Origin of the sequence: Nocardioides sp. Soil796, assembly GCF_001429525.1 — a bacterium.
GTDB lineage: Bacteria > Actinomycetota > Actinomycetes > Propionibacteriales > Nocardioidaceae > Nocardioides.
Genome location: NZ_LMSQ01000015.1, coordinates 55,077 through 112,153 on the forward strand (window position 1 = coordinate 55,077; position 57,077 = coordinate 112,153).

General features: G+C 66.1%; 51 protein-coding genes and 4 pseudogenes (2 of these 55 cut by a window edge). 35 read left to right on the plus strand and 20 right to left on the minus strand.

Annotation, left to right across the window (positions count from 1 at the left end; genetic code table 11):
• The 7 genes in view from ASH02_RS05825 to ASH02_RS05855 are tightly spaced (at most 16 nt apart) and all read right to left on the minus strand, a layout consistent with a single transcriptional unit that may run on beyond the window.
• A protein-coding gene (locus ASH02_RS05825; RefSeq protein ID WP_057294416.1) for a pilus assembly protein TadG-related protein crosses the window boundary here: on the minus strand, positions 1-238 show its 5' portion. The gene continues 194 nt to the left of window position 1, outside the view; 238 of the gene's 432 nt are visible here — the first part of the coding sequence; the start codon lies at positions 236-238; its stop codon lies beyond the left edge, outside the window.
• Entirely contained in the window at positions 235-672 is a 438-nt protein-coding gene (locus tag ASH02_RS05830; protein WP_156393471.1) for a hypothetical protein, read from the minus strand. Before ASH02_RS05830 ends, ASH02_RS05825 begins: the two co-directional genes overlap by 4 nt.
• Positions 669-1,052 (minus strand): TadE family protein, encoded by a 384-nt coding sequence (locus tag ASH02_RS05835; protein ID WP_056675271.1) that lies wholly within the window; start codon positions 1,050-1,052, stop codon positions 669-671. Before ASH02_RS05835 ends, ASH02_RS05830 begins: the two co-directional genes overlap by 4 nt.
• Before the next feature lie 5 nt (positions 1,053-1,057).
• Positions 1,058-1,252, minus strand: a complete 195-nt coding sequence (locus tag ASH02_RS05840) for a hypothetical protein (protein ID WP_268788267.1) — start codon at positions 1,250-1,252, stop codon at positions 1,058-1,060.
• A 16-nt stretch (positions 1,253-1,268) separates the two neighbouring features.
• Entirely contained in the window at positions 1,269-2,201 is a 933-nt protein-coding gene (locus ASH02_RS05845) for a type II secretion system F family protein (RefSeq protein ID WP_056675268.1), read from the minus strand.
• Positions 2,198-3,055: a type II secretion system F family protein gene (locus ASH02_RS05850; RefSeq protein WP_057294417.1), complete on the minus strand. Its 858-nt coding sequence runs from the start codon at positions 3,053-3,055 to the stop codon at positions 2,198-2,200. Before ASH02_RS05850 ends, ASH02_RS05845 begins: the two co-directional genes overlap by 4 nt.
• Positions 3,055-3,825, minus strand: a complete 771-nt coding sequence (locus ASH02_RS05855; RefSeq protein ID WP_200959091.1) for a CpaF family protein — start codon at positions 3,823-3,825, stop codon at positions 3,055-3,057. The genes ASH02_RS05850 and ASH02_RS05855 overlap by 1 nt, the downstream gene beginning before the upstream one ends.
• A 262-nt stretch (positions 3,826-4,087) precedes the next feature.
• Between ASH02_RS05855 and ASH02_RS05860 the strand changes: the two genes are divergently transcribed.
• From ASH02_RS05860 to ASH02_RS05870, 3 genes are all read left to right on the plus strand, one after another.
• Positions 4,088-6,916 carry a hypothetical protein gene (locus tag ASH02_RS05860; protein ID WP_056675256.1) on the plus strand — a complete coding sequence of 943 codons (2,829 nt, stop codon included), beginning with the start codon at positions 4,088-4,090 and terminating at the stop codon, positions 6,914-6,916.
• A 602-nt stretch (positions 6,917-7,518) separates the two neighbouring features.
• Positions 7,519-8,184, plus strand: coding sequence for a nitroreductase family protein (locus tag ASH02_RS05865; protein ID WP_056675254.1), 666 nt, complete (start codon positions 7,519-7,521; stop codon positions 8,182-8,184).
• Positions 8,185-8,194: 10 nt separating this feature from the next.
• The gene (locus tag ASH02_RS05870) at positions 8,195-8,692 is read left to right on the plus strand and encodes a VOC family protein (RefSeq protein ID WP_056675251.1); all 498 of its coding nucleotides are present in this window, start codon (positions 8,195-8,197) and stop codon (positions 8,690-8,692) included.
• Between the two features lie 294 nt (positions 8,693-8,986).
• Here ASH02_RS05870 and ASH02_RS05875 read toward each other — a convergent pair whose 3' ends face one another.
• From ASH02_RS05875 to bluB, 3 genes are all read right to left on the minus strand, one after another.
• Positions 8,987-9,724, minus strand: coding sequence for a hypothetical protein (locus ASH02_RS05875; RefSeq protein WP_056675248.1), 738 nt, complete (start codon positions 9,722-9,724; stop codon positions 8,987-8,989).
• A gap of 651 nt (positions 9,725-10,375) precedes the next feature.
• Positions 10,376-10,876: a histidine phosphatase family protein gene (locus ASH02_RS27495; protein WP_082563447.1), complete on the minus strand. Its 501-nt coding sequence runs from the start codon at positions 10,874-10,876 to the stop codon at positions 10,376-10,378.
• Positions 10,873-12,573, minus strand: coding sequence for a 5,6-dimethylbenzimidazole synthase (gene bluB / locus ASH02_RS05880; protein WP_056675245.1), 1,701 nt, complete (start codon positions 12,571-12,573; stop codon positions 10,873-10,875). The genes ASH02_RS27495 and bluB overlap by 4 nt, the downstream gene beginning before the upstream one ends.
• A gap of 978 nt (positions 12,574-13,551) precedes the next feature.
• Between bluB and ASH02_RS05890 the strand changes: the two genes are divergently transcribed.
• From ASH02_RS05890 to ASH02_RS05990, 22 genes and pseudogenes are all read left to right on the plus strand, one after another.
• Positions 13,552-14,733, plus strand: coding sequence for an acyl-CoA dehydrogenase family protein (locus tag ASH02_RS05890; protein WP_268788266.1), 1,182 nt, complete (start codon positions 13,552-13,554; stop codon positions 14,731-14,733).
• A gap of 512 nt (positions 14,734-15,245) precedes the next feature.
• A pseudogene (locus ASH02_RS26950) lies at positions 15,246-15,498 on the plus strand (IS481 family transposase); the annotation flags it as partial.
• A gap of 474 nt (positions 15,499-15,972) precedes the next feature.
• Entirely contained in the window at positions 15,973-17,490 is a 1,518-nt protein-coding gene (locus ASH02_RS05895) for an acyl-CoA carboxylase subunit beta (RefSeq protein ID WP_056675239.1), read from the plus strand.
• Positions 17,491-17,551: 61 nt separating this feature from the next.
• A complete protein-coding gene (locus tag ASH02_RS05900; protein WP_056675236.1) occupies positions 17,552-18,748 on the plus strand; it encodes a thiolase family protein in 1,197 nt (398 codons plus the stop codon).
• A 25-nt stretch (positions 18,749-18,773) separates the two neighbouring features.
• Positions 18,774-19,541, plus strand: a complete 768-nt coding sequence (locus tag ASH02_RS05905) for a TetR/AcrR family transcriptional regulator (protein ID WP_056675233.1) — start codon at positions 18,774-18,776, stop codon at positions 19,539-19,541.
• On the plus strand, positions 19,538-19,771 hold the full coding sequence (locus ASH02_RS05910; protein WP_056675229.1) for a biotin/lipoyl-binding carrier protein: 234 nt from the start codon (positions 19,538-19,540) through the stop codon (positions 19,769-19,771). Before ASH02_RS05905 ends, ASH02_RS05910 begins: the two co-directional genes overlap by 4 nt.
• 175 nt (positions 19,772-19,946) lie before the next feature.
• Positions 19,947-20,708 (plus strand): enoyl-CoA hydratase/isomerase family protein, encoded by a 762-nt coding sequence (locus tag ASH02_RS05915; RefSeq protein ID WP_056675227.1) that lies wholly within the window; start codon positions 19,947-19,949, stop codon positions 20,706-20,708.
• A 21-nt stretch (positions 20,709-20,729) separates the two neighbouring features.
• On the plus strand, positions 20,730-22,460 hold the full coding sequence (locus ASH02_RS05920) for an acyl-CoA mutase large subunit family protein (RefSeq protein ID WP_057294419.1): 1,731 nt from the start codon (positions 20,730-20,732) through the stop codon (positions 22,458-22,460).
• A 44-nt stretch (positions 22,461-22,504) separates the two neighbouring features.
• A complete protein-coding gene (locus ASH02_RS05925) occupies positions 22,505-22,915 on the plus strand; it encodes a cobalamin B12-binding domain-containing protein (RefSeq protein ID WP_056675221.1) in 411 nt (136 codons plus the stop codon).
• Between the two features lie 10 nt (positions 22,916-22,925).
• Positions 22,926-23,834: a 3-hydroxyacyl-CoA dehydrogenase family protein gene (locus ASH02_RS05930; RefSeq protein WP_056675217.1), complete on the plus strand. Its 909-nt coding sequence runs from the start codon at positions 22,926-22,928 to the stop codon at positions 23,832-23,834.
• Between the two features lie 67 nt (positions 23,835-23,901).
• Positions 23,902-24,840, plus strand: coding sequence for an MBL fold metallo-hydrolase (locus ASH02_RS05935; protein WP_057294420.1), 939 nt, complete (start codon positions 23,902-23,904; stop codon positions 24,838-24,840).
• A 14-nt stretch (positions 24,841-24,854) separates the two neighbouring features.
• The gene (gene meaB, locus ASH02_RS05940) at positions 24,855-25,835 is read left to right on the plus strand and encodes a methylmalonyl Co-A mutase-associated GTPase MeaB (RefSeq protein WP_200959093.1); all 981 of its coding nucleotides are present in this window, start codon (positions 24,855-24,857) and stop codon (positions 25,833-25,835) included.
• On the plus strand, positions 25,835-27,199 hold the full coding sequence (locus ASH02_RS05945) for an acetyl-CoA carboxylase biotin carboxylase subunit (protein WP_056675214.1): 1,365 nt from the start codon (positions 25,835-25,837) through the stop codon (positions 27,197-27,199). The genes meaB (ASH02_RS05940) and ASH02_RS05945 overlap by 1 nt, the downstream gene beginning before the upstream one ends.
• Positions 27,200-27,240: 41 nt before the next feature.
• Positions 27,241-28,800, plus strand: coding sequence for an AMP-binding protein (locus ASH02_RS05950; RefSeq protein WP_056675211.1), 1,560 nt, complete (start codon positions 27,241-27,243; stop codon positions 28,798-28,800).
• A gap of 224 nt (positions 28,801-29,024) precedes the next feature.
• Positions 29,025-30,275 carry a phenylacetate--CoA ligase family protein gene (locus ASH02_RS05955; protein WP_156393467.1) on the plus strand — a complete coding sequence of 417 codons (1,251 nt, stop codon included), beginning with the start codon at positions 29,025-29,027 and terminating at the stop codon, positions 30,273-30,275.
• Positions 30,272-31,117: an ABC transporter ATP-binding protein gene (locus ASH02_RS05960; protein WP_200951055.1), complete on the plus strand. Its 846-nt coding sequence runs from the start codon at positions 30,272-30,274 to the stop codon at positions 31,115-31,117. Before ASH02_RS05955 ends, ASH02_RS05960 begins: the two co-directional genes overlap by 4 nt.
• Positions 31,114-31,932 (plus strand): ABC transporter ATP-binding protein, encoded by an 819-nt coding sequence (locus tag ASH02_RS05965; protein WP_056675205.1) that lies wholly within the window; start codon positions 31,114-31,116, stop codon positions 31,930-31,932. The genes ASH02_RS05960 and ASH02_RS05965 overlap by 4 nt, the downstream gene beginning before the upstream one ends.
• Positions 31,929-32,807, plus strand: coding sequence for a branched-chain amino acid ABC transporter permease (locus ASH02_RS05970; protein WP_056675202.1), 879 nt, complete (start codon positions 31,929-31,931; stop codon positions 32,805-32,807). Before ASH02_RS05965 ends, ASH02_RS05970 begins: the two co-directional genes overlap by 4 nt.
• Before the next feature lies 1 nt (position 32,808).
• Positions 32,809-33,849 (plus strand): branched-chain amino acid ABC transporter permease, encoded by a 1,041-nt coding sequence (locus ASH02_RS05975; RefSeq protein ID WP_056675198.1) that lies wholly within the window; start codon positions 32,809-32,811, stop codon positions 33,847-33,849.
• An 81-nt stretch (positions 33,850-33,930) separates the two neighbouring features.
• Positions 33,931-35,133, plus strand: coding sequence for an ABC transporter substrate-binding protein (locus ASH02_RS05980; RefSeq protein WP_056675196.1), 1,203 nt, complete (start codon positions 33,931-33,933; stop codon positions 35,131-35,133).
• A 76-nt stretch (positions 35,134-35,209) separates the two neighbouring features.
• On the plus strand, positions 35,210-37,189 hold the full coding sequence (locus ASH02_RS05985) for an AMP-binding protein (RefSeq protein ID WP_156393466.1): 1,980 nt from the start codon (positions 35,210-35,212) through the stop codon (positions 37,187-37,189).
• 985 nt (positions 37,190-38,174) lie between these two features.
• Complete coding sequence (locus ASH02_RS05990; protein ID WP_235532470.1) at positions 38,175-39,116, plus strand: amidohydrolase family protein; 942 nt, start codon at positions 38,175-38,177, stop codon at positions 39,114-39,116.
• A 15-nt stretch (positions 39,117-39,131) separates the two neighbouring features.
• On the opposite strand, the gene meaB (ASH02_RS05995) is transcribed toward ASH02_RS05990, so the two are convergent.
• From meaB (ASH02_RS05995) to ASH02_RS06005, 3 genes are read right to left on the minus strand one after another with little or no spacing between them, the layout of a single operon-like run.
• Positions 39,132-40,022, minus strand: a complete 891-nt coding sequence (gene meaB / locus ASH02_RS05995; RefSeq protein ID WP_082563440.1) for a methylmalonyl Co-A mutase-associated GTPase MeaB — start codon at positions 40,020-40,022, stop codon at positions 39,132-39,134.
• Complete coding sequence (locus ASH02_RS06000) at positions 40,019-41,680, minus strand: acyl-CoA mutase large subunit family protein (protein ID WP_056675194.1); 1,662 nt, start codon at positions 41,678-41,680, stop codon at positions 40,019-40,021. Before ASH02_RS06000 ends, meaB (ASH02_RS05995) begins: the two co-directional genes overlap by 4 nt.
• Complete coding sequence (locus tag ASH02_RS06005; protein WP_082563439.1) at positions 41,677-42,198, minus strand: cobalamin B12-binding domain-containing protein; 522 nt, start codon at positions 42,196-42,198, stop codon at positions 41,677-41,679. Before ASH02_RS06005 ends, ASH02_RS06000 begins: the two co-directional genes overlap by 4 nt.
• Positions 42,199-42,309: 111 nt before the next feature.
• Between ASH02_RS06005 and ASH02_RS25545 the strand changes: the two genes are divergently transcribed.
• The gene (locus ASH02_RS25545; protein ID WP_162250902.1) at positions 42,310-42,894 is read left to right on the plus strand and encodes a TetR/AcrR family transcriptional regulator; all 585 of its coding nucleotides are present in this window, start codon (positions 42,310-42,312) and stop codon (positions 42,892-42,894) included.
• Between the two features lie 13 nt (positions 42,895-42,907).
• Here ASH02_RS25545 and ASH02_RS06015 read toward each other — a convergent pair whose 3' ends face one another.
• Complete coding sequence (locus ASH02_RS06015) at positions 42,908-43,258, minus strand: response regulator transcription factor (RefSeq protein ID WP_056675184.1); 351 nt, start codon at positions 43,256-43,258, stop codon at positions 42,908-42,910.
• A 108-nt stretch (positions 43,259-43,366) separates the two neighbouring features.
• Here ASH02_RS06015 and ASH02_RS06020 point away from each other — a divergent pair, with 108 nt between their 5' ends.
• Together ASH02_RS06020 and paaI are read left to right on the plus strand one after the other, a co-directional pair.
• On the plus strand, positions 43,367-44,206 hold the full coding sequence (locus ASH02_RS06020) for a LuxR C-terminal-related transcriptional regulator (protein WP_056675181.1): 840 nt from the start codon (positions 43,367-43,369) through the stop codon (positions 44,204-44,206).
• On the plus strand, positions 44,203-44,607 hold the full coding sequence (paaI, locus tag ASH02_RS06025; protein ID WP_056675179.1) for a hydroxyphenylacetyl-CoA thioesterase PaaI: 405 nt from the start codon (positions 44,203-44,205) through the stop codon (positions 44,605-44,607). The genes ASH02_RS06020 and paaI overlap by 4 nt, the downstream gene beginning before the upstream one ends.
• A gap of 73 nt (positions 44,608-44,680) precedes the next feature.
• On the opposite strand, the gene ASH02_RS06030 is transcribed toward paaI, so the two are convergent.
• Positions 44,681-46,072: an MFS transporter gene (locus ASH02_RS06030; protein ID WP_200951054.1), complete on the minus strand. Its 1,392-nt coding sequence runs from the start codon at positions 46,070-46,072 to the stop codon at positions 44,681-44,683.
• Between the two features lie 69 nt (positions 46,073-46,141).
• Between ASH02_RS06030 and ASH02_RS06035 the strand changes: the two genes are divergently transcribed.
• Entirely contained in the window at positions 46,142-47,500 is a 1,359-nt protein-coding gene (locus ASH02_RS06035) for a phenylacetate--CoA ligase family protein (protein ID WP_056675175.1), read from the plus strand.
• Positions 47,501-48,740: 1,240 nt separating this feature from the next.
• On the opposite strand, the gene ASH02_RS06040 is transcribed toward ASH02_RS06035, so the two are convergent.
• Entirely contained in the window at positions 48,741-49,088 is a 348-nt protein-coding gene (locus ASH02_RS06040; protein ID WP_200951053.1) for a winged helix-turn-helix transcriptional regulator, read from the minus strand.
• A gap of 99 nt (positions 49,089-49,187) precedes the next feature.
• Between ASH02_RS06040 and ASH02_RS06045 the strand changes: the two genes are divergently transcribed.
• The 3 genes and pseudogenes from ASH02_RS06045 to ASH02_RS25985 form a co-directional block, all read left to right on the plus strand.
• Positions 49,188-49,607: a DoxX family protein gene (locus ASH02_RS06045; RefSeq protein WP_056675171.1), complete on the plus strand. Its 420-nt coding sequence runs from the start codon at positions 49,188-49,190 to the stop codon at positions 49,605-49,607.
• A 26-nt stretch (positions 49,608-49,633) separates the two neighbouring features.
• On the plus strand, positions 49,634-50,125 hold the full coding sequence (locus ASH02_RS06050; RefSeq protein ID WP_056675168.1) for a luciferase domain-containing protein: 492 nt from the start codon (positions 49,634-49,636) through the stop codon (positions 50,123-50,125).
• Positions 50,126-50,533: 408 nt separating this feature from the next.
• Positions 50,534-50,728 (plus strand): annotated as a pseudogene (locus ASH02_RS25985) (IS3-like element ISPfr13 family transposase); the annotation flags it as partial.
• On the opposite strand, the pseudogene ASH02_RS06060 reads toward ASH02_RS25985, so the two are convergent.
• Positions 50,728-51,375: pseudogene (locus tag ASH02_RS06060) on the minus strand (IS630 family transposase); the annotation flags it as partial. The pseudogenes ASH02_RS25985 and ASH02_RS06060 sit on opposite strands and share 1 nt — an antisense overlap.
• Before the next feature lie 210 nt (positions 51,376-51,585).
• Here ASH02_RS06060 and ASH02_RS06065 point away from each other — a divergent pair.
• The 3 genes and pseudogenes from ASH02_RS06065 (at position 51,586) to ASH02_RS25550 (ending at position 53,981) form a co-directional block, all read left to right on the plus strand.
• Positions 51,586-51,906: a transposase gene (locus ASH02_RS06065; RefSeq protein WP_056675162.1), complete on the plus strand. Its 321-nt coding sequence runs from the start codon at positions 51,586-51,588 to the stop codon at positions 51,904-51,906.
• Positions 51,907-51,976: 70 nt separating this feature from the next.
• On the plus strand, positions 51,977-52,339 hold the full coding sequence (locus ASH02_RS06070) for an IS3 family transposase (RefSeq protein WP_162250901.1): 363 nt from the start codon (positions 51,977-51,979) through the stop codon (positions 52,337-52,339).
• Between the two features lie 293 nt (positions 52,340-52,632).
• A pseudogene (locus ASH02_RS25550) lies at positions 52,633-53,981 on the plus strand (IS30 family transposase).
• Positions 53,982-54,710: 729 nt separating this feature from the next.
• Here the strand turns inward: ASH02_RS25550 and ASH02_RS06075 are convergent.
• The 3 genes in view from ASH02_RS06075 to ASH02_RS06085 are tightly spaced (at most 43 nt apart) and all read right to left on the minus strand, a layout consistent with a single transcriptional unit that may run on beyond the window.
• A complete protein-coding gene (locus ASH02_RS06075) occupies positions 54,711-55,856 on the minus strand; it encodes a thiolase family protein (protein WP_056675159.1) in 1,146 nt (381 codons plus the stop codon).
• A complete protein-coding gene (locus ASH02_RS25990) occupies positions 55,849-56,268 on the minus strand; it encodes a Zn-ribbon domain-containing OB-fold protein (RefSeq protein ID WP_162250900.1) in 420 nt (139 codons plus the stop codon). The genes ASH02_RS06075 and ASH02_RS25990 overlap by 8 nt, the downstream gene beginning before the upstream one ends.
• Positions 56,269-56,311: 43 nt before the next feature.
• On the minus strand, positions 56,312-57,077 hold the 3' portion of the coding sequence (locus ASH02_RS06085; RefSeq protein ID WP_056675152.1) for an SDR family NAD(P)-dependent oxidoreductase. 5 nt of this gene lie beyond the right edge of the window; the window shows 766 of its 771 coding nt (coding positions 6-771); its start codon lies off the right edge, out of view; its stop codon occupies positions 56,312-56,314.

The following is a 57,077-nucleotide window of genomic DNA, read 5'->3' on the forward strand; positions in this document are numbered from 1 at the left end:
CGTGGGCGGCCCGAGCGTCCAGCGGAGCCCGCTCGCCCTTGAGCCCGCCGTCGTAGACCGCGGTGCCGCGGATCTCGTCGGCCCCGGCCAGCGCCGCACCGTCGGCGACGTTGTCGAGGCCCTGCCGCTGGAGGTAGGCGGCCGACGCGTCGACGACCAGGCCGACCGCGAGGACAAGGACGATGGCGAACCCGACGATCAGCACGGTGACCTGGCCGTCGTCGTCGCGGCGCTTCACCTGCGCTCCTCGGTGTACCTGCCGAACGGCACCCGGTGCACGGACTCGACCCGGAAGCTGGGGGCTCCCCCGCCGAGCGCGGACGGGGCCAGCGGAAGCCGGACCTGGGTGCGCACGACGACCGTGATCACCGAACCCGGGACCAGGCAGTGTCCGGGCCCGAGTGAGCAGGTGATGTCCACGTCGAGGCCCTGGCCGGCCAGGCCCTGGTCCTCCAGGGCGAGCTGCGCGGCGGCCCGCGCCTGGCGCCGCCCCTCGGCCTCGGAGTCGGCGAGCGAGTAGGCCCGCCCTGCGGCCCGACTCGCCGCGGTGACGCCGAAGGCTCCGCGCTGGACGTCGAAGACCGAGATCAGGATGTAGACCAGCGGCACCAGCAGAAGGATCGCCAGCCAGGTCACCTCGATGAGGGCGCTCCCCTCCTCGTCCCGCTTCACTGGTCCTCCTCGGTGGCGTGCCCGTGCACGACCAGCTCGACGGACGGACCCCACAGGCCGAGCGCCGGGACCTCGGCACGCACCGTCACCTCGACCATCTCGGTCCCGTCAGTGCGGGTCTGCTTCGCGGTGACGTCGCGGGCGAAGTCGCCGGCGATGATGTCGCGGATCTGCCGGCGGGTGTAGTCGGCGCCGTCGGCAGGGCTCCGGTCGGCCGTTGCGCCGTGGCGGGCCCCTTCGGAGGCCGCGGCCGTCAGCGTGTTGCGCACGTGCAGGACCAGGGCCACCTGGAGGATCCCGAGCACCAGGGGGATCAGGATGACCAGGACGAGCACGAAGTCGACGACCGCCGACCCGCGCTCGTCTCGTGGTCGCTGCACTTCCGTCAGCCGTTCACCGAGTTCAGTGCCTCGATCAGCATCGACCGAAGCCGTGGGCCGGCCACCAACGTCAGCGCCGCGACGATGCCTGCGGTCATCACCGTGATCATCACCCACCCCGGGACGTCCCCACGTTCGTCACGCATCCGGGTGCTGACTCCGACGTACAGCCGGAGAAACAGCGTGTTCACCATGTCCATCCCGAGACTTCCTTCCTTAGGGCGCGACCAGGCGCAGGCCGATGAGGCCCGGCCAGAACGCGAACACCACGGTCACCGGCAGCACGAGAAAAACCACGGGGACCATCATCATGACTTCCTTGCGAGCGCCGGTCTCGATCAGCTCGCGGCGCCCTGCTTCGCGTACGTCGGACGCCTGCGCATGCAGGACGTCGGCAAGCGGGGTGCCGCGTTCGACGGCCACGGCAATGCCTTCCGCGAACCGGCTGACCAAGGGCAGCCCAGTGCGGGCCGCGAGTCCGTCGAAGGCACGGCCGACCGGTGTTCCGGTGCGGATCTCGGCCAGCACCTTCGACAGGTCACTGGTCAGGGCTCCGTTGGTGCGGCGTACGACCCGGTCGAGGGCGGAGACCGGGCTCTCCCCCGCCGCCACGGCCAGGGCCAACAGCTCGGCGACCACCGGGAACTCCAGAAGGATGAGCTGCTCGCGCTTCCTGGCCAGGGAGCTCAGGTGGTTGTCGCACAGGATCACGCCGCACGCGAAGGCGACCAGCGTGAGCACGACGAGGGAGACGGTGTTCCCCGGCGAGCGCCAGGCCTGCAGGAAGGACACCGCCGCGGCCGCACCGAAAGCGGCGAGGCCCCACATCACCTGGTCGATACGGAACTCGTGCACGGTCTTGTCGATGTCGGCACGCTCGAGTCGGCGGCGCACCGACGTGCTGCCACCGAGCACCTTCTCGACGGCATCGGCGGCGCTGCGCAGGGCGGGCCCGAAGACACCCCGCACCACTCCGGTCTGGTCATTGACCGGGCGCACCGGCCCCGACTGGGGCAGGTCGCGGATGTAGGGAAGGACGCGCACGGAGAGGTCGGCGCGACGCAGCCGCATCAGACGCGAGACGACGAGCAGCAGCCCGGCGGCGGCGACACCTCCGAGCACGGCACCCCACACGACGAGGTCGGTCATGCCAGGATCCTCCGGTCGACGGGCAGCCTGCCGATCCGCATCATCAGCTGGTAGGCGACCAGGCAGCAGACCGCGCCACCGGCGAGGACCAGGACACCGCCGGGCGAGGCGTAGCGGTGGATGACCTCCGGCTGGAAGCACATGAGGAACAGCACGAGCCACGGAGCTGCCACCGCCAGACGCGCACCGTTGACCGTCCAGGCCTGCCGGGCCTCGAGCTCGGAGCGGGTGTGGGCGTCGTCGCGGAGGTAGCCCGACAGGTTGCGCAGCAGGCGACCGAGCTCGCCGCCGCCGACCTCACGGGCGATGCGGAGGCCTTCCACGACACGATCGCCGACCGGGTTGGCGAGCAGGTCCTTGAGTCGGTCGAGCGACTCCCCGAACCGGCCGCTGACCTGGTAGTCGAGGGCGAACTGCGCGAACGCCGGCCGGAGGGGCTCCGGTCCGCGGATGGCCAGCCCGGCCAGCGCCTCGGGCAGCGACATGCCGGCCCGCACCGCGGACGCCAGGTGGTCGACCGCCTCGGGCCACACCTCGGCGAACTCTCGTTGCCGCTTCTTGGCACGGCCTGCGACGACGGCGATCGGCAGGTAGCCGGCCATCAGGCCGAAGACGACCGCCACCGGGAACGTGTTGGAGAGCACCTGCATCACCAGCAGGGCCAGCCCTCCGAGCACGACGCAGAGGCCGATGAGGCTTCGGCTGGAGACCGTGTGCATCCCCGCGCGCGACAGGAGCACCTCGAGGCGACCCGGCCCGGCGTCGGCGTCGTCACGGACCGCGCGGGGCAGGAAGAAGGCCGACCAGACCAGGGCGAGGCCCAGCCCGATCCCGAGGCCGACCAGGGCACCCATCAGCCGGCCTTCACCAAGGGACGGACGTCGATGCCCAGGCGCTCGAAGAGCTCCACCCGCGGCGGCATGCCGCCCTGCGCCCGCAGCGTGTCTCCCTCACGGGCGAAGATCGTCTCGGTCTCGATGATGTCGTTCTCGACCCGTCCGGGCACGGACACGATCTCGTTGACGCGTCGTACGCCGGAGGCATCCATGCCGAGGTGCACGACCAGGTCGACACTCGAGGCCACCGTGGGCACGACGAAGCGGGCCGAGATGTTCTCTCCCGCGAGCAGCGGCAGTGTGCACATCTTGACCAACGCCTCGCGGGCGCTGTTGGCGTGGATCGTGCACATGCCGGGCAGCCCTGCGTTCAGCGCCAGCAACAGATCGAGGCACTCCTCGGCCCGCACCTCGCCGACGATCACCCGACTCGGGCGCATGCGGAGGCTCTCCTTGACGAGGTCGCGCAACCGGATCTCGCCGGTGCCCTCGAGCCCCGACTGGCGGGTCTGCATCGGCACCCAGTCAGGGTGGTGGAAGCGCAACTCGTAGACCTCCTCGACAGAGATCACCCGCTCACTCCCGGGGATGGCCGAGGCGAGGCAGTTCAGCATCGTGGTCTTGCCGGCCTGGGTTCCGCCGGCGACCAGGACGTTGAGCCCGGCCTTCACGCTCGCGTCCAAGAACTGCGCGGCCTGGGTGGGCATCGAGCCCAGCTCGACGAGATCGGGAAGCCGGCTCGCGCGCAGGGTGAACTTGCGGATGTTGACCGCAGTGAAGAAAACCACTGCCTCGTGACCTGGGCTAACGCGCTTCGGCACACCTGGCGGTCATCTCAATAGCCGCTGTCGGCGACCTCGGACGCACCTCGACCTGTCACCAGAATATGCAGCAGCCCCCTCCCCTAATTGCTGGTGGGTCGCTGAAGGCAATCGTTGGCAGTCTCGTTCGAGTGAGGCAGTGCATGGAGCGCGCCACAGCCCCGCGCTCGGCCGGCCGCCGCCGCCATGCAGGAGTGCAGGCTCCGGCAGCATCGTCTACGCTCCGCGAGTGCAGAAGAACGACCGCTCACCGCAGCAGGACTACAACGAGGTCTACTTCAGCCTTCGCGCACCTCGGGTCGCGATTGTCTTCCCGGCCGACACCCCACACTGGGGCTACTTCGCACGCCAAGCGCTGTGGCAGGCAAACCAATTGTGGGGCGGCGCCGGATTCGTCCTGGTTGCCCACCACGACGGCGTCGTGTCCGACACCGTCCTACGAGCTGTCGCCGCGTACGACCCGGACTACGTCGTCTCGCACCGAGTCAGCTGGAACGAACTGCTCACTGCCTACCCTGCCGCACGTGACATGTTCGTCGGTCCCGACGGCGCAGTATCCAACTTTGATCTCGCCAATCTGAACAAGTCAGCAGACGCAGAGGCCGCGATGGACCCTCGGACCCTTTATGCACGCGACCAGGTCGCGCTTGCATGCCAGGTCTACCGGCGCCTTGACGACAGCGACCCAGCGCCACCGCCGGACCCGAAGAAGCTGGTGCGTTGGGATCAGACGTGGCGCAACTCGGACGAGTCCTCCAGCTTCCTCGACGACTCGCGCAACTTGTCCTCCACCGCCGTGTTCGGGAAGGGTGACAGCATGTGCTTGGCGGCGCCGCCCGGTCTTGGCGGCGCATGGGGTGCGTGGACGGCCGCCCTCGTGGGTGCCGTGGCCAAGCCGGACCTTCCTTCAGTAGCCGAACTTGACGGATCTGGCGGCGGTCCCGAGCCGCTGTCGCCGGATGCGGCGGCAGAAATGGCCGGCTGGTTCTACTCCCAGTTGGAGCGCCCTTCACCGGTCGTCCCGCAGCGGCTGCCCGCGCGACTCGTCCACCACCACGCTGGTCTCAAGCTTGGTGTCGACACGACGACGCTGTCTCCGGCCTGGAGCCGCACCACTCCGGGCCTGGTGTCCGTCGGCGACAACTTCGCTCGCCGGCGCATCACAGTCGTCGTCGGTAACACTGCGGACGACTTCGCACTCGCGCTCATCTACCACCGTCTGTATGGCAACACCTTGTGGATTCACGCCGCTTGGTCCCCCATCAACGCTGGAGCCGGTAAGGCCGGCCGCCGGGGAAACGCTGCCTTATCCCTGCTGGGCTACCGCATCCGCCAACTCGGGCGCGCGGTGGTCACTTCCGCGTCCGTAAGCGGCATGGCGCTCGACGCCATCGCAAATCTCATTTCTCGTAACGGGCTCACCGACAACGACGATAGTGACATCGAGGGCTTCGTATCGCTCGCGGAGCAGCCCGGGCAGTCATCACCGACCGGAAGCAGCACCGGCGACGCAGTCTCGAGCGACGACGCGGACGACGATGGCGCGGCCGCAACCAGCGACACCAACTCCGAGACGAACAAAGACGACGACAGAGACGGAGACGGAGACAAATCCGCGACAGTCACAGCGCATGGCAGCGCCGCTACCGCACGCCGCGCCGAGCACATAGCGAAGCTCCTAACCACCCAGTTCCCGGCGCAGTTCCCCCAGAAGGGGATGCTGAATCTCGCAGTGACCGAGGAGTACTCAACCCGGATGACACTGCCGGTGCTCCGTGACGAGAAGGCCGCCACGTTCACGACCACTCCCCCGCCGCTGCGGCCCTCCGACCCGGTGCTCGGGGGTGTCGACATCGCCTGGCACGTCGATCTTCACCTCGCTGGGTCAACCATGCCCCGAGGGCGCGGCCTCGACGGCGAGCAGCTGGCCGCGAACCCCGACGCGAGGTACGAGACCTGGGTCCGGTCGGGCAATCGCAGTGTGAGTTACGAGAGCCGCAAGTACGACTTCGTCGCCGCCGGCGCCAACCTCGAGCAACGCCTCGCCCGACCTCGCCTGCGGTCCTTGACCCTCCAGGAGTGGTGCCGCGGGATGGCTAGCCAGGCCGGATACGACCTCGGCTGGTCCGACGCCGGGCGCCGGGCCCGCCTCCTGGAACGGATGTGGGGTTCCCGGTCGGCGATGACAGCCGACTTCGCAGGGAAGTTCACGGACCTCGCCCGCGCGTTCTCGCCGGCAGGTCGAAGCAGCAAGGAGGCGTACCCGGACGGCACCGGAGTGCTCGTCACCGGCGTCGGCGGACTCCTCACGTTCCCAGCGATCCGTGACGTCCTCGTCCCATCCCCGCACGACGGAAACCGCGAGCCGGTGCCCGCTGTCCGTGACCACGAGGCACGCGTCCTGCTCGACAGCTACATCACCCGGGGCATCATCCGCCGTGGTCTCGTCCTTGGCTGCCGGACTTGCGAGGCTCCCAGCTTCGTAGCCGTCGCCGACCTCGGCCAGCGCAACCGTTGCCCACGATGCGGGTCTGACAACGAACTCACCCTCGAAGCGTGGCGCACGCCCAAGAGCGAGCCGAGCTGGTTCTACGACCTGAACCAAGTCGCCCGCGACTTCCTCCGAGACAACGGCCACGCACCGATATGGCTGGCCCACCACTTGACTAAGACTGCCAGGGACTACACGGACTGCGCCGAGATGAACCTCTACCGGGAGGGAACCCGAACGTCAGTCGCCGAAACCGACCTCATCGCTCTGGTCGACGGCACGTTGCTCACCGCCGAGGTGAAAACCTGCGACTACCTCGGGAGTTCCGCTGCCGAGCGGTCCGCGGCCGCCCACAAACGACTCCAATGGGCCGCCGTGTTGCACGCCGACGAGATCGTCCTCGCTTCTGCCGCGGCGACCTGGCAGCCCGCGAGCATCGAGGCCATGCGCACAAAACTCGCCGCAGCAATCAACGACCGCACGTTCGCGCCCGACCGGACACCGAAGCTCCGCCTCATCAACAACCTCGGCACCAGCGACGCTACACACACCTACTTAGACCTCTAGATAGGCGTAGAAGTCAGCCGGAATCTAGATGCACATGGTTGAGCCAAACGCTCACCTGGCCGAGACCGGGAGGTTCTGCTACACGATCTGGGGTCTGCTGCAGGATCCGGTGACAGGTCTAACCCCAAGTTGCGGCACCGCGAACTGGCATCACAACGGGATCAGCGCTTCGCGCGTAGTCAGGGGTCTGGCCGTCCCAAGAAGAATTCTTGACGATGTTGATCGCTCCGGGCTGTCCTGCTTCCCTAGGGGAATAGGGCATCATGCGGTCAGAATGCGGATGTTGACCGCAGTGAAGAAAACCACTGCGTCCTGACCTGGGCAAACGAACTTCGGCGCACCCGGCGGTTATCTCGGTCGCCGGCTGTCGGGGACCTCGGACTCACGTCATCCTGTCACCAGATTATGCAGCAGACCCCGGTGGCAGGCGGCGATCAGGCAACAAGGATGCGCACTCGCTGTCCGCGATCCTCACAGTCATTCCACCGCGAGCGAGCAGCGGGCGCCGAGGTCCGGGCACGAAGGTCGCAACCCGGTGGCCGCGAGCAGTCTTGAGGCGAGCGGGTGGCTCGGAATCGATGCCGTCGTTAACGTGGGGGCCCATGGAGCTGTACGACGTGATGCGCACAACCGCGGCTGTGCGTGACTTCACCGACGACCCGCTGTCCGACGCCGTGCTCCACACGATCCTCGACAACGCCCGCTTTGCCCCGAGCGGCGGCAACCGCCAAGGCACCCAGATCGTGGTGGTCCGCGACCAGGTGACGCGCGAGCGGCTGGTCGAGATCACCGGACCGGGCGCACGGCGGTACCACGCGCAGCGGGCCGCGGGCGAGGCGCCATGGAGCGCCTACACACCCAGCGCGATCACCGACGAGCAGGTGGCGAAGACCCGCGTCCCCACATCGGTCACCGACCCGATCCGCACGGCACCGGTGATTCTCGTCGTCTGCGTCGACCTGCGCGTCGTCGCGGCACTCGACCAGAACCTCGATCGGGTTGGCATCGTGGGCGGCGCGTCGGTCTACCCACTGGTGTGGAACCTCCTCTTGGCCGCACGCAACGAGGGGTTCGGTGGCACGATCACCACCATGGCCGTCGCCGAGGAGCCGGCGCTGAAGCGGCTGCTCGGCGTCCCGGACGCGTACGCCGTCGCGGCCGTCGTACCCCTGGGAAAGCCGGTCAAGCAGCTCACGCGCCTCACCAGGGTCGGGATGGACCAATTGACCCACCTCGAGCACTGGGACGGTGGCCCGCTCCGCCCGTAGTCTGGAGCCCATGACGGAGATCGACCTCGCGGCCATCGATGCCGAACGCGAGCGTATTCGGGCGACGTACCTGCAGCCGGAGCCGAGCCGGCCGGCGTCCAGCGCCCGGGGGCTCCACCATTTCGCCCTGGTAGCCCGCGACGTTGAGGAAACCGTCCGGTTCTACCAGGAGCTGCTGGAGTTCCCGTTGACCGAGATCTTCGAGAACCGCGACTACCAGGGCTCGAACCACTTCTTCTTCGACATCGGCCACGGCAACCTACTTGCGTTCTTCGACTTCCCCGGGTTGGAAGTCGGCCCATATGACGAGGTGCTCGGCGGACTCCACCACATCGCGATCTCCGTGGAACCGTTGAGGTGGAACCACCTCAAGCAGAAACTCGACGACGCCGGGGTGGAGTACCTGAGCGAGAGCGGCACTTCGATCTACTTCCGAGACCCGAACGGCGCGCGGCTCGAACTCATCGCCGATCCGCTCGGAGAGATGTACGGCACCAAGGTGCTGTGAAGCGCGAGCACGTCGTCTGACCCACGGCCAGGAGTGAAGACCGCAGAGGTATCTTGTGCCCGATTGATCGCTCCCCCGCGCCGTGCGGCTTAGGTGAATAGGAGACGCCTGCACCTCCCGGGCTGTTCTCGCCCGCCAAGGTTGCAAAGGGGGTGTGCACGGTCACTCGCCAAAGTTGGCCGCGCCAGCGTCACGCGCTGCGCTTGGTCGGCACCAGATCGTGCAGCAGTCCCTTGCGGTCTCGTGAAGTGAAGCGCTGCCTCCGCCAACCTCGGAGCCGTTCTCGTTGCAGCGTCAACTCGTCCGGACGCGACTTGCCATCGGGCGCGAGTTCTTCGTCCCCGGATGAATAACTCGGTACTGGAATCTTTTCGAGGGGCGGACGGCGATTACTACCTTGCCTGTTCGGTCCACGCGCTCAGACTTTACGACGCGCCACACGCCAGCGCCGTTCGCCGCCCGGCGCTGGAGACGGATCGATGTTCCCTTTGGAAAACGGTGCCACGCGTCATCGCCAGCAGAAAAGAAGCGCGGCTTCGCAGTGAACCTCCGTAGCTGGCCAGTGCGCTGGACGTCGAGCGTGGACCTCGTTGCTTGGCGGATGTCGAGCCGGCCGCTACTGGTGTCGATGAAGTCGCCGCTGTTGTAGTCGTAGTCGTAGTACGAGACTTGCGACCGACCTAGCCTCATGACGCCAACGCCCTCATACGGGCAGTAGAAGTACCTCCCAGCGAGGACGGTCGGGTTCCCACTGACTGGGTAGAGGCTGACGGAGCCGAGGTAGGCGTTGCCATTCCAGATGTCGACCTCGGCGTCGACGTCATCAATGTAGGAGGTGTCCGCGTTCGTACGCGCCGTGACGCTGACGTAGCGGCAAGAACCGCTGTTGATGGCGAGGCCTGGCGACTTCAGGGCGTAGACGTCAAAGGGGCCGTCGTCGGCGGCCGCTGCGGGCGAACTGGGCGACACGGCGACCGCGCCCCCGAGGGTAAGTGCGATGACGATTGTTGCGGCTAGAGAGCGAAGGCGCATGAACTGTCCCCATGTTGCGGCCCGCTACACGGTGAGCGGGCTCATTGGAGGACCGTATGGCGATGTCACGGCCGCTGTCTGTCGAATGCTCAAAGCATCTCGCGGAAGGCAGCGTTGGGGTTCACCCAGGGGTCCGCAGCAGGATCCGGCGACAGGTCACCCCCAGTTTGCGGCACGAGGACCTGGCATCTCACCGGGATCAGCGCTTCACGCATCGTCTCTGGTCCGCCGTCCCAAGAGGAACTCTCGAAGTGGGTCTGCTGCAGGTTCAGGTGACAGGTCTAAACCCCAAGTTGCGGCACCAGGACTGGCATCACAACGGGATCAGCGCTTCGCGCGTAGTCAGTGGTCTGGCCGTCCCAAGAAGAATTCTCGACGAAGTTGATCGCTCCCGACTGTCCAGCTTCCCTAGGTGCATAGGGGCCTGCCGCGGTCTGAATGCGGATGTTGACCGCAGTGAAGAAAACCACTGCTCCCTGACCTGGGCAATCGAACTTCGGCACACCCGGCGGTCATCTCGATCGCCCGCTCCTCCAGCCCTCCTTTGAGTACGCTCCTACTTTGGTCGACGCGCCGACTAACCTCGTGACGAAACGGGGCTGCCCGCGCTGAGATTCGCCTTTGGACCACCCGTACTCAATTGTGCCCAAACTACACGAGCGAAATCCGCGTGACCGAACCATTTCCCGGTACGGAATCCCCGGCAAGTTCTGCGATGATGTTGCCGTGGGTGACAAGCACAACCGGGCCCGGCGTCCCGCGTAACTCGGCAGCGACAGCCAGCCAGCGTTGGCGTAAGTCACTCACCGACTCACCTCCCGGGAGCCGCTGATGGTCGGCCAAGGAAAGTGATGCCTGTCTGGCAGCGTCAGCATTCCGCCCCTGCCAGATCCCGTAGTGACGTTCCCGCAGGCGTGGGTCTGACAGCGGCTCGAGTCCCAGCGCGCCCCCGATAATCTCGGCCGACTGCCACGCGCGCACGAGGTCGGACGTGAGCAGCTTCCTCGGTCCGTGGCCGAGCAGCCGAGCAGCCACCCCGGCAGCTTGGCGGCGACCAAGGTCGGTGAGCTTCGGAGACGCAGTCTGTCCCTGGATACGGCCGGCTACATTCCAAGTCGACTGTCCATGCCGGACCACAAGCAACTCGGTCATGGCGCCGTCCGGCCGATCCCTTCTCGCAGCTTAACTCCGCTGATCAGCATGCCCGTGGCCAGCGCGGCCCCTACACCTTCACCGGATCGCAGTCGCAGATCCAGCAAGGGTTCGAGCCCGAGGTGTACCAACACCGAGGCATGGGCCCGCTCCCGGCTGCGCTGACCGGCAACCAGGTATGCCGCTGCGCCCGGCTCGATCCGGACCGCAACCAGTGCGGCGACACTCGTGGCTAGACCGTCGAGAACGATGACGGCACCGACCGATGCCGCTCCCAGCACGGCGCCCGCCAGGACGCAGAACTCCGGCCCACCCAGGAAGGCGAGTGCTTCTTGAGGCAGAAGCTGGCCAGGGCCTCGGGCTGCCGTCACTCTAGCCAGGGCGGCCTCCACGACCTCGACCTTGCGCTGCAGCATGGCGGAATCAGCCCCCGCTCCGAGCCCCACGACCTCGGCCGCGGGCAGCCCTAGTAGCGTCGCAGTCAACGCGGCCGCCACCGTGGTGTTGCCTATGCCGACCTCCCCCAGAGCGAGGAGCACATGCTTCCGACCGGTGGCCACTCCGATCCTCCGACCCCACTCGATCAGGTCCCGCACGTCTGCCACCGACAAGGCATCGGTCGTGACCAGGTCGCCCGACGCCGTCCCTGCGTCCACCGCGCGAAAGTCCAGGCCGACTGCAGTGGCCGCGGCGGAACCGGCCGACTCCCCGACCGCACTCGCGGCCAGTACGTCATCTGTCAGCGAATCCGAAAAGGCCGAAACCCCATGAGCGGCCACCCGGTGTCGGCCCCCTACCAGCAGCAGCGCTCCGGTCGGGGGGGCGCCTGGACTCCGGCCCGAGGCAGCGGCAACGCGGTCGACGTAGCGGTCTAACAGGCCGAGCGAGCCAGGCGGCGTGAGGAGGACGTCGGCATCGTCACGAGCTTGGACGACAGCATGGATGGGTGGTGCACGCAGGTGCGAGAGCGGCGCCTGCGTCGTCTCGCTCCAACGCTCGGCGACGACCACCTCGCTGACCGGCTGTCGACGTGACCAGCCGGCCCGCTCCAAGCCCGGAGCCGGTGGTCGTTCGTCGGGCCAGCCGAGACACAACCAGCCGAGGGTGACCACACCGTCAGGCACGCCGACGAGATCCTCCAACTGCTGCGGGTCGAACAGGGTGACCCAGCCGACGCCCAGACCCTCAGCCCGCGCGGCCAGCCACAGGTTCTCTATGGCGCACGCACACGACCACAGATCCGCATCCGGGAAGGTCGCCCTGCCGAGGACTCCCCCGGACGGCGTACGTCTGTCGCAGGCGACGACCACCCCCAACGGCGCCTCCCGGATGCCTTCGAGCTGCAAGTCGAGCAGCCGTCGCGCCGCATCTGGCTCCAATTGCCGCGCCTGTCGAAGCCGCTGCTCGTCGGCCATCCGAGCAGCCCGCTCCCGAGCCTCCGGCTCAGAGACGACGATGAACCGCCAGGGCTGACTTTGCCCCACCGATGGGGCCGCGTGGGCGGCAGCGAGAACTCGGTTGAGAGTCTCGGAGTCGACCGGGTCTGGACGATAGCGGCGAATATCCCGGCGGGCGGCAACGAGGTCGTAGAACGCATCCTTGGACGTGCTCGGGAACGCCCAGCCCCTGACCTCGGCGGCACGCTCGGCCGCCGAGGTCCGGTCACCGATGAGAGGGATCGGCCGTTTCCAAATCACGGGGCCTCTTGGTCGTGCCACCGAAATTCGCACAGTGCCATGAAGAGACCGCCTTTCCATTCAAGGGCATCTGGATTGCCTTCGGCGGCGTTTGCGGCGGGTCCGAGGAACTCGTAGTGATCAGGTCGATCTTCGCGTCGTCGCGAGCGGATGTCACCGATCGGCATCTGCCTCTCGATGGCCAACTTCTGCGGTCGCGCGACCGTGTCAGCGAATACTGCCCCGATAGAGCCGCTGGCGACACCGAAGTCGTGGCCAGCAATCGCGGTCGGGCGACTGTGGAAGTGAGCCCAGCCGGCCACGCCCTCGTCTTGTAGCCGCGCTCGCGCGGCGTCGGCGGTTCCATGTCCCTCTCGGAGAGCCAAGAGCTCATGGATGCCGTCGTCGCACTGGGCACCCGCTCGACCCCGAACAGCGAGTTTCCGCGGGTCCTTGAATTCGAGCTGGGCCCACCGATGGTGGCGCATATTCAAGGGCCCCCCACTTGCTCGTCGGCGTGGTCGGTGATGGTGCGATCGGACACTCACCCAGACTCCAATCTTTCCGTCGGTAGATCAACCTACCAGACGGTTGACATCAATCACGAGACTCCATACGCTCCCAATGGCTCCCGCAAAGGCGGGACATCGCCCGCGGGGCCGAGGAGAGAAGGACGCCGATGACATCCGGTTCGCGAACCGAACAGTTGACGTTGATCCAGAAGCTGGCGTCGACCGACACCGCCTCGGTTCAAGCGGCGGGATCGAGACCCAGGCCAATGCGCCGATGGAAGGTCGTATTCGCGGCCGATGAACCCTGGCTCGGAGAGGTCTACGAGACCCGGTCCGGTCGCCGGCGCGAGTCCTTCGATTCGCCCGAAGAATTCGTCCGTTCCGTAATGCGGTTAACCGGCTGGCACTGGCCTCCCGTTCAACGAGAGCCGGATGCCGGGTGCCGGGCGCCCGCCCACCACCCAAGCAAGTCGCGAAGGGACACACCGTGAAGACCAGCCCAACCTACGCATTGTCCGAGGAGCATCAGTCCCTCAAGGAGACGGTGCGCGCCATGTGTGATGCGAAGATCGCGCCGTTCGCTGCCGAGGTGGACGAGTTGGCTCGCTACCCCCACGAGGCGGCGGAGGCCTTACTGGCCTCGGATTTCCATGCTCCACACGTGCCCGAGGTGTACGGGGGCGCGGGAGCAGATCCACTGGCCACTGTGATCGTGATCGAGGAAGTCGCCCGGGCGTGCATGTCGTCCTCCCTGATCCCGGTAGTGAACAAGCTCGGGTCGCTGCCGGTGCAGATCGGCGGCTCCGAGGAGCTGAAGACCAAGTACCTCGGCAAACTGGCCCGCGGCGAGGGCGGCTTCTCCTACTGCCTCTCCGAGCCGGACGCCGGCTCGGACGCCGGTGGCATGAAAACCCGGGCGGTGAGCGAAGACACCAGCGACGGTGCCTTCTACGTCCTCAGCGGGGTAAAGCGGTGGATCACCAACGCCGGCGTCTCCGAGTACTACACAGTCCTCGCGGTGACCGACCCCGACAAGCGCACCAAGGGCATCTCCGCCTTCGTCGTGGAGAAGTCCGACGAGGGTGTCTCGTTCGGTGCCCCGGAGAAGAAGCTCGGCATCAAGGGCTCGCCCACCACCGAGGTCTACTTCGACAACGTGCGCATCCCCGCCGACCGCATCATCGGCGAAGAGGGCCAGGGCTTCGAGATCGCGATGAAGACCCTCGACCACACCCGCATCACGATCGCCGCGCAGGCGGTAGGTGTCGCCCAGGGCGCGCTCGACTACGCGCTCGGGTACGCCAAGGAGCGCCAGCAGTTCGGCAAGTCGATCGCCGACTTCCAGGGCCTCCAGTTCCTGCTGGCCGACATGGGCATGAAGGTCGAGGCCGCACGCCAACTGACCTACGCCGCCGCCGGCCGCTCCGAGCGCGACGACAAGGACCTAACATTCTTCGGTGCCGCCGCCAAGTGCTTCGCCTCCGACGTCGCCATGCAGGTGACCACCGATGCCGTCCAGGTACTCGGCGGCTACGGCTACACCCGCGACTACCCGGTCGAGCGCATGATGCGCGACGCCAAGATCACCCAGATCTACGAAGGCACCAACCAGGTCCAGCGCATCGTGATGGCCCGCCGCCTCCTGTCCGGCGCGAAAGCCGTTGTCTGAGTAAACGCCCGGCAGACCATCGATCTTCGCCCGCTTGCATTCGAAGGCTGTGCTGATCAAAGGGTCGATCGCCTACCGATAAACATGGGACATCAGTCCGAGGTCGGGTCGCTAGGCGCGCCGAGTGACGACGACTTGCTCCGAGTCAGGGCAGAGGGCACTGGATCACAGACTTGCTCCGTTGCTCCGGTGAGGCTTGGGTGGGGGCTGACAGCTCGGCGCCAACTACTCTGCGGCCTCGTGGTCGCCTGGGTGACCGGGAGGTCGTAAAGAGCCACCTCGAGGTATGTGGAAGTAGGCAAGGCATTTGAGTGGCAGACCCCTGGAGCCCGGGCGCCTGCCGACCCGATGCTCATCGAGGCCGGACACGAGCAGCACCCGGATGTTCGGCTTGAAGTGCTCGACATGGTCGGCCTCGCCCCCGATCTCGGCACCTTCGACTTGATCGTCTGCGCCGGCAACGTGATGGTCTTTGTGGATGCTCGGCACAGTCTGCTTACAGACCGGTCAATGATGACCACTCCCGCATCGCCTACGCCTAGATCCACGCCGACGAGAGCATGGAGACCGCCGCGGTGCTCAACCGCAAGGCCATTGGCTGGTTCGCCGAACGCGGCGTCATCGTGAAGCGGGTGCTCAGTGTCAACGGCCACTGCTCGGCATCCCAGCTTTGGCGCGACACCTGCGCCGAACTCGGCATCACGCGAAGAGGATCCGTCCCTACCGCCGCAAACCAACGGCAAGATCGAACCCTTCCACCGCACCCCTGACTGAAGGCCGGACCTCAAGAATCCCACAACACCGAATCAGCAACGCCGAGCCGCTCTGCCTTCACGACCCCCAATACGAACACGAACGGGGCTCCGTGATCGGGAAGGTCCAACCCGTCACGCGATTGGACAACTTGGCCGAGCATGGCCTTTAGAGCGCGCACCGTCCAGCCAGTCATTCGCATTACAGCCCGGAAGTACTGCTCCGGCGATTCCCACTACGCCTACTGACTGCCGTCCCGGTCAAGCCATCGTCTCGAGCCAGGGCACTTCAGCCGCAACCACGAGCATCCAACCCACGCGTGCGTTGACGCAGGCGGTCTTGTCCATCGCCTCCCGCTCGGAGTCTGTCGAGCGCTCCGCCACGTCCGCGCAGCTCCCTGCCGGGACGAGACCGACGCTAAAGAGTCCTTGTCCAGGCTGCCAACCGTCTGTTAGGTTGAACTACCAACGGGAAGATTGGAGCATGATGACCATCAACATTGAGACCGACGTCCTCGCGGGAACACTTCTCGAAGGACCAATGCAGGAGCGTCGCGACCGGCTGGCCGCCCTGCCGATCAAGGAGCCGCGCGACCTCTCTGCCCGGAACCGGGCGGTGGCCCTGTGCGATAGCGGCGCCTTTAACGAGATCATGGCGATGCGCAACGGATATCGCAGTGAGGCCCGGGGCGCGACCACTCCCCTGCCATCCGACGGCGTGGCCATCGGGTGGGGGCTCATCCACGGGCGCCCGACCGCAATTGCGAGCCATGACTTCGCGGTCGCCGGGGGTTCGATCGGCTCCGTCTTTGCCGACAAGGTCGTGCGCCTCCAGCGCTTCGCGATCGACAACGGCATGCCGATCATCTACATCAACGACTCGGGCGGCGCCAGGATCCACGAAGGCATCGAGGCCCTCGACGGGTGCGGCCGGATCTTCGCCCAGAACGTCCGTGCCAAGAAGCGGGTTCCGCAGATCTCGGTGATCATGGGCCCTTGCGCTGGAGCCGCAGCCTATTCGCCGGCCCTTACCGACTGGACGATCATGGTCAGCGGCCAGGGCCGTCTGTTCCTGACCGGACCCGAGGTGGTCAAGGCAGCCACCGGCGAGGACGTCGACCCGGAAGACCTCGGCGGAGCCGGCCTGCACACCCGCGATAGCGGAGTCGCACACCTCGAGGTGGCCGACGAGCGGGAGGCGCTGCGCTCCGTCATCGGCCTCCTCTCCTTCCTCCCGCAGCAGCGTGGCGGCGAGCTTCCCCTCCAGGCACCCCGCGAGCCCGAGCGGAGTGTCCAGGAGCTGGCCGACCTGATTCCGGCGGCGAGCCACGTTGCCTTCGACGTACGCCACGTCCTGTCGTGCATCGTCGATGGAGGGACGACCTTCGAACTCTCCGCCAAGTTCTCGCCCAGCGTGGTCACCGGATTCGCACGACTCAATGGCGTCCCGATCGGGATCGTCGCCTCCCAGCCGCGGCGACGCGGCGGAATTCTGGACGCGAAGGCCGCCCAGAAGGTGGCCCGGTTCGTTCGCTTCTGCGGCCGGTTCGGTGTGCCCATCACCACCTGGGTCGACGTCCCGGGCTTCATCCCCGGAGCGGTCGAGGAGCGCAGAGCAGTGATCACGCACGGTGCCGACATGCTCGACGCTTACGCGGACGCCGACGCCCCTCGCCTGACCGTCATCATGCGCAAGGCGTACGGCGGCGCCTACATTGCGATGGGCTCACGCTCCCTCGGGGCGGACTTCACCTGGGCATGGCCGCAGTCGGAGATCGCCGTGATGGGCCCGGAGGGAGCCGTAGGCATCTTGAACCGTCGCGAGCTGGCAGCAGCCGACGACCCTCGCGCCGTGCGCACCGCCCTGGCCGCGCAATACCGCGCCGAGGTCACCCACCCCTTCCGGGCCGTGGACGCGGGCATCGTCGACGACGTTATCCAGCCCGAACAGACCCGGGCCGCATTGACCGCGGCCCTGCAGGGCCTGGGCCTCGGACTCCACTGACAACTCCACCTCCGTTCACGACAAGTCGCTCCAACCCACCTCACCCACGCAAGGAGAAATCATGACCAAGGTCTACCTGATCGATGGCGCCAGAACCCCGATCACCAAGTTCGGCGGAAGCTTCCGCGACCTGAAGGCGACTGATCTGGCGACCGCCGCTGCGCAAGGGCTCATCAACCGCAGCGGTGTCCCGGCCGAAGCGATCGACCACGTAGTCGGCGGCACCGTCCTACACAACATGACCGAGTCCAATGCCGCGAGGGTCGTCAGCAAACGCATCGGGCTGCCCGATGCCACAGCGGCATTCACACTCACCATGCAGTGCGCCTCGGGCATGGCGGCGTTCATCAAGGCCGCACAGGCCGTTGCCCTCGGTGACTCACAGGTGGCCTTGGCACTCGGGTTCGAGTCCATGAGCAGTGCAGGCTTCACCGTCGAGGGTGCCCGCTGGGGTCTGCGCCTCAAGCACGGACAGTTCACCGACGCGCTCAAGGAGTGCACGCTCGCCGGTTCCCACCAATGGGGTGAGGCGTGGTACATGATCGACGTTGCCGAGAACCACGCGAAGATCGACAACATCACCCGCGAGGACATGGACGCCTATGCGGTCGAGTCGCACCACAAGGCCGCAGCCGCCCAGGCAGCGGGCCGTCTCGCCGGAGAGATCATTCCGGTGGACGTCGCGACCCGAGCGGGCGTCCGACAGGTCAGCGAGGACGAGCACATCCGGGCCGACGCCTCTTTCGAGACACTCGCGAACATGGATCCCATCAGGCCCGGTGGGGTGATCACCGCGGGCAACGCGTCGGGCATCAACGACGGTGCGGCCGCGGCACTGATCTGTTCAGCTGAGGCGCTCGAGGACTTGGGGGTCGAACCGCTGGCCGAGTTCGACGTTTCCCACAGCTCCCTGGTCGGATGCGACCCGCAGCTGATGGGCTATTCGGCAGTCGTAGCGATGAACACCATGCTGGAGCGGGCCAAGCTCGGTCTGGACGACCTCGACCTGATCGAGTGCAACGAGGGCTTCGGCGTCCAAGGCGTCGCCTGTGAACGACTCGGCGGTTGGCCTACCGACCGGGTGAATCTCGATGGCGGTAGCATTGGGCTCGGTCACCCAGTGGGCATGTCGGGACTCCGGATCGTCATCCATCTTGCCCACGCGCTCCGGCAACGCGGCCTTCGCCGCGGCGCAGCGACGGTTCCCGCCGGCAGCGGCCTGGGGACCGCGGTCATTCTCGAATCAGTCGGCGGGTGATCACGAACTGAAAGGTGCAGGTGTCATGGAACGTGCAACCAACGGCCAACAGCGGGTCACCATGGAACGTCTGGTCGCGGTCGCCGGCGAACTTTTTGCCGAGCGCGGGTACCGCGCAACCACCCTCGACGACCTCGCGGACGCCTTGAACGTGAAGAAGGCCTCGCTGTACTACTACATCGACACCAAGAACACCCTGCTCCGCGCCATCTACGACCAAATCCTGGGCAGGATCGCGGAGAAGGTCGTCCCCATCTCCGAACTGGATCTTCCACCAGACGAACGGCTTCGACGGATGGTGTCTTCACACATCGAGTTCGTCACTCTCGAGCGCAGCCTGCTCTCCGTGGTCTTCCAGGAGGAGTGGGAGTTGCCCGAGGACATGCAAGAAACGATCAAACAGATGAAGCACAGCTACGAGAACGCCTTCACCAAGGTGGTCGAGGAAGGCCAACAAAAGGGCCTGCTGCGTGCCGGATCGGCTCGGTTCATGGTGCTCGGCCTCCTGGGCATGACCAACTGGATGTACACGTGGTACGACGCCGATCGGCACGACCAGAGAGAGATCATCGGCGAGTTCGTCCAGTTGCTGGAGCACGGCTGGCTGGCCAGCGACGCACCTGCACGGCCGGCCTGGCCGCGCGCCGACTCGGTCGAATCGGCACTATCGGAGAGCTTCACACTCGTGCGTGAACTCCGCGAACGCGCTGACTCACTCGAATCAGAACTCACTTTCGCCAGAGAACGCCTGGACCAAGGCGTGATCGGCATCAGGACTGGAGAATCACCATGAGCAAACAACAGGAGGTCCGGGCCGAGTTGGCCGGAAACGTGTACAAGATCCTCGTCTCTGTTGGCGACGAGGTGAACAAGGGCGATCAGCTGATCGTCCTCGAGTCCATGAAGATGGAGATCCCCGTGATCGCCCCCAAGGCGGGCACCGTCACCGCCGTGAACACGTCCGCGGACTCGGTCATCGCCGAGGGCGACGTGCTCGTCGTGATGGAGGTTCCCACCGACTGAACGCTTGAGCTCCACCCTTCCCCGAAGTGCCGGGTCGACATCTCGTCGGCCCGGCGCTTCGGCATTTCCGGCGCTGTAGATCCGGGTCGCGAAGGGGCTTGACCGACAACCATCCGAGCGGTAGGTTTTCTTACCAACGAGTCGGTAGACAGGAGTTGCACCGGTGAATTCCAGCGTGGAAATCGAACGACGTGGCGCGATCGCAGTACTGCGACTGAACCGCCCCTCCCGCGGCAACACCTTGGACGGCGAGGTGACTGCGGACCTGAGCGCCGCGGTCCAGCAGGCCGGGTCGAATCCCGAGGTCCGCGGCATCGTGGTGACCGGCACCGGGCGCCTCTTCTGCGCCGGGGGCGACGTGAGCACTCTCGCCGAGTGGGGTCAGCTCGACCACGCCAGCCGGGTCGCGAAGTACCGCGGGTCCCAAGAACTGGTCAAGACCCTGCAGGCGTGTCCGATCCCAGTGGTTGCCGCGTTGAACGGCAGCGCCGCGGGCGCAGGGGTCGACCTCGCGCTGGCCTGCGACATCAGGGTCGCCGTCCCGACGGCCTCGCTCACCGCCGCGTTCGCCACGGTCTGCCTGGTTCCCGACCTCGGGGGAAGCTGGTTTCTGGCCCGCCGCATTGGCCGCCACCAGGCCTTGCGATTCCTCTTGGGCGGTCACAAGTTGCCCGCCGGCGAGGCCCTTGAGCTGGGCTTGGTCGACCGCGTGGTCGGTCCCGACGAGGAGCTCATGGACACGGCCTGCGACGTGGTGCTCGAGCTCGTCGAGAACGTCCCTGCCCCGGTCTTGGCCGAGTCCCTCCTCGCCCTGCGTGGAGCCGACCAGCACGACCTCGAGACATCGATGGACCGTGCCGCCCAGGCCCAGGCCCGCCTGATGTCGACGCCCGAACACGAGGAACGCATTGCCGCATTCCTCACCGCCGCACGCTGAACCGCCCAAGGAGAGATTCACATGTCGTCAGCAGAAGACAGGGACAAGTCCCAGCGCATGGAAGATGAGTGGTCAACCGAGTACGCCAAGATGGTGGGACGCTTCGGCGACGCCGCCCCGAAGCAGGCGACCAGCCCCCGGTCACAGTCCGGGCTGCCGCTCAAGAGCGCCTACTTCCCCCATGACCTCGACGGCATCGACGTCGAGGAGCAGATCGGTCGCCCCGGTGGGTTCCCGTTCACCCGCGGCAACCTGGCCGCCCAACACCAGCTGATGGCGTGGGCCAACCAGCCAGTGATCGGCTACGGCCTCGCGGAGCAGACCCGTGAGCGGATGGACTATCTCGAGTCGCAGGGCATGATCGGCTACTTCGGCCAACGGTTCTACAACCTGGTCTACGACCTGGTCTCGCACGAGGGTCTCGACCCGGACCACCCCGCAGCTCGCGGACGCATCGGCCAGGTAGGCATGGGCATCTACAACGTCCGCGACATGGAGCGCCTGTTCGACGGTATGGACCTGCGCAAGATCAACGTCGTCCACATCACCTACTACCAGACCATTCCGGCAATCGCGCAGTACATCGCCTACGGGGAGAAGATGGGCGTCCGCCCTGACGAGCTCCGCGGCAACTCTATGAACTGGTACCACCAGTCGGCGTACGTCGGCATGAGCGCATTCCCGGCCGACCAGGGATTGAAGCTGGCCACCGAGTTGATCTCCTACTGCTCCAAGCACATGCCGAAATGGAACACCACGAACTTCTTCGGCTACGGCATCGAGGAGGCAGGAGGCAACGCAGCCCAAGAGACCGGGCTGATGATCGCCGTCGGGCGCGAGATCGCCCGCGCGTGCATCGCCGCCGGCATGAAGGCCGACGACTTCCTGCCCCGCTTCGGCTTCCAGTTCTCCCAGGCCAACGACTTCTTCGAGGAGATCTCGAAGGTCCGCGCCATGCGGCGCATGTGGGCCACCACGATGCACGACGAGTTCGGTGCCCGTGACCCGCGCTCAATGCATGTGCGGATCCACTCGCACACCTCCGGTGCCGTGCTCACCGCGCAACAGCCGCTGGTGAACCTGATCCGCACGTCGATCCACGCCTTGGGCGCGGTGATAGCGGGTACCCAGGCCATGGAGGTCTCCGCGTACGACGAGGCCCTGGGCATCCCCTCGGTCGAGGCGCACACCCTCGCCCTGCGAGTGCAGCAGGTCGTCCAGGAGGAGACCAACGTCACAGCTGTCTCCGACCCGCTCGCCGGCTCCTACTACGTCGAGGCGCTCACCGATCAATTGGCCCGCAAAGCGATGGAGATCGCCGACGAGGTCGAGAAGCAGGGCGGATTCGTCGCGGCGCAGCAGTCCGGCTGGATCAGATCCGAGGTCGAGGCCACGTCCGAGCAGTGGCGCGAGCAGGTCAACAGCGGCGAGCGGCGCATCGTCGGCCTCAACTGCTACAAGGTCGAGGAGAACCAGGAGCACGAGGTCTTCGCCGTCGACCCGTCCCTGGAACAACTGGCCGTCGAGCGGATCCAAGAATTGCGGGCCACTCGCGACAACGACCGCTACGAGAAGGCGATCGCAGGCCTGCACGTCGCGGCCGCCGAGTTCGCCAAGGCCGAGGTCGCCGATCTGGGCAGCGACCGGCTGATGGAGGCATCCATCGAAGCAGCCCGCGCCGAGGCAAGCACCGGCGAAATGATGGCGGTGCTCAAGGAGCACCTCGGCTGGGCCGCACCCCATGAGTTCTGACCGATCGCTTCCCCGCTCACCAATCACATCCAAAAGGAGTCACGATGGAACAACCCATCCGGGTGCTGCTCGCCAAGCCCACCCACGACAGTCATGACCGCGGCGTCCGCTACTTAGCGCGCGTGCTGCGCGACGGCGGGTTCGAGGTGGTCTTCATGAACTTCCTCCTCCCCGAGGACGTGCTCAGCGCCGCCACCCAGGAGGACGTGGATGTGATCGGCATCTCGAGTTCCGCTGGTGGCCACATGCACGTCTTCATCGAGATCGCGCAGGCTCTCAAGGAGAGCGGTCAACAGGACGTGCTGCTCATGGGCGGCGGCATCATCTCGTCGTCCGATGTCAAGAAACTACGGGCCGAAGGCGTCGGTCGGATCTTCGGACCCGGCAGCGACCCTGACGAGATCAAATCCTATATCCGCGAAAACGCGCGGGTGGCCACCGGAACCCGGAACTGAGGCGATCACGATGAAGAACATCTCGATCCTCGGCGGTGCCGGCTTGATGGGCCACGGCATCGCACTGGCCTGCCTGACCGGGAGCGACGCCCGGGTGACCATCGTCTCCCGTCGTGAGGCCACGGTTGAGAAGGGCCTGGACGCCGTCGAGAACGGGCCCTACGGCCTCCGGAAGGCGGTCGATCGCGGTCGCCTTACAGAGGAGGGTCTCCGCGAAGCGATGTCGCGGCTCGAGGGCACAACGGACTATGCGGACGGGCTCGGCTCCGCCGATCTAGTATTCGAGTCGATTCCCGAAGTGCCGGAACTCAAGCTCGAGGCGCTGGCGTCGGCCGCTGAGGCCGCTCCGCCGACCGCGATCGTTGCCACCAACACCTCCAGCATCATGATCGCCGAGTTGAGTTCGGCGTTGCCCGATCCGTCGAGATTGGTGGGCACGCACTGGTTCTATCCGTCGAACGTGATGCCGTTGGTCGAGGTCGCTCCGAGTGCCTTGACTGCTCCCGAAGTGACCGGTGCTGTGATCGACTACTTGTCGACCATCCGTAAGCGTCCGGTGCAGGTGAAGGACGCCCCCGGCTTCTTCATGACCAGGTTCGTCAACAGCTTCATCGCCGAAGCGATCCGCTCGGTCGAGCTCGGCATCGCCGGACCGGCCGAAATCGACGAGATGGTCAAAACTGGGCTTGGCTGGCCGATGGGTGTCTTCGAATTGCTCGACGACACGGCGAGTTTCGATGCGTGGTACCACGCGCAGGAGTACCTGCACGACAAGTGCGGGGACCGCTACGCGGTGCCGCCGCTGGCTCACCAGGTGTTCTCCGCGGGCTTCCTGGGTGACTCCACATTCAAGCACTCCAGCCGCGGTGGCTGGTACGAATTCCTCGGTGCTGACCGCCCTGCTGCTCGGGAGAAGTGACGTGTGCGGGATGCCCGAGCCGACGGCGGGACGATTCCGTGCAGCCCCCACTGACCTGGGCTTTGTGGTGACCCGGCTGCACGACCATGTGCACGTCCTGCAGGCCCGGAGCACGTTCTGGCCGGCTCCGGGAAACATCGTGGTCATCCAGGACGATGTCGGAGTCGCGCTCATCGATTGCGGCTTCGGCACCGAGGAGGGACGCGACGGGGTCGCCGAGGCACTGAGCAGCCTGGGCCTCGACATCCGCGCCGTCCACACGGTGTTGGTGACCCATCCGCACCTCGACCACGCCGGTGGGATCGGGCTGTTCGAGGAACGGGTACGCGTCCTCGGCCCATCCCGCCTGGGTGTGCTGGTCGCCAATGCGCACGCAACGGCCGAACTGATCTTCCCGACAGTCTTGCGGGATCTCGCTCCCGAGCGGGCGGACCTGGAGATCGTCGAGCACTTCGAGACCGACTGCGGGACCTCCGCAGCACCGGTGGCCACCACCGTGGTCGAGCCAGGTGACGTGATCCACCTCGGCCGAACCCGGTGGGAGGCGATCCCGACACCGGGGCACGAGGACGGCATGTACTCCTACTTCGAGCCCGAACTGGGGATCCTCGCCTGCTCCGACGTCCTCGCCGCCAAAGGCACCGCGATTCCGTGGTACGCCCCCGGCGGCGGCGGGACCGCGGGCTATCTGGCAGGGCTAGCGCGGATTGCCGACCTGCCGGTCGACATCGCCGTACGAGGCCACGGGGACGCACTCTTCGGAGCGGACTCGGTGGCTGAGGCAACAACCATCACCTCGGACCGGATCCGGAACAGGACCAGCCTGATCCGTCGGGAGCTGACGGCACGACCGCGCTCCTTCGCCGACCTGGAACTGGAGATCTACAACCAGAGGGTCTACGGGGTCATCCCGTGGGCCGCGAGTGTGCTGGGAACCCACCTCCTCGAGGGCATCGAGGACGGAACACTGCGCCGCGACGGGGACCTGTTCGCGGCCGTGGGATGAATGGAGGGACCGAGATGACCATGCAGACAGAACGACCAACCTCCCGGTTGGCCGGCGAAGTGCTGGAGCGGAATCACCGCGCCATCGCCCAGGCGATCACCCTAGTGGAGAACGGTCAAGGTGCCAGTGAGTTGCACACCCCCCTCTTCCCGCACACGGGCAAGGCCTTCACGATCGGGATCACCGGCCCGCCAGGAGCCGGAAAGTCCACACTGGTGGACCAGCTCGTAGCGCACTACCGCGCCGAAGGCCTGAGTGTCGGCGTCCTGGCGGTCGACCCGTCGAGCCCCTTCACCCGCGGCGCGTTGCTGGGTGACCGGGTGCGCATGCGGTCCTTCGCCGCCGACCAGGGCGTCTTCGTCCGCTCGATGGCCAACCGCGGACACGTCGGCGGGCTCGCGCTGGCCACACCGAGCGCGATACGTCTCCTCGACGCGGCCGGCTTCGACCGGATCCTGGTCGAGACGGTCGGCGTGGGGCAGTCGGAGGTGGACGTTGTGGGCGCGGTCGACTGCACCGTCGTGGTCGAGGTGCCGGGCATGGGTGACGTGGTGCAAACCATGAAGGCCGGGCTGATGGAGATTGCCGACCAGTTCGTCGTCAACAAGGCGGACCGGGAGGGGGCCGAACGCCTGGCCCGGGAACTTCGCCGGGTGCTCCGCGAGCAATCGGGCAAGGGCGCGAACGCGGACGTCATACAGACATCGGCACACCGGGGAGACGGCGTGCCCGAGCTGTTGCAGGGCATCGAGGCATTCCGCGAACGCCAGATCGAATCCGGTCGGCTCGACGAGCGTCGTCAGGAGAACCTGACACGCGAGGTGGCCGCCTTCGTAGGCGAGCACGCCCGTCGTCGCCTGCTCGGTGTCAGCGGGACTGGCCTTCCGCCCCAAACACTGGAAGACCTCCTGGGACGCCGACGCGACCCCCAGGGCCTGGCCCTCGACATCGTCGAGGCGGGCCTTCGCCCCCGGTTGTCGGAAGGCGTCGAGTGATGTTCGAGTCCGTGTTGATCGCCAATCGAGGCGAAATCGCCAGCCGGGTGATCCGAACCGCCAAGAAGATGGGCCTCCGGACCATCGCCGTCCACAGCGACGCCGATCAGGAAATGCCGTTCGTGGCCGAGGCCGACGAAGCCGTGCTGATCGGACCCGCACCGGCACGCCAGAGCTATCTGGACATGGAAAAGGTCCTCGAGGCCGCACAGCGGACGGGCGCCCAGGCGATCCATCCCGGTTACGGCTTCCTGGCAGAGAACCCCACCTTCGCCGCCGCAGTGGCGCAGGCCGGCCTGACCTGGGTCGGACCTGATGCCTCAGCCATCGAAGCCCTGGGCGACAAGGTCAACGCCCGCAACATCATGGCCGCGGCCGGTGTCCCGGTAGCGCCCGGCTCCGGGACACCGGCCACCTCCTTGGCCGACGCGGTTGCCCACGCGGACCGGATCGGCTTCCCCTTGATGGTCAAGGCGTCCGCGGGCGGAGGCGGCATAGGCATGGGTGTCGCGCACGACGCGAGCGAGCTCGAGGACTGCTTCGCGACGGCGCTGAGCAGGGCCGAGCGCTTCTTCGGCTCCCCCGACATCCTTCTCGAGCGGTTCATCGCCAACGCCCGCCACGTAGAGATCCAGATCCTGGTGACCAACGAGGGCGAGGTGATCACTCTCGGCGAACGCGATTGCTCCCTGCAGCGTCGGCACCAGAAGATCCTCGAGGAGACCCCGTCACCGGGAGTCTCGCCCGATCTGCGGCAACGCATGCTCGAGGGAGCGCGACGGGCCGGCAGCGCGATCGGCTACCGCAACGCAGGTACGGTGGAGTGCTTGGTCGATCCGGTCAAGCAGGACTACGTCTTCCTGGAGATGAACACCCGGTTGCAGGTCGAGCACGCGATCACCGAACTGACCACCGGAGTCGACCTGGTCGAGCAGCAGTTCCTCATCGCCGGTGGCCAGTCCCCGACCTGCGACTCCGCGCCCGCCCACGCCGGCCATGCCATCGAGTTGCGGATCTGCGCCGAAGACCCGGTCTCATTCCTGCCGAGCCCCGGACAGATCACCGGGTGGATCGAGCCCCGAGGGGAGGGGGTCCGCGTCGACTCCGGATATCGGGCCGGCAACTCCGTCAGCCCGCACTATGACTCTCTCCTCGCCAAGCTGTGCACCTGGGGGGCGGACCGCGACCAGGCCATCGCCCGAGCCCGAGTTGCCGCCGGCGAGTTTCAGATCGAGGGAGTCAAGACCAATCTCGGGTTCCTGCAACATCTGCTCGACTCCCAGCAGTTCGTGCTGGGCGACTACGACACCCATTTCGTCGAGACCAGTGCGGCTCCTGCGTGGGCCGGTCCGGCGCAACCCTGATCCGCAGCCCCATGAAACTTCACTGAGAGGACGTCTCAATCATGACCGACAATCTCACCATGGGCCACGTCGTACGGCGATCGGCCAAGCAGTATCCAAACCGGACTGCCATCATCTACGAAGGCAAGACCTACACCTATTCCCAATACAACGAGCGGGTGAACCGGGCCGCCAACGCGCTCACTGAACTGGGCATCGACTTCGGCGACCACATCGCCATTCTCGGCAAGAACTCGATCGAGTACCTCGAGCTGTGCCACGCCTCCGCCAAGATCGGCGCAGTCTTCGGCACTGTCAACTGGAGGCTCGCCCCCAAGGAGATCTCCTTCATCGTCACCGACGGTGACTCCAAGGTGCTGGCCGTCGAGGCGTCACTCCAGGAGGTGGTCCGTCCGGCCCTGGCTGACTTACCCGACATCACGATCGTCGTGTACGACGGTGAGCCGACGCTGCCAGGGGCACTCTCCTACGAGGACCTGGCCCAGAAGGCACCCACTGCCGAGCCCACCGCCGAGGTGGGGAGCAGCGACGACGCTCTGATCATGTACACCTCGGGCACCACCGGCCTCCCCAAGGGAGCGGTGTTGACCCACGGCAACGTCTGCTGGGACGCGATCAGCTATCTGACGTACGCCGCCCCCCGGCCGTACGACGCGCTCCTGGTCGGGATGCCGATGAACCATGTCAGTGGCTTGCACATGCAGACCTCTGCTTTCCTGATCCGCGGGCTGCCCTTGGTGATCATGCGCCAGTGGGATGCCGAGGAGGCCTGCCAGTTGATCCAGAAGCACCGGGTGACTGCGGCGACCATCCTGGTCACGCCACTCCAGCAACTGCTGGCCTTCGAGGGCATGGACGACTACGACCTCACCTCGCTCCAACTGGTGCTCACGGCCGCGGCGAAGTACACCCGCGACCTGTCGATCCAGACGATGCATCGGCTCCAGGTGGACCGCCTCCTGTTCGGCTATGGCCTGACCGAGGCCGCACCGCTGGCCAGTGTCACCGAGTTCTCCGGCGAGATGCTCGCCAACGAGAACACCCTGGGCTTCCCGGTCTGGTACAACGACGTGCTGATCGTCGACGAATTCGACAACCCTGTTCCGGAGGGCGAGGCAGGCGAGCTCGTCATCCGCGGACCCAACGTCTTCAAGGGCTACTACAAGCGGCCCGAGGTCAACGAGCAGGTGCTGCGCGGCGGCTGGTTGCACACTGGGGACCTCGCCTGCTTCCGCGGGAACAGCCTCTACTTCGTGGACCGCAAAAAGGACATGATCAAGAGCGGCGGAATGAACGTCTACTCCCTCGAGGTCGAGATGGCCTTGATGGCAGCCAACCCGGAACTGACAGGCGTCTCGGTCATCGGAGTCCCTGACGAGAAGTGGGGCGAGGCCGTGGTGGCCTTCGTGGTGGCGTCCGCAGACTCGCCGACCAGTGCCGAGGAGATCATCGCCAAGACCCGGTCCCATATCGCCGGATTCAAGTTGCCCAAGCGCATCCACTTCATCGACGAGCTCCCGACGAACGTCTCGGGGAAGGTCCGCAAGACGGTGCTCAGGGATTGGGCGACCGACGGGAAGTTCGCCGAAGCCATGAGCTGAACGGTCCAAATCTGGACCCTGTCGGTCGAAAAATGTCTGCACGACCGGCGGGGTTTCAGTCATGCCACTTTGCAAAAAGGGCACCCCATCAACTCCGTGTCGGGGTCGTCGACAGCTCCCGAAGTTGACCCTTGACACCCATCTTGTGACGCACGTAACATCCCCAACCAATGAGTCGGTTGGGCGAATAACTGGTCGATCGGCACGAGGAATGGGAAGGACTCATGAGTCAGCACGAAGGCCGTTTGGACGCCGAAATCCGCGGGCAGCTCCGCAGGATTTCAAACCTGCCGTTCTACGCCCAGAGGGCGCTCACTGCGGGGATCGACCTGACGCATGTCGAGACATGGGAGCAGTTCCAGGAGCTGCCCTTGCTCAGCCGTGCCGACTTCGAGGACTGCTTCGAGAACGACACCGCTTGGGGCGGCTTCCGGGTGCCCGGCGTGGTGCGGATGAACTTCACCCCGAGCGCCCGCCTCGGGCTCCTCCCGGAGTTCCACACGCCATCGGACCTGGCCGCGAGTGCTCGTGCCCTGGCCGCAGTCGCTCGGGCTGCCGGGATCACGGCGGACGACGTCGTCCAGGTCACCCTCGCCTATCACGTTCTGGTGGCCGCCCGACTGTTCGACGAAGGCTTCGCCGAGTTGGGGGCGTGCTCTTTGCAAGCAGGTGCGGTGCCCACCGAGCAACAACTCAACCTGGCCCGCCGGGGCCACCCCACGGTGCTGATGAGCAACCCCAGTTTCGCCCAGCGGCTCGGCGAGGCCGGGCTGCGAGGTATCCGCCGCATGGTGCTGACCGGGGAGCCCTTCACGGCGATCGAGGGTCGACGGGAGGCACTCAAGGACGCCTTTGACGGCGAGCTGCTGAGTGCCGTCGACACGTACGGTGTCTCCGAGTGCTTCCCCGTTGCCGCCGAGTGCCGGGCCGAGACCGGGATGCACCTGCGTGAGGACTTCTGCGTCGTCGAGGTGATCGACTCCGAGACCCTGGACCCGGTGCCCCATGGCACCGCGGGCGAACTCGTGGTGACTCACCGCAACAAGCAAGGGATGCCGTTGCTGCGCTATCGCACCGGGGACCTGGCTGTGGTCGAGGCCACCGAGTGCGAGTGCGGCGCGACCACCGTGCTGCCTCGAGGAGTCTTCGGACGCACGGACAACATGACCAAGGTCAAGGGCGTGAAGCTCTACCCCTCCCAGGTGGCGTTCATCCTCGCCGGCTTCGAGGGCCTGGATCCCCGGCAATACCGGATCACCCTGCGCGAGAGCAACGGGGTCGACCAGATCGCACTGAAGGTCGCCGCGACCACCACCGATGTCGACATCGCGGCAGTCAAGCGCAGCCTGAAGGAAGGAACCCTCTTGTCGTTCAACGACGTCGAACTGGTCCCTGCCATCGACGAGGGGCCAACCGTCGACGACCTCCGGGGCGACGCCCGTCGGAACATCGCCTCGGTGGGCAGCGCCAAATGAGCCAAACCGAAGTGGGCGCGACCGCCGCTCCTGCCACCGTCCGCACTCCCCTGCTGGAGCTGAAGAACCTCGAGGTCACCTACAACCAGGTCGTGCTCGCCGTCCGCGGCGTCTCGATGGAGGTGCAGGAAGGCACCGTGTGCGCCCTGCTCGGGGCCAACGGTGCAGGCAAGACGACCATCCTTCGGGCGATCTCGAGCGTGCTCACCTCCCAGGACGGCGAGGTCACCGACGGAACAATCTGCTTGGACGGGGACCCGATCACCGATCTTGCAGCCGACAAGATCGTGCGACGTGGCATCTGCCATGTTCCCGAGGGCCGGCAGGTCTTTCGCGACCTCACCGTCGAGGAGAACCTCCGCGCCGCGGCGTTCACACTAACCGACCGACGCAAGGTCGAGTCACGGCTGGAGATGGTGCAGGAGTACTTCCCCAAGCTCACCACCCTGTGGAAGGGCAAGGCGGGCTACCTCTCCGGTGGTGAGCAGCAGATGCTCGCCCTCGGGCGGGGGCTGATGCTGGACCCGCGCCTGCTGATCCTGGATGAACCCTCTCTCGGCCTGGCTCCGGTGATGGTCGACGAGATCACCCGCATCGTGACCGAAGTCAGCCGCCAGGAGCGGGTCACCGTGCTGCTCGTCGAGCAGAACGCGCAGATCGCCCTCGACCTGTCCGACTACTGCTACGTGCTCGAAAACGGCCGGATCGTGCTGGATGGGAGATCGAGCGAAATCGCCGAGAACCAGGACATCAAGGAGTTCTACCTGGGGGCCTCCGAGGGGTCCTCGACGAACTATGCCGCGATCAAACACTATCGCCGGCGGAAGCGGTGGATGTCATGACGACAACACAGTTCACAGATCGCACCCGCGCCGTAGAGCAGAAGGGACTCGAAATTCGCGACGTCTCCCTGCGATTCGGCGGAGTCCATGCCCTGGACGGCGTGAGCTTCGATGTGAAGCCGGGCGAACTGCTCTCGATCATCGGTCCGAACGGGGCAGGAAAGAGCTCGCTCCTCAACTGCATCTCCGGCTTCTACCGGCCACAGCAGGGAGGGATCTACCTCGACGGCCAGGACCTCACCAGGCTCAAGCCGCACCAGATCGCCGGCCGCGGCATTGGCCGGGTCTTCCAGAACATCGAGCTGTTCAGCCACCTGACAGTCCTGGAGAACGTGATGCTCGGCCGGCACCACGCGCTGCGGCCCAAATGGTGGGCCGATGCGCTCTACTTCGCTCCACGCCAACTGCGCAAGGAACTGGAGCACCGACGCGTGGCCGAGGAGATCATCGACTTCGTCGAGATCGAGAAATATCGACAGATGCCGGTTGGGCAGCTCTCGTACGGCCTGCAAAAGCGTGTTGAGCTCGCGAGGGCCCTGGCCATGGAGCCGGCGGTGCTGCTGCTCGACGAGCCGGTCGGTGGCATGAACCAGGAAGAGACCGAGGACATGGTCCGCTACATCCTCGACGTCAAGGAGCAGTTGGGCACCACCGTGGTGCTGATCGAGCACCACATGGGAGTCGTCGTCGACATCTCCGATCGAGTGGTGGTCATCGATTTCGGACGAAAGGTGGCCGAAGGGCCACCGCGGGAGATTGCCCAGCACCCCGAAGTCCTCCGCGTCTACCTGGGCAAAGGCGGTGACCCGGAATGAGCTTCTTTCTCCAGCTCACGATCTCCGGTCTGGCCATCGGCTCGGTCTATGCCCTAATCGCACTTGGATTCGTTGTGGTCTACAAGGCCACCCGAGTGCTGAACTTCGCCCAGGGCGACATGATGATGATCGGCGCATTCGTCACCTTCACGCTGAGCAGCACGCACGGCTGGCCGTTCTTCGTCGCTCTCGGAGTCACCCTGGTGGCGTCCTTCTTCCTTGGGTTCGTCATCGAGCGGCTGGTCCTACGCCCGATGCTCGGGCAACCCGTCTTCTCGATCATCATCGTCACGATCGGGCTCGCCTGGCTCATGCGCGGGATAGCGGGCATGGCCTTCGGTCACTCCGAGCAGCGGATCACGTTCCCGTTCTCCGGTGAGTCCGTCCGCCTGCCCGGAGTGGACGTCACCCTGTCGGCGGAGAACATAGCGACGCTCACCATGACCATGCTCACGTTCCTGGCGTTCTTCGTGTTCTTCCAACGCACCCGATGGGGGATCGCGATGCGAGCCACGGCGAGCAATCAGGACGTCGCGCAGATGATGGGCATCAACGTCAACCGGATCTCCGCCCTCGCCTGGGGGCTGGCCGGTGTCGTCGGCACGCTCGCCGGGGTCATCCTCGGAATGCTCGGCTTCCTGTTCATCCACGTGGGCGACACGGCGCTGAGGGCATTCCCAGCTGCTGTCCTCGGCGGACTCGACGCCACCGGGGGCGCTGTCGTGGGCGGCGCGATCCTCGGCGTCGCCGAGACACTGTTCGGCGGCTACCTGGGCGGAGCCTACCGGGAGTTGATGGCGTGGATCCTCCTGATCGTGGTCCTGCTCGTCCGCCCCTTCGGCCTATTCGGCTCCAAGGACATCGAGAGGGTCTGACATGCGCACTGCCTACTACAAGGTTTCCTACCTCAAGGATGCCGCTCTCTACGACAGCAAGTTCTCACGGTTCTGGATGATCGTGCTCGGCGTCGCAGTACTCGCCGTGCCGCTGGTGGTCTCGCCGTTCCAGATCTACCTGGTCAACCAGGCGTTGATCGCGGCGATCGCGGCGATCGGACTCAATCTGTTGATCGGGAACACCGGTCTGGTTTCGCTGGGTCACGCCGCCTTCATGGCTATCGGCGCCTACACCACGGCCCTGGTCTCGGTGCACTGGTCGTTTCCGTTTCTGCTCGCGGTGCTGACCGGCGCCGGCGCTGCCGCGCTCTTCGGCACGGTCGCCGCACTCCCTGCTCTGCGACTCAAGGGGCTGTACCTGGCCCTGGTGACGATGGGCTTCGCTTTCGTCGTCGATTTCGTGATCCGCCGCAGCGACCTGCTCGGTCGGGACAATGGGCTCCTGGTGCCGATACCGTCAATCGGTCCACTGATCATCACCACCAGCGAGCAGTGGTACTTCCTACTGGTGATCGTGCTGGCGCTGATCGCCATGGGGGTAAAGAACCTGATCCGCAGGGGGACCGGCCGGGCGTTCGCTGCCATCCGGGACCGGGACATCGCCGCCGCGATCATGGGTGTCAATCTGACGCATTACAAGATCCTCGCGTTCGCGCTGTCCTCAGCCATTGCGGGGCTCGCCGGTGGCTTCTACGCCAGCCTGATCGGATTCATCAACCCAGCCCACTTCAACCTCCTGCTCAGTGTCGAGTTCATCGCGATGATCATCATCGGCGGCCTCGGTTCCGTGCTCGGATCGATCGTAGGTGCGCTCTTCCTGACCTTCCTCCCCGAACTCATCCGCGGAACTCTCGAAGGCAGGTTCACCTTCCTCGACGAAAACTTCGAAGACTTCAGGATCGCTCTCTTCGGATTCATCATCGTCGTCGTTCTGGTGCGCGAGCCGGACGGATTCGTGGGGAGGTGGCGAGACACCAAGAACTACTTCCGAGCTTGGCCGTATCGACAGGTTCCCGACTGACCGGGACAAGGACCACGAACAGCCCTCTGTGGCACGCCTGACCGCTCGGGTGATCGGACGAACTGGAGAAAGACGAGACCTATGAAGCAGAACAAATTCTTGCAGATCGTGGCCGCTCTGGCCGCGCCCATCTTGGCGCTCAGTGCCTGCAGTGGCGCCGCTGGATCCGGCGATGTCCCCGGCGTCACCGATGAAAAGATCGTCCTCGGAGTGAACGCGGACCTGTCCGGCCCGGCAGCCAGCACGGGCATCGATGCCACCAAAGGCTTCGAGGTCTACTTCGACTGGCTCAATGACAACGGTGGGGTGGACGGCCGCAAGGTCGAGGTGATCAGCCGCGACCACGGCTACGACCCGACCCGCGCGTTGTCCAACTGGCAGCGGTTCGTGAAGCAGGACAACATCTTCGGCGGCATGTGCTTCGGCACACCGAGTTGCGTCTCAGTGGCACCCCAGATCATCGCCAACAAACGCCCGCACATCATGATCTCCCAGGCCAAGGCGTTCTACGAGCCGCAGAACGACTACGTCCTGATCAACGGCATCCCCTACTCGTGGGAGGCCGCGATCACGATCGACTACATCGAGGAGAACTACCACCCCGAGAAGATCGGCGTCATCTACCAGGACGACGACTTCGGTCGCGACGGCCTCTCCGGCGCCGAGAAGGCCGCCGAACACTACGGGATCGAACTGGTCACCGAAGGCTACGAGCGCGGGTCGACCGACTTCACCGCCCAGGTCGCTTCACTCCGTCGAAAGAACGTCGAGTGGGTCCTCACCTCGGGCGTACAGGTGGAACCGGCCGCGATCATGTCCAAGATCGCTGACCTCGGATGGGACGTCAAGATCGGCTCCTTGGTGGCAGCGTCCGTGCAACCATCCACCATCGCACTAGGTGATTCGGAGGACTTCGAGGGGTTCATCGGGCCAACCAGCTGGGCCGCTCCGACCGACGACGTACCGGGTGTGAAGCAGATGCTCGAGCGGGCCAAGAAGTACGCGCCCGATCACGAGGTGGGGACCTACTTCATCTACGGCTACGTCAACGCGATCATCTACGCCGAGGGACTGAAGAAGGCAGCGGAGGCGGACAACCTCACTCCTGAAGGGGTGGTGGACGCTTGGTACCAGATCAAGGATCTGGACACTCAGGGCTTGTATTCGCCGATCTCCTTGAGCCGCGAACAACCATTCCCCGGTGACTCCGCCTCGATCCTCGAGTACAAGGACGGCGCCTTCGTCAAGATGACCGAGCCAACAGCACCGAAATCGCTGGACTGACATTTCTTGATGCGCCGTGTGGGGGCGCCGGTGACGACCACCAGCGCCCCCTCAACCCTGACAGAGGAGGACTCACATGAAGGTCATGGCCGCCGATCCGGTGCTCGCGGACCACTCAACGCTCGGATCCTGCCAGACGATGCCGCAGCTGCTGGTCGAGAACGCCGAACGTTACGACCGGCGAACCGCGCTGCGGTGGAAGCGCTTCGGGCTCTGGGAACAGATCAGCTGGGCCGACTACCGGGACCACGTCCGGGACTTGGCACTCGGGCTGACCGAGTTGGGCCTCGAGGCCGGACACCGAGTCGCCATCGTCGGTGACAACCGCCCCGAATGGGCCTACGCCGCCCTCGCCGTACAGGCCATGAAGGGATGGTCCGTTGGCCTCTATCAGGACTCCTTGGGTGAGGAGTTCCGCCACATCATCAACCATGCAGAGCCCGAGATCGCGATCCTGCAGGATCAGGAGCAGGTCGACAAACTCCTCGGTCTGGGTGATGGAGTTCCATCGGTTAAGCACATCGTCTACTACGACTCCAAGGGGCTGCACAGCTACGACGACCCACGACTGGTGAGCATGGAGGAGGTCAAGGAACGCGGTCGCCTGCAGGGCCTCGAAGGTGCCGAACGGTTCGCCCGGACCGTCGCCAGTGCAGACGGCAAGGACGTGGCCGGAATCTTCTACACCTCCGGGACCACCGGTGCACCCAAGGGAACGATGCTCACCTACGGCAATCTGATGAGCATGGCCACGGGCCTCAACGACGTCGACCCCTTGAAGCCGGGTGACGACTTCCTCTCCTTTCTCCCCATGGGGTGGATCGGAGAGCAAATGATGACGATGGCGACCGCTCTGCTGGTGCCCCTGGTGGTGAACTTCCCCGAGGAGCCTGAGACAGTCAGCAACGACCTGCGTGAGATCGGACCCCGGGCAATGTTCGCCCCGCCCCGGGTCTGGGAGAACAACCTGTCCACCTATCAAGTCGGTGTCGAGGAGGCTCCCTGGCTCAAACGGGTCACCGCACACTGGGCGATGCGGATCGCCCACCGCGCACTTGCGCGGCGTACCGCTGGCAAACAGGTGCCGCCGATGCTGTGGCTGGCCCGACTCCTTGCCGAGCACACGATGCTCCGATCGGTGAAGAACTCGATGGGCCTGACGCGCCTGCGCAGGGCCTATACCGGCGGTGCGGCAATGGGGCCGGAGGTGTTCGACTTCTTCCAAGCGTTGGGTGTGAACCTGAAGCAGGTCTACGGCCAGACGGAGTGCGCTGGCATCGCAGTCGTCCACCGCGATGGACGAGCGCGCTCGGACACGGTGGGAGAGCCACTGCCGGGCGTCGACGTCACGATCGCTGACAGCGGCGAGATCTTCATTGGCGGCGACTTCGTCTTCGCCGGCTATTACCGCGACCCCGAGGCGACGGCCGCTGCGTTGACGCCCCAGCGACAGTTGCGCACTGGTGACGCGGGCTTCATCGACCCTGCGAACCAGTTGACCGTGATCGATCGAGTCAAGGACCTGATGTGCCTCGCTGACGAAACTCAGTTCTCTCCCCAGTTCCTCGAGAATCGACTCAAGTTCAGCCAGTACATCCGTGACGTGGTCATCTTCGGCCGTGAGCGGGACTTCGTCTCCGCGCTGATCAGCATCGATGCCGCGAACGTGGGCCACTGGGCGGAACGAAACCACGTGGGTTACACGACCTACACCGACCTCACCCAGAAGCCGGAAGTTGTCAGCCTGATCCTGAGCGAGGTACGCAGGGTCAACGTCGACGTACCCGACCGGACCCGGATCCATCGCTTCGTCCTGTTGCACAAGGAGTTGGACGCTGACGACGACGAACTCACCAGGACGAGGAAAATTCGGCGCGGCTTCGTCGAGGAGCGCTATCGCGACCTGATTGATGCCCTCTATGGCGGTGAAGACCGCTGCGAGTTGCGGACCGAGGTGCGCTACTCGGGCGAGGAGGTGGCTGAATCCACGGTCCGGCTGCAACTGCTCACCGCTATCGACATTGACGCAACACCGCCAATGTGCGGACGTGCGTGAACCATCGGCTAACCGGGCGTGGTTTCCTGTGCCTGATTCTCAGGGCTGGGGGTTGAGACGACAGCTTTGCTGCAGCCTCGTGGCGCTCGTTCAGGAAGCGGGCAGGGTCGATACTGGGCACAGCGGCGGTCATCGTGGTTCTCCATTCGAGAGTGCTTTGGAAGGTTCACTCGAAGGATTTACCCGGTGGCCGCGCCTACGTTGGAGGCACGCGCTCACTCAGGTTCGTCGTACACCACTCTGCTGGACTCCACTTGGCGGTGATGTATTGAAGCGAATGCGCTGCCAGATCACAAGCTCGTGAAGTTCGGAAACATGGGGCCATGGAGCCACGGCGGTTGGAGCCCACGGCTCAATGATTTCGGAATCGCGCCACCGATTCCGTGGCAGGTACAGGTGCACGCCCTCTCACGGCGGCTAACGAAGCCGCGCGGCGCGACTGGGAAATCGAACAGTGATCCGGGATGCCGCAATGAGTTCAGTCGCTCGGTCCTCGTCGAAAAGGTCGCCAACCAAGTCGGAGGCGCTCACATCGACCCCGCGCTTTACCTGTTGCACCATTAACTCACTCGCCAGAACTCAATGGGCGTCAGTCGAGGTGGGGTTGAGCAGGAATCGCCGGTGCCCTTGACGATCCGACAGATCGCCTGGGCAGACCACGAGATGCTACGCGTGCACCTGCCGGAGATGCTGCGTGAAGGCCCGACTCCCCCACACAACCCGTAGGTCGGGTGACGTCCCACTGAGTGGCGTAGGTTTTCGCGACGCCGTGGCGTTAGCCAGCGCCGCGATCTACCAAGAACACCAGCAGGGCATCCCAAGAATCGGGCCACCTGTCGCCCACACATTACGAACCTCAAAGACGGAGGCTACAAGTTCGTCCTGAGCGCTGGCATAGCGTCGCCCGCTGGCCAGAAACCCAGTTTTCATCTCTTCGCACTAATTCGGGGGTGGCGGTATGCGCCAGCGCTGCCAGAGTGGAGCGGTGACCAGTCACTCATCCGTTCCTCGCCCACAGGCCGCGACCCAGCCACCGATCGACGACGACGACATCCCGCGCTTCCTTGCTAAGCTTGGCCTGCCCGGGCTGGTGGATCTCCACGTCCACTTCCTGCCGGACCAGGTCATGCGCAAGGTCTGGTCCTATTTCGACGACGCCGAGGCCAACTACGGTCTGCGGTGGCCGATTCGGTACCGGTGGGAGCAAGCGGAACGCGCGGACTTCCTGAGGCGGATCGGTGTGCGTGCGTTCGCGCCCCTCGTCTATCCCCACAAGCCGGGGATGGCCCGATGGCTCAACGAGTGGGTTCGGGAGTTCGCGGCGGGCACGCCGGAGGCGGTCGTGACGGCGACGGTGTTTCCCGAGCACGACGTCCTCGACTATCTGTCGGAAGCCGTCGCTGCCGGCGCGCGTGCCGTGAAGGTGCACGTCCAGGTGGGGGCCTTCGACCCACGCGAGCCCGTGCTGCAGCCGGTCTGGGAGATGCTCGCGGCGAGCGGGCTTCCTGTAGTTACGCATTGTGGCCACGGCCCACTGCGCGGCGCACACACCGGCCTCGACGTGTTCGGCGAGGTGCTCCACGACCATCCGGACCTCACGGTCGTCCTTGCCCACGCGGGAATGCCGGACTATGACCAAGCGCTGAAGCTGGCCACCGCCTACGAGCGGGTCCATCTGGACACGACCATGGTCGGCACGGCGTTCACGGAGTCCCATGCGCCGCTGCCGACCGACTGGTCGGCGCGGTTGGTCGATGTCGCGGACCGGATCGTGCTCGGCTCGGACTTCCCGCAGTTGCCGTACGCGTATTGCGAGCAGCTCAGCGCGATCGCCGGCTGGGCCGCTGCCGACGACCGGCTCGGCGACCCGTTCCTGCGCTCGGTCCTGCATGACGCACCCGCGCGCCTGCTCCGCCTCGACAGCTGAACAGGCGCGCGGACCTCAACGAGCGGCGAGTTCGAGCGCGACCACGCTGATCTCCCGGCCTTCGTCGAGCACGGACCTGCAGGCACGGTCGACGAGGTCCTTGCTCAAACGCAGTGCGAACGCCGATTCGGCTTCGCGGACGATCTCCTTGCGCAACCGTCGCAACCGGCCGCCAGCTCGTGCCGTCCGGCCCAACTCGCTGACCAGGGAATCGATGCCGGAGGCATCAGGCACGCTGGTGCGGATGACGGGTGGGTGGACGCTGTCGGACGATCGCAGTGACAGCATCTGCTCGAGTTGACGCGCCGTCCGTGCCGCACCCGGCAGATCCGACTTGTTGACGACGAGGATGTCAGCGACCTCGAGCATGCCGGCCTTGATCGCCTGTACGTCGTCTCCGAGGCCGGGAACGGACACGAGGACCGCCACATCGGCGTACTCCGCGATGTCCACGTCGGACTGGCCGCTGCCGACGGTCTCGAGCAGGACGACATCCCAGCCCGCCGCGTCGAGCGCATCGATGAGGGCCGGAACGGCCCGGGACAGGCCTCCCGACTGGCCCCGCGAACTGACCGACCTGATGAAGACCCCGGGGTCGAGGGTGTGCTCGCCCATCCGGGTCCGGTCCCCGAGGACCGCTCCACCTGAGAGCGGGCTCGATGGGTCGACAGCCAGGACTGCCACCCGCTTGCCTTCGTTGCGCAATGCACCGATCAATGCTCCGATCAGTGAGGACTTGCCGGCACCGGGCGGGCCGGTCACACCGACCACCATCGCCCGGCCCGTGTGCTCGAGCAGGGTACGACGCAGTGCGATTGCGTCGACGCCACCCTTCTCGAGCACCGTCAGTGCCCTGGCCAGGTTTCCCTCGTGGCCAGCGGCGACGGCGGCAGCCAGCGTGCTCATGCCACGATCAGCGGGTTGCCGAACCCGAGTTCGTCGCGCAGGGTCGCCACGATCTCACCATGGGTCACGCCCGCGGTCGCGGCATCCACCACACTCGCGAAGACGTTCTTGCTCTCGTCCTCGGCCGCAGCTCGCAGCCCGTCGATGCCGCGACGGACCTCCGACTCGCTGCGGGACCGCTTGAAGTCGCGGAACGCCGCCACGTGGGCTTCCATCGACTCCCGATCTGGCCGATAGGGCGGCGGCTGCTCCTCGTTGTCGTCCTCCGACTCGTAGCAATTGACCCCGATGACCCGGTCGACGCCGGCATCGATCCGCTCCTGTGCGGCGAGTGCGGAGCGCCCGATCATGCCCTGCACGAGACCCGAGCCCACGGCGGCGTACATCCCCCCGGCCTCCTCGATCACCGCCATGACGCGCAGGATCTCCTCCTCCATCTGGTCCGTGAGGTGTTCGACGTAATATGAGCCGCCGAGGGGGTCGATGACGTCGCACAAGTGTGCTTCTTCACGCAGGATGTTCTGCGTAGCCACGGCGATGCGCGCCGACTCCTCGGTGGGGCAGGTGATCGCCTCGTCGTAGGCGTCCGTGTGCATCGATTGCAGTCCAGAGAAGATGCCGGCAATGGCCTGGGTCGCCACTCGGGCAACGTTGTTCAACGGCTGCTGGGCGGTCAAGTCAACGCCCGACGTCTGGCCGTGGAACTTGAACCGCCACGAACGCGGGTCCTTCGCGCCCAGCCGGTCACGAGTGATCCGGGCCCAGATTCGGCGGCCGGCCCGGAACTTGGCGACCTCTTCGAAGAACGAGATCGACACGTCGAAGAAGAAGGTGAAGCGGGGCAGGATGGCGTCGGGGTGCAATCCACGGGCCATGCAGTCCTCGGCGTACTGGATGGCGGTGGCCAGGGTGAACGCCATGGTCTCGGCGGGGGTCGCTCCGGCCTGCTGCATGTGTTGGCCGACGACCGAGACGGGGTTCCATCCGGGCACTCGCTCACGGCAGTAGGCCACGTGGTCGACCAGGACCCGGCGCGATCCCGGCTGGGAGAGTCGGTAGAACATGTGGTTCGCAACGAAGTGCGAAATGTAGTCAGACTGGTTCGACGTCCCCGTGATCTGGTCGAAGGCAACGCCGCGACGGTGGGCCGTCGCAAGCACGAACGCCAGCAGGGTGAAGGGTGTCGGGTCGTTCATCGCCGTGGAGATCGAGCCGAGCGGGACGCCGTCCAAGGCCCTGTCCATGTGGTCGACGTTGTTGATGACGGTGCCGCACGTGCCCAGCAACGGCGCCGGGACCTCGTCGCAATCGAGACCACGGAAGCCGGAGTTGCACGGCAGGAGGCTGATCGCGCTGGCCCCTAGGTCGAGGATCTGGCGGACCCGCGCGTTGTAGTCGGCCGGCGTGCCGAGCCCGATGAGCTGGCGCTGGGTCCACGTCCGGCCGCGATACATCGACGGATAGATCCCGCGCGTGAACGGCTCCTGGCCGGGGAAGCCGAGGTCGGCCTGATAGCGCTCGCCCGCCCAGTCGTCGGGCGTGTAGAGCGGTTCCACCACGATGCCGGAGCGGTTGCGTACGACGCGGTCCAGGTCGGCCTGCTTGGCGTAGTCAGCGGCCCAGCGTTCCCGGGCGGCGCTGGGGGTCACGGCGGTCATGCCGGCACCTCCGCTCTGGAGCGGCGATCCCGCACGGCTGCACCCAATTGGTTGACCGCATCGACGATCTCGTCACGCGAGGAGCCCGGGCCGAAGATCCGGCCGACTCCGGCGTCGGTCAGCATCGCGTGCTCGCTGTCGGGCACGATGCCTCCGACCACGACGGCAACGTCATCGAGCCCGGCTTCGGCGAGCTCGCGCAACAGGTCGGGCACGATCAGATGGTCGGTGGCCAGGGACGAGACCCCGATCACCTCGACGTCCTCCTGGAGCGCCAGGCGCACGACCCCGCTGATCGTCTGCCAGGGCGGGGTGTAGACGACTTCATGCCCCGCGTCACGAAGGTATGCGGCGATGATCCGACTCCCGCGGTCATGGCCGTCCAGTCCGATCTTCGTGATCAGGACCCTGATGGGTGTGTCCACCGGTGCCGCCTTTCGTTTGGTCAATATGCGTGCGAGCACTCGCTCGCATTCCGAGTATGCGTGGGAACGGTCGGCGTCGTCAAGGCCGCCCATGGATGGCGCTGGTCACGACGCGCCCGGCGGCTATATGCTCGGGCCCGTGACCTGCCCCCGAGCGCCGTACGCATGCCCCTCAGACGCCCGACGCGACGGGGTGTCCTGCCGATGAAGCCCCCACGTGAGGAGCGATTGGCCCGGGTGCAGGAGGTGGCGACCCGACACATCATGGAGCGCGGTTTCGACCGGGTCTCGGTCAACGAGCTGGCCGAGGATCTCCAGATGAGCGTCGGTGGCCTCTACCGCTACATCCGCTCCAAGCCCGACCTGCTCGTGATGGCCTGCGAGACGATCTACGGCGGATTGCGCGAGACTCTTGCTGAGATCGCCACCGACAATCGTCACGAGCTGCCCGCGAAGCTTCGCCTGATGATCGACACCTATCTGCGTGAATGCGTGCGCAACCGCAAGCAGATCCTGCTGATGTATCGCGAGTACCGCCACCTCCCCGAGGAGGCGCACCGCCGCTATCAGGAACGGGAGCTCGGAATCGTCGGTGTCTTCGCGGATCTTCTGTCTGCAGGCATCCGACGCGGCGCCTTCGCTGACGTCGACACGCAGGTCCTCGCGCAGGACATCGTGTTTCTCGGCCACCTGCCCGCCCTGAAGGGATGGGCGTTGCGAGACCGCATCGCCGTCGACAACCTCATCGACGAACAGACCGCTCTGGTGATGGCACGACTGTCCGTCTGAGGCTCGGGAAGGCTCAGGGAAGCAGGCCGGCCTGGCGCGCAACCTCGACCGATTGGAGGCGGCTGTGCGCGCCGAGCTTGGCCAAGGCGGAGCGCAAGTAGCTCTTGACCGTCTCTGCAGAGACGCCCAGGGCCGCCGCAATCTCGCCGTTCTGCAGTCCGGTTGCGACGTGCGCCAGTACGTCGACCTCCCGCTCGGAGAGCAGGTCACTCTCGGCAGGCGAGGCAATCAGGCGCCGGCAGCAGTCGCGCAGCACCTGCTGCTCGGCAATGCCATCGGCGCTGGCGGCGAGGGCGCGAAGCTCGGCGAAGGCGACGCGGATGGCCTCGGTCTCGCGGCCCGTCAACTGTTCATGGCTCCTCATTGAGCAGTCCTCGTCTTCCCACTTGCCGCCGGTCCCTCGCAAGGATAACATGCGAGCGAGCGCTCGCGTTTTATGCGCCGGATTATCGCTCAGAAACGAGGTGGCGGAATGCCCAGTGTCCTGAAGACGAGCTCGAACGCGAGCGACGCCCTTGAGCGGGCGCTCTCGGCGGCGCTGACGACTTCTGGCCTGCCGGTTGTGTTCGCCGGCAGGGTCCGGTCGGGAGCGCTGCGCATCAGCCGCCTGCGCGGCAATCGCTGCGAGGCTCTGAAGGGTCTCGCGCTTCCCCCTGACGTCGGGCTCGGCGGCAAGGCCGTGACCATCGGACGCCCGGTGTCGGTCCGCGACTACGCCAGCGCACTCGCGATATCCCACGAGTACGACGCCGCGGTGGCTCGCGAAGGGCTCCGCAGCATGGTCGCCGTACCGGTGCGTGTGCACGGCGACATATCGGCCGTCCTCTATGGCGGGGTCCGTGCGCCCGTCGCGATCGGCGACCGTGCCATCAATGAACTGGTCGCCCTGAGTCACCAACTCGGTTACAGCCTCGAGCAGGCCGCGTCCGCACCGGTGGCAGACTCGGTTTCCGCACGGGTTGCGCAGGGTCCGGGCCGGGTCCAGTGGTGCACCACGGTCGAGGGGATGCTGTCCGACCTCAGCGGGGAGGCGGCCCCACTGGTCCACGACGAGGCCCGCCGCACCTGTGTCAGGCTTCTGGCAGTCATGCGCGGAGACTTGGAACCCGCACGCCCGCCGCTGCTGTCCTCACGCGAGCGCGAGGTCCTGGCGCTCGCCGCAGCAGGTTGCAGCGACCTCGACATCGCCGAGGACCTCGGGCTCGACGTCGTCGCCGTTCGCACCGCGGTCCGGGGACTACGCCGGGCGTTCGGTGTCCGCAGCCGTCACGCCGCCGTGTCCGCGGCCCGATCCTCAGGAGTCCTGCCATGAGCACCTCGACCCTTCCGCCTGCCCCCGGCGCAGCGACGATGTTCGCCGCCGACGCGACCGCGCGCCGCGACGGCATCGTGATCACCAGCTTCGGGAACCGTGCGGCCGACGGGGAGATGGTGGTGACTGAGGCGATGCTCAACGGGCACGGAACCTGCCACGGCGGCCAGATCTTCCTCTTCGCCGACACCGTGTTCTCCTGCGCCTGCAACAGCGATGGCCCGGCGGTCGCCGCAAAGGCTGACATCGTCTTCGTCGCACCCGCGCACCTCGGCGACGTGTTGCGAGCAACCGCCCACGAGCAGGCCAGCTTCGGCCGCAACGGAGTCTTCGACGTCACGGTCACCCGCGCCGACGGCACCCTCATCGCCCTCTTCCGCGCCCACAGCCGCTCTCGCTAGAGCCACGGGGACGGAAGAACCCGGGCCTCCGCAGACGAACTGCGAAGTCCCGGGCTGACGTCATTCCGGTGACTCAGCCAGCCGAGTCCTGACGCAGACCTCGACCACGCGTCTCCACCAGCATCAGCGTGCACACCAGGGACATCGCGCTGATCACGGCGAGCATCACTCCGATCGAGCGACTGCCGTACTCCGCAGCCAGGCCGGGCGCCAGCAACGGAGGGATCGCTCCGCCCAGGACCGCGGCCAGCCCATAGCTGAAGCCCGCCGCGGTGTAGCGGTAACGGGTCTCGAACAGCTCGGGCAAGAACGCGGCGGCCGGTCCGTAGGAGACCGCGAACACCACGAGCGACACCGTGACGCCGAGCGCAAAGGCCAGCGGCGATTCGGTGTCAAGGATCGGGAAGAGCGCCAGACCCCAGGCGATACCGAACACACATGCCGTCACGATCACGCGGCGTCGCCCGAAGCGGTCCGAGAGGATGCCCGAGGCGGCGGTGGCGAGGCCGAAGACCACGGACGCCCCGAGCCCGATGGTGAGTACCGTGGGCCGGCTCAGCGCGGCCCCGTCGGGGTTCGTCCCGTACGCCGTGAGGTAGGCCGTGCCCATGTAGAAGAAGGCGAACAACATGGCAAGCGAGCCGGCTACCAGGAGAATCTCCCGCGGCTGGGCGCGAACGGCCTCGCGGAACGGCGAGTGGCGGCTGGTGTCCAGTTTTGCCTGCGACTCGCGGAACGCCGGGGTCTCCTCGATCGAGAGGCGCACCCACAGGCCCAGACCCACCAGGAGGATCGACAACAGGAACGGAATCCGCCAGCCGTAACTGAGGAACGCGCCATCGGTGTCGCCCAGCAGGAGACCCGTGATCAGGAACGTGCCGCTCGACAGACCGAAGGCAATGCTGGGGCCAAGCTGGGGGAACACGCCGTACCGACCGCGCCGCCCTTCGGGGGCGTATTCGGCGGTCAGCAGCGTCGCACCGGCCCATTCCCCGCCGACGGCGAAGCCCTGGGCGAGCCGGAGCATGACGAGCGCGATCGGTGCCAGGATCCCGATGGTCGACGAGCTCGGCAGGACGCCGATCAGCGCTGTGGCGACACCCATCGTTAGCAGCGTGGACACCAACGTGCGCTTACGGCCGATCCGGTCACCGAAGTGGCCGAAGACAACCGCCCCGACCGGCCGGGCCACGAAGGCGACGGCGAACGTCGCGAAAGACGCAACCGTGCCGGCGGTTGCCCCGAGCGATGGGAAGAACACGGTCGGGAAGACCAGCGCGGCCGCTGTGCCGTAGATGAAGAAGTCGTAGAACTCGATGGTTGTTCCGACACAGCTGGCCATGGCGATGCGACGCATGGACACCGGACGGGCCGGAGCGGATGGCTCGGCATTCTTGGTTGTGGACATAGCGGTGCAGTGTTCGTGGTGAGGTGGCTCACTCGCTACCCCCGAAATGAGGCCCATTTCGGGGGTAGCCCCTCACGCCGAGCCGGCGCATGCTGTGGCCATATTCGAGGAGAAAGGTGGTCTCAGATGACCCCCCATCGCGCCTATTGGGACGAGCCGAAGGAAACCCGTACGCGGGCCGCACGGGAGGACGAGGTGCTCGCCCTGCTGCAGGCCCAGCTGCACCGGGTGTACGACGAAGTGCCGTTCTATCGCGAGCACTACGACGCGCATGGATTCCACCCCGACCAGGTCCACACTCTTGAGGATTTCACCAGGCTGGTCCCGGTCATCACCAAGTCCATGTTGCGCGCCGACCAGGCCGCGAACCCGCCGTTCGGGAGCTATCTCGGCGTACTCGAGTCGAAGATCGCCCGCATCCACGGCTCGTCCGGAACCACCGGCGCACCCACGCTCTACGGCATCTCACACAGAGACTGGGAGCACGTCGCCGACGTGATGGCGCAGGGCTTCTACACCGCGGGGATCCGCCCCGACGACAAGGTGCAGCTCTCCACCGTGTTCGGCATGTTCATCGGCGGTTGGGGCTCGCTGCTCGGCTGCGAGCGGATCGGGGCCACCACGTTTCCGATCGGCGCCGGCGAAACGGAGCGTCAGCTCGAGCTGATGTACCGGGTCGGCTCCACGGTGTTGATCTGTACGCCGACGTACGCCTTGCACATGCTGGAGCGTGCCCGCTCGCTGGGCTATGACACGGCAGCGTCCCCGCTGCGCCTGGGCATTTTCATCGGCGAACCAGGAGCCGCCATCCCGGGCACCCGAGAGGTGCTCGAAAAGGGCTGGGGCATGACGGTACGGGACCTTGCCACGACCTCTGAGATGACGCCTTTCGCGACCAACGCCGAGTGCCAGGAGGGTCGCGGCGTACATGTTCTGCAGGATCAGGTGTGGACCGAGATCGTGGACAAGGCCGACACGCACGTCGGTGCCCCGGAGGGAACCAGCGGCGGCGTGGTCTACACGCATCTTCACCGCGAGTCCCAGCCGATGATCCGGTTCGCGTCCGGCGACGAGTCCCACATGACCTATGAACCATGCCCGTGCGGACGGACCTATCCCCGACTGCCCAACGGTGTCTACGGACGCCTCGACGACATGCTCATCATCCGCGGCGCGAACGTCTACCCGAGCCAGGTACAGCGCTCCCTGCTCACCGTGCCCGGAACAGGCGTCGAGTTCGTGATCGTCCTCGACCGTCCAGACACGATGGACCGGGCAACAGTGCGCGTCGAGTACGACCCCACTCTCGAACCCAGCGACCTCGATGCCTTCAAGCGCGAACTCACGGAGGCGGTCCAGGCGCGGTTGAAAAACGACACGAACATCAGCTTCGCAGTCGAGGTCCTGAAGCCGGAGACACTCGAGCGGTCCATGTCGAAGGCCAAGCGCGTCGATGACCGACGCCCCGCAATGGTGGCCCGATGATATTGAGGCCCGTGCGCAAGGGTGTCTGAGGCAGGTGCGGCCTAGCCAGGATGATCGGCGGCGCTGAGGGCTTCTGGTCGACCCGGAGCCTCGGGCGTGTCGTTCGACGCGCCTGTCAGGTTGGTATGCCGCGAATAGTCGGCGATCTGTCCGTCCCCACCAAAATTCTTAACGAGGTTGATCGCTCCGGCGAGTCTGTTGCACTCTCAGGTGACGGGCCAAGTTGGGCCACTCAACCGAGCCGGCTCGCGCGTCATGGCAACCCGCCCCGCAAAGGGGTGCCGCAGCGATCAAAACGAGGCGATTGGGATTCCTCGCCTCGACTTGATCGCTCCGAACCCTTGCCCGACATAGGTGAATAGGAACCGCTTTGTGTCTCCAATGTTCTCCCCCGCCAAGGTTGCAAAAGGAGACTGCAACGTCGAATGGCTCCTCCGAGCCGGTCCAACCAATCTTGGTGTGCCCCACCGTTTGGGTTCGAGCACTCGGCGTACCTCCCATTGACCGCGATTCACAAACCCACTGCACGCTGACGTGCGACAACGCTCGCGGGTCAGCTGCACGATCATCAGGCCGTGTGCCCTCCGTGAAGCAGCCCTCGAGGGTGCGCAGTCGCCGTGAACTACAACGCCGCAAAAAGTTTGCTCGAAGTGATCGCTGCGATCTGCCAGTGTTCCTTAGGTGCATAGGAGCCTGCTGTGGTGTGACTGCCGATGTTGACCGCAGTGACAAAAACCACTGCATGTTGACCTGCAGTTATGTGTTCAAGCGCTCCGACGTGTCGTCACCGATGGAGCATCCTTCAAGCCACTCCCCCGCCGTCCACATCTCGGTACGTAGGGCCTCAGGAAAGACCAGACCGGCAGTCCCCGCGCAGCCACTTTGTCCGATGGCGTCACGGTCGGCCGTTCGGTCGACCTCGACCATCCCCACTACTCGAAGCGCAGCACCCAAGAGGGGCACACTGAACAGCACAAGCACCGACGGCCAGTCTGATGCGCTCGTTTGAGCAGGGGCCGCCTTCTTCATTCTGGACGAGGATTCCCACCGACACCACGGGACAGTCGAGCCCTGGTTTCGCGACGTCCGGCGTTCTACCACATGTCACGGCGAGGCGTCCCGACGATGCAGCCGTGGTCACTCTTGCCGCCGGCACGACGCGCAACCCAGCAGGGCAGTGGCCACGATGAATGCGGGCCGTCGGACCCGCATCGTCGATATGCGGTCACCGGGATGCCCTTCACTCAGCAACCGGGTTCCAGTCCGCCGCCCAGGCCGATATCGCGTCGATGACCGGTCCCAGCGCCCTTCCCTTGGGCGTCAGCAGGTATCGCGGGGCACTTGAGGTGCCTGGGCAGATCCGCGAGAGGAGTCCTTCGCGTTCCAGCTCTCGCAGCCGCTCGGTCAGCAGGCGGTCGGAAATTCCAGGGATCGCGGCGTGGATCTCACCGAAGCGCTCAGCGTGGGTCATCAGCGCGTGGAGGATGACACCGTTCCAACGCCGGCCCAGCAGTTCCACCGTCTGGTGGAACTGAGGGCAGTAGCGTCCGCAGTCATTGTCCACCGGACCGATCAGCCCGTCCGCCACCTCGACCCCACCTCTGCATCAAGCTTGATTGACCTGCGGTCAGGCTACTGCTATAACTCAACCACTTACTCATAGTAAGTATCGATCGTAGGAGGAAGCGTGGATGTTCTGGTACTCATCGGGAGGGTGCTCTTCGCCCTACTCTTCCTCGGATCAGGCTACGGACACCTCGCACAGAGGGAGATGATGGCCGGATACGCCGCCGGTAAGGGAGTGCCCGCCGCGCCCGTCATGGTCGTCCTGACCGGCCTGCAGCTCCTGGCCGGCGCACTCATGGTGGCCCTGGGGATCTGGCCCGACGTCGGGGCCCTGTTGCTCGCGGCCTTCCTGCTACCCACCGCCTTCATCATGCACGGCTTCTGGGCCGAGACCGACCCCGGAGCCAAGGTCATGGAACAGACCCAGTTCCTCAAAGACCTCTCGCTGGCCGGTGCGGCACTCGTGATGTTCGCGGCCTTCGCCTACCTCGGTGACGATCTCGGCCTCGTCCTCGTCGGACCGCTATTCACCCTGTCATGAGCAAAGCCGTCCCTGTCCCTGTTCCCATGCCCCAGCGCCCTGGCCCGCGGCCCTCGACGACCCCGACGAACCCACACACCCAGCTCGACCAGCAGCCCCGCGATGACCAACCACGGGAGCGCCTGATCGGGCAGATCGGCACCCTGCCGGGGGTGGTCTGGGCGGGCTCGATGATCTCCGTCCCCGGTGCGCAGGCGCTCACCCTGCCTCAAGGCCCGGCCCAAGGGCCACCGGATGCGTTCATGATCGGCACCGAGTTCGCCCACCTCCACCCATCCCCCGATCAATCCCTACACCTGGTCCTGCCGCCTCCGACCGCCGAGGCTGCGATCGAGGCTGGCTGGGCCGAGCAGCACCCGATCGCCCGCCTCGGGATCATCTCGCCGGGGGCGGTCATGGTCTACGCCCCACGCGATGCATACGAGGCGGACATCGCCGCTGGCCTCGTACGGGCATCCTACGCCTACGCAATCGGTGCAGAACCTCCGATCACCACCGGGAACGAGCGCGGGCACTGACGGCAACGCCGGCTCTCAGGTCGCGCTGTTAGGAACCACGCCACTCCAACAGCTGGACCTCATCGCAGGAAGACTCGAGGGCAATCTGGCCCTCAAACACCGGCACGTTGGGCGACATGGGACGACGAGGGTGCGGCACCTTCGGCCGCTGACGCCAAGACCGCGGACTGCGACCCGAAGGCGGAACTCGCCGAACGGACCATCGAGCTCATGCGCGCGCGGCGGTGAGATGCTCTCGGCGCAGCCGCCAAACCTGGGCGACCAGCCCGGGGTGCAACGCTGGACCGACTTCACAGTTGAGCAGCACGACGACTTCGTCATCTTGTAGAACAACGCCTCGGGTGTACGCGCGGCGGCATCGCGCCTGATCCGCGCGGACTGGGACCTGTAGTGCCTCACATCAAGAACCCGCAACCGCTGATCATGGGCTTCATTGACACGATGAGAAGCCAGGGCCACGCGGTCGAGTCGATCTGCCGGGCCCTGCGCGAGCAGGGCTGCCAGATCGCCGCGGACCTACCGCAGCTGGAAGCGAGCAGGCCGAGTCGTCGCGGTGCGGACCGTGAGTGACGCCACGTCGTCAACGCGGTGCGTGACATCGCCTAGTGTCCTGAGTCGTTGATTCGCGTGCAGTAGCGGGCTATGGAGTCGAGGATCTGGTCGGCCGTCTTGGTCCAGACGTAGGGCCTGGGGTTCTCGTTCCAGGTCTTGATCCAGCCGCGGATGTCGTTGTTGAGGGCGCGGACGCTCGTGTGCGCGCCGCGCTGGAGCTTCTTGGTGGTCAGCTCGGAGAACCAGCGCTCGACCAGGTTGAGCCACGAGCTCGAAGTCGGGGTGAAGTGCACCACGAAGCGCGGATGGGCGACCAGCCAGCGCTGGATCACGGGGGTCTTGTGGGTCGAGACGTTGTCCATCACCAGGTGCACTGCGAGGTCGTCGGGAACCTCCTTGTCGATCGTGGTCAGGAACTTCTTGAACTCGATCGCCCGGTGCCGGGCGTGCAGCTGGCCGATGACCTTGCCGGTGGTGATGTCGAGTGCGGCGTAGAGGCTGGAGGTGCCGTGGCGGGTGTAGTCATGGGTGGCGCGCTGCGGGGTCCCCGGCAACATCGGCAAGATCGGTGCGGTCCGGTCCAGCGCCTGGATCTGGGACTTCTCATCGACGCACAGCACCACGGCCCGTTCAGGTGGGGCGAGGTAGAGCCCGACGACGTCCTTGACCTTGTCGACGAACTGCGGGTCCTTCGACAGCAGTCCCCGGGATAGGCCAGTTGCGGAGTGACGCGCCGTGCTTGCGGTGCTCGGTTGGCGACCGACGGCGTTCGGTCATCACCTGGGTCTTGAGTAGTCAAACCCAGCTGCCTAGCGGCACCCGCTGCACTGCACAACCCGTCTTCAAGGTCGGGGGTGAATAGCCCTGGGTCTGATGGAGGCTCTCTCAATCCATGGAGGATGAGAGTCATGGCAGCACCCAGGAAGGACCCCGACGAGCTGCGTGAGCGGGCCACGAGGATGGCCGTCGAGCTCCGGCAAGATCCCGAGACCAAGGTCGGTGCGATCAATCGTGTGGCCGAGCAACTCGGCATGCACCCCGAGACGTTGCGCAACTGGGTCCGGCAGGCCGAGGCCGACGGTGGTGTCCGGCCCGGCACCACGACCAGCGACGGGCATCGGTTGGCCGAGCTCGAGCGGGAGAATCGCGAGTTGCGTCGGACCAACCACATTCTGAGGACGGCTTCGGCTTTCTTCGCGGCGGAGCTCGACCGCCCCACGAACAGGTAGTTGCCTACATCGAGGCTCATCGCCACGACGTGGTCGATGGCGCGAGGTCGGGGTCGAGCCGATCTGTGCCGTGCTGAAGAAGGCCGGCTTCACGATCGCCCGGAGCAGCTACTACGCCGCGAAGACCAGGCCGCCGTCGGCACGTGCGATCCGCGACGCCGAACTGGTCGAGGATATCAAGGTCGCCCACAAGGCCAACCTCGGGGTCTACGGCGCGCGGAAGATCCACGCCGAGCTCAACCGCGAGGGCGTGAAGGTCGCCCGCTGCACCGTCGAGCGACTCATGAGGGCTGAGGGGCTGCGCGGGATCCCGCGGGAGAAGACCCGCAAGACCACCCTCGGCGACGGCGCTGAGACCGAACGACCCGAGGACCTTGTCAGCAGGAAGTTCGTCGCGACAGCACCGAACCAGCTGTGGGTGGCCGACCCCTGACCTACGTCAGGACCCACGCTGGCTGGACTATGTCGCGTTCGTCCTCGATGTCTTCGCCCGAATGATCGTCGGCTGGCAGGTGTCCACCAGCCTGCGCACCGACCTGGCGTTGGACGCCCTCGACATGGGCCTTTGGAACCGGCAACGGGCCGGGCAGGATGTCACCGGCTTGGTCCATCACAGCGACCGTGGAGTATCGGGCGAAATCAACCGGTCGTCGCAACACCTCGACTGCATGGAGGTGTTCGGTGGTTCGTCGACAACAGGATGCGGATCGTGCGGTGCGGCCGGCGATGCGGTCGCCTGGGCGTCCGTATCCACCCCCGGCATGTGGAGCAGGAGTTCTGGCGGCGGATCGCCGAAGGGATGGGCAGCGAGGACGCCGCGGCCGCTGTTGGCGTGTCAGGCCCGGTCGGGTCGCGGTGGTTCCGCCACGGTGGCGGGATGCCACCGATCACTCTTGCCGCACCGTCAGGCAGGTATCTGTCGTTCGTTGAGCGGGAGGAGGTCGCCATCCTGAGGGCGCAGGACCAAGGGGTGCGCGAGATCGCCCGGCGGGTCGGTCGGCATCCCTCGACGATCTCGCGCGAGTTGCGACGCAACGCCGCCACCCGCAGCGGGAAAGTGGAGTACCACGCTTCGGTGGCGCAGTGGAAGGCCCGGAGCGCAGCCAAGCGCGCCAAGACCGCGAGGCTCGTCGAGAACCCGCGGCTGCGCGACTACGTCCAGGACAAGCTCGCCGGTGTGCTCCGTGGACCAGATGGCGTGGAGATCATCGGGCCGGACGTGGCGCCCTGGAAGGGGCGGAACAAGCCGCACCGTCAAGACCGCCGTTGGGCGTTGGCGTGGAGTCCGCAGCAGATCGCCAACAGGCTCCCGATCGACTTCCCCGATGATGAGTCCATGCGGATCAGCCACGAGGCGATCTACCAAGAGCTCTACATCGAGGGCCGCGGCGCGCTCAAACGCGAGCTGGTCGCCTGCCTGCGCACCGGTCGGGCGCTGCGCGTGCCCCGGGCCAGATCACGCAATACGCCCGGCGCCCACGTCACCGCGGACGTCGTGATCAGCCAGCGGCCCGCCGAGGCTGCCGACCGCGCGGTGCCCGGTCACTGGGAAGGCGACCTCATCATCGGGCTGAACCGCTCCGCGATCGGCACTCTGGTCGAACGCACCACCAGGTACACGATGCTCGTGCACCTGCCCCGTGCCGAGGGCTACGGGATCGTTGCGCCCACGAAGAACGGTCCACCGCTGGGCGGCTACGGCGCGGTCGCGATGAAGGACGCCCTCGCCACGACGATGACGACCCTGCCAGAGCAGCTGCGTCGCACGCTGACCTGGGACCGCGGCAAGGAACTGTCCCAACACGCCCAGTTCAAGAGCGAGACCGGGATCGCGGTCTACTTCGCCGACCCCCACTCGCCCTGGCAGCGGGCCACCAACGAGAACCACACGGCCTGCGGCGCCAGTACTTCCCCAAGGGCACCGACCTGTCCCGGTGGGAGCGCACGAGATGCAGGCCGTCGAAACAGCCCTCAACAACCGACCCCGCAAAACCCTGGAAGGGAAGACGCCGGCCGAAGCCCTCAACGAGCACCTACAGTTGCTTTCCCAAGGCGGTGTTGCTTCCACCGGTTGAACCTGGTTCGAGCGATTCGCTACACCGAGCGACTCGCGGAAGCAGAGGCCGTCGCGTCGGTCGGATCGCGGGGCGATTCTTACGACACGCGATGGCAGAGGCGCTCAACTCGCTGTTCAAGACCGAGTGCATCCGCAACCCGGTCATGCGGCCGAAGGGCGGCTGGAAGACGTCGGCGACGTCGAGATCGCGGTCGCCGAATACGTCGACTGGTTCAACCACAGGCGCCTGCACGGCGAGCTCGGACTTGTCCCGCCCGCCGAGTTCGAAGGCAACCACTGGGCCAGCATCACCCCCGGAGCACTACCCTCAAGAACTCGTCCCGACCGGGACTGGATCCAAGTAATCGAGCCTCCACGAAACCCGGGGCGATTCACTCCCACAGTCGAGAACAATCGGGGGACGACGTCGGGGGACGAGGGGTACCCAGCAGGCCATCCGTGCCTGTCACGGTACCGGCGGCCTGCGGCTGGCTGCGCCCTGTGTGAACCTGAACGGGACAATGATTGGGTGTCAATCAAACCGGGGGCAGTCCCCAGGGGTGCACCAGCCAGTGTTCAGTTGAGTTGAGCCATGCATCGAGAACTGGGAAGGACACACAGCTAGCCGACCGAGCACCCGGCGGCCTCCCGGTCGTCGTGCCCACACGACAGGGATCCCCACGACCGTCCGCCGAGACGCATCGAGCAGATAACACGACTTCCAACTCGCGAACTACGTTCCAACCTGCTAGACCGTCAGGATGTGGACGCTGCCGGCTGCCGCGTCCAGCCCGGTGGCGACGCCACCCAGCATCTGGGCAAGGCCGACCTTGGCGCCAGGTACCTGGCTGGCTCCGCTGCGCCCGCGCAGCTGGTCGGTGATGTCGCAGATGACCCGGACGCCGGATGCGGCCAGCGGGTGGCCGAGGGACAGCAGCCCACCGCTCGGGTTCACGGGGATGCGCCCGCCTAACGAGGTGGCGCCGGAGCGCAGCAGACCCACGCCATCACCGCGCGCGCACAGCCCCAGGTCCTCGTAGTGGACGATCTCTTCGCTCGCGAAGGCGTCGTGCAACTCGACGACGTCCACGTCGGAGGGCGCCACACCGGCCTGCTCGTAGGCGAGGGCCGCCGCCCGCGCACCGAGCTCGAGGGTCGTGATGTCGGAGCGCCGGAAATCGTAGTCGCCCGAGATCAGCGCTGATCCAGCGACGCGGACCGGTGCTTCGGCGTACTTCTTCGCCACGTCGGCGGACGCCATGACCACGGCGGCAGCCCCGTCGGTGTTGGGGCAGCACTGGAGCAGCGTGATGGGGTCGGCGATCATCCGGGAGGCCAGTACTTCTTCGACGGTGAAGCGCTTCTGGTACTGCGCTCGCGGGTTCAGGGCACCGAAGTCATGCGCCTTGACCGACACCTGGGCGAAGTCCTCAGGTGTCGCGCCGTGGGTCGCCATGAGACGTTGCGCCTGAAGCGCGAACAGTACGGGCATGCTGAGTCCGAGCTGACCGTCGAGGTCGTCCCTGTCCGGCGGGATCAGCTTCCCGGCGATCGGACTCGTGGTCATCGACTCGACACCGATGGCGATGCCGAGGTCGACGAAGCCGGCGGCGATGTCCTTGTAGAGGCTGCGGATCGCTGTCGATCCACCCGCGCACGCGTTCTCGACGTTGACCATCTCGACGCGGGTGACGCCGAGGTCCTTCATGATGGTCTGGCTGGTGATCATGGCGTCGTAGACCCGGGAGGAGAAGACGGCCTGTATCTGGGCGGAGTTGATGCCTGCGTCGGCGATCGCGGCGCGGGCGGCCTGGCCTCCCAGGTCGGCGATGCTGCGCTCGGGCATTTTGCCGAAGTCACTCTGTCCCACTCCGAGGACGAAGACCTCACGCATGGGCGGATTCCTTTCCGGGCGCAGGGACGAAGCGGTAGGCGAGCACGTCCTGCTCCTGCTCACGCCACATCGGCACGATCTCGAGCGTCATCGGTGTGCCGGGCGCCGGAAGGTCCTCGCCGGCGGAGATCGCGAGTTGGGCGAAGACCCTCACGCCGTGGGGCATGGTCACGTAGCCGACGGTGTAGCCAGGTGGGTAGCGGTGGTTGCCCATGTGCACGACGGTCGCGCAGAGCAGCTCGCCGTCTGAGCCGAGTTCCACGGGCTCCTGCGCTTCCCTGCCGCAGTCGAGGCAGCGAGGAGCGGGCGGATACGACGTGTGGCCGCACGCGGTGCAGCAGCTCGCGAGCAGGGTCGGGCCTGCCGCTGTCTCGCGGAAGAGTCCTTCGCGCAGGGGAACGGGGTTGGTCACGTCGATGCTCCTGGTTCTAGGTCGCGGTCCATGGGAGGACGGGTCAGCTCGGCGGGAGGATCATCCCGGCGTCCAGCCGGATCGAACGGCCGTTGTGCATAGGGTTTCGGACGATCTCTTCGATCAACATCGCGAACTCCGCGGGCTCGCCCATGCGCCGTGGGAAGAGCGACTGGGCGGCGAGCTCCGCCTTCAGGGCGGGAGGGACCTGGTCGTAGATCGGCGTGTCGAAGGCACCGGGCGCTACCGTCATGACACGGATTCCGTGCTGGGCGAGCTCACGGAACAGCGGCATCGTCAGGCCGACGAGGGCGGCTTTGGAGGCGCTGTAGGCAATCTGCCCGATCTGGCCCTCCCACGCCGCGCCGGACGCGACGTTGATGATGACACCACGTTCCCCGCCGGCGGTAGGCTCGCTGGCCGCCATGCCGGGGGCCACGCTGCGCATCACATGGATCGGGCCGTAGAGGTTCACCTTGATCCCCTTGTCGAAGACCTCCATAGGCAGCGGTCCGCGGCTGGACAGGAGCTTGGCGGGGGCGGCGACGGCGGCGGCGTTCACCACGACCTGGACGGCACTGTGCTCGGACTCGACGGCCGCCACGGCCATCTCGACCTGGTCGAGCTGGCTGACGTCGACCTCAAGGTAGCGGTAGCGCTCCCCCAGCTCGGCGCGGAGGGCGGCTCCGCGTTCGTCGTTGAGGTCGAACGCGGCGACTGCCCGGGCTCCGAGCTCGAGCAGGCGGCGGGCGGTGGCCTCACCTAGGCCGGAGGCGCCACCGGTCACGATGGCTACGGCGTTCTCTATC

What these genes read in the sequence shown, in the direction of transcription:
- ASH02_RS06065 (WP_056675162.1), top strand. Translation starts at nt 51,586, where the DNA reads ATGGCAGCACCCAGGAAGGACCCCGACGAGCTGCGTGAGCGGGCCACG.
- ASH02_RS06015 (WP_056675184.1), bottom strand. Translation starts at nt 43,258, where the DNA reads ATGAGGAGCCATGAACAGTTGACGGGCCGCGAGACCGAGGCCATCCGC.
- ASH02_RS05965 (WP_056675205.1), top strand. Translation starts at nt 31,114, where the DNA reads ATGACGACAACACAGTTCACAGATCGCACCCGCGCCGTAGAGCAGAAG.
- ASH02_RS05930 (WP_056675217.1), top strand. Translation starts at nt 22,926, where the DNA reads ATGAAGAACATCTCGATCCTCGGCGGTGCCGGCTTGATGGGCCACGGC.
- paaI (WP_056675179.1), top strand. Translation starts at nt 44,203, where the DNA reads ATGAGCACCTCGACCCTTCCGCCTGCCCCCGGCGCAGCGACGATGTTC.
- ASH02_RS05840 (WP_268788267.1), bottom strand. Translation starts at nt 1,252, where the DNA reads ATGGACATGGTGAACACGCTGTTTCTCCGGCTGTACGTCGGAGTCAGC.
- ASH02_RS05950 (WP_056675211.1), top strand. Translation starts at nt 27,241, where the DNA reads ATGACCGACAATCTCACCATGGGCCACGTCGTACGGCGATCGGCCAAG.
- ASH02_RS05980 (WP_056675196.1), top strand. Translation starts at nt 33,931, where the DNA reads ATGAAGCAGAACAAATTCTTGCAGATCGTGGCCGCTCTGGCCGCGCCC.
- meaB (WP_200959093.1), top strand. Translation starts at nt 24,855, where the DNA reads ATGACCATGCAGACAGAACGACCAACCTCCCGGTTGGCCGGCGAAGTG.
- ASH02_RS05910 (WP_056675229.1), top strand. Translation starts at nt 19,538, where the DNA reads ATGAGCAAACAACAGGAGGTCCGGGCCGAGTTGGCCGGAAACGTGTAC.
- ASH02_RS06030 (WP_200951054.1), bottom strand. Translation starts at nt 46,072, where the DNA reads ATGGGCCTCATTTCGGGGGTAGCGAGTGAGCCACCTCACCACGAACAC.
- ASH02_RS05975 (WP_056675198.1), top strand. Translation starts at nt 32,809, where the DNA reads ATGCGCACTGCCTACTACAAGGTTTCCTACCTCAAGGATGCCGCTCTC.
- ASH02_RS05895 (WP_056675239.1), top strand. Translation starts at nt 15,973, where the DNA reads ATGACCATCAACATTGAGACCGACGTCCTCGCGGGAACACTTCTCGAA.
- ASH02_RS06050 (WP_056675168.1), top strand. Translation starts at nt 49,634, where the DNA reads ATGCCCCAGCGCCCTGGCCCGCGGCCCTCGACGACCCCGACGAACCCA.
- ASH02_RS05875 (WP_056675248.1), bottom strand. Translation starts at nt 9,724, where the DNA reads ATGCGCCTTCGCTCTCTAGCCGCAACAATCGTCATCGCACTTACCCTC.
- ASH02_RS06000 (WP_056675194.1), bottom strand. Translation starts at nt 41,680, where the DNA reads ATGACCGCCGTGACCCCCAGCGCCGCCCGGGAACGCTGGGCCGCTGAC.
- ASH02_RS06035 (WP_056675175.1), top strand. Translation starts at nt 46,142, where the DNA reads ATGACCCCCCATCGCGCCTATTGGGACGAGCCGAAGGAAACCCGTACG.
- ASH02_RS05925 (WP_056675221.1), top strand. Translation starts at nt 22,505, where the DNA reads ATGGAACAACCCATCCGGGTGCTGCTCGCCAAGCCCACCCACGACAGT.
- ASH02_RS06075 (WP_056675159.1), bottom strand. Translation starts at nt 55,856, where the DNA reads ATGCGTGAGGTCTTCGTCCTCGGAGTGGGACAGAGTGACTTCGGCAAA.
- ASH02_RS05945 (WP_056675214.1), top strand. Translation starts at nt 25,835, where the DNA reads ATGTTCGAGTCCGTGTTGATCGCCAATCGAGGCGAAATCGCCAGCCGG.
- ASH02_RS06005 (WP_082563439.1), bottom strand. Translation starts at nt 42,198, where the DNA reads ATGGGCGGCCTTGACGACGCCGACCGTTCCCACGCATACTCGGAATGC.
- ASH02_RS05960 (WP_200951055.1), top strand. Translation starts at nt 30,272, where the DNA reads ATGAGCCAAACCGAAGTGGGCGCGACCGCCGCTCCTGCCACCGTCCGC.
- ASH02_RS05955 (WP_156393467.1), top strand. Translation starts at nt 29,025, where the DNA reads ATGAGTCAGCACGAAGGCCGTTTGGACGCCGAAATCCGCGGGCAGCTC.
- ASH02_RS05970 (WP_056675202.1), top strand. Translation starts at nt 31,929, where the DNA reads ATGAGCTTCTTTCTCCAGCTCACGATCTCCGGTCTGGCCATCGGCTCG.
- ASH02_RS05870 (WP_056675251.1), top strand. Translation starts at nt 8,195, where the DNA reads ATGACGGAGATCGACCTCGCGGCCATCGATGCCGAACGCGAGCGTATT.
- ASH02_RS05865 (WP_056675254.1), top strand. Translation starts at nt 7,519, where the DNA reads ATGGAGCTGTACGACGTGATGCGCACAACCGCGGCTGTGCGTGACTTC.
- ASH02_RS05900 (WP_056675236.1), top strand. Translation starts at nt 17,552, where the DNA reads ATGACCAAGGTCTACCTGATCGATGGCGCCAGAACCCCGATCACCAAG.
- ASH02_RS06020 (WP_056675181.1), top strand. Translation starts at nt 43,367, where the DNA reads ATGCCCAGTGTCCTGAAGACGAGCTCGAACGCGAGCGACGCCCTTGAG.
- ASH02_RS05985 (WP_156393466.1), top strand. Translation starts at nt 35,210, where the DNA reads ATGAAGGTCATGGCCGCCGATCCGGTGCTCGCGGACCACTCAACGCTC.
- ASH02_RS05905 (WP_056675233.1), top strand. Translation starts at nt 18,774, where the DNA reads ATGGAACGTGCAACCAACGGCCAACAGCGGGTCACCATGGAACGTCTG.
- meaB (WP_082563440.1), bottom strand. Translation starts at nt 40,022, where the DNA reads ATGAGCACGCTGGCTGCCGCCGTCGCCGCTGGCCACGAGGGAAACCTG.
- ASH02_RS25545 (WP_162250902.1), top strand. Translation starts at nt 42,310, where the DNA reads ATGAAGCCCCCACGTGAGGAGCGATTGGCCCGGGTGCAGGAGGTGGCG.
- ASH02_RS27495 (WP_082563447.1), bottom strand. Translation starts at nt 10,876, where the DNA reads ATGACCGAGTTGCTTGTGGTCCGGCATGGACAGTCGACTTGGAATGTA.
- ASH02_RS05920 (WP_057294419.1), top strand. Translation starts at nt 20,730, where the DNA reads ATGTCGTCAGCAGAAGACAGGGACAAGTCCCAGCGCATGGAAGATGAG.
- ASH02_RS05845 (WP_056675268.1), bottom strand. Translation starts at nt 2,201, where the DNA reads ATGACCGACCTCGTCGTGTGGGGTGCCGTGCTCGGAGGTGTCGCCGCC.
- ASH02_RS05850 (WP_057294417.1), bottom strand. Translation starts at nt 3,055, where the DNA reads ATGGGTGCCCTGGTCGGCCTCGGGATCGGGCTGGGCCTCGCCCTGGTC.